Raw genomic sequence first — 57671 nt, 5'->3', positions numbered from 1 at the left:
GAAGCAGTGAAGATGCTGGATGACTTTAACGGAAAAGACCAGATGGTTGCTCCCGCAATTCTGGGTGCCGCAGGCAACTGCTATGCACAACTCGGCCAACTGGATAAAGCAGCCTCTACTTTGCTCTCGGCAGCAGACAAAGCTGACAACAACACATTGAGCCCGATCTTCTTGGTACAAGCCGGAGAAATCCTGGTGAAACAAAACAAATTTGACGATGCTATAAAAGCTTACACTAAGATCAAGGATAAATACTTCCAGTCTTACCAAGCTATGGACATCGACAAATATATCGAGCAGGCCAAACTGATGAAGAAATAATATACCTTATTATATATAGGATATTCAGGCACGGATTACACAGATTGACACGGATTAAAACAGTTATCAACTACAACCGTGAAATCCGTGTAATCCGTGCCTTTTTTCTCAATCCTTTCTAAAACTTTCATTTTTTAATTTTTAATTCTCAATTTATTATGGCAACAGCTTATCATAATTTATCCGAATACGATTTCAACTCCGTTCCGAACGCTGAAGATATGAAATTCGGCATTGTCGTATCCGAATGGAACTATAATATTACAGGTGCTTTGCTGAAAGGCGCAGTCGAAACATTGAAAAAACACGGAGCAAAAGAAGAAAATATTCTGGTGAAAACAGTTCCGGGAAGTTTTGAACTAACTTTCGGTGCGAACCAAATGATGGAAAATTGCGATATCGATGCAATTATTGCAATTGGTTGCGTAATTAAGGGAGATACTCCACATTTTGATTATGTTTGTATGGGAGCCACTCAAGGAATTACCGAATTAAACGCAACTGGCGATATACCAGTTATTTACGGATTAATTACCACTAATACAATGGAGCAAGCAGAGGATCGCGCCGGTGGCAAGCTAGGTAACAAAGGAGACGAATGTGCAATTTCTGCAATAAAAATGATAGATTTTGTTTGGAGTTTAAATAAATAGTTGTATCTTTGCACCGCAATTGAGAAACAAACTATCTCAAAAGCAAAAAAGGGCAAATACCAGAGTGGCCAAATGGGGCAGACTGTAAATCTGCTGTCTTTCGACTTCGGTGGTTCGAATCCATCTTTGCCCACAAAAATTGCGGAAGTAGCTCAGTTGATAGAGCATTAGCCTTCCAAGCTGAGGGTCGCGGGTTTGAGCCCCGTCTTCCGCTCTCCAAAGAGAATCTGAGAAATTGGATTCTCTTTTTTTGTTTTACTTCAGACCGCTATGATTATGAAAGATTCTCTGACACAAACTCACGTGCTCCGGTTAGCGCATCCCCCTATCCCAACCGTTCGTATCGGAATTATAGGATTGGGTAACCGGGGATTGCTCACCCTCCAACGTTATCTCCAAATAGAAGGCGTGGAGATAAAAGCTCTCTGCGAAATCAGGGAAGGCAACCTTCACAAAGCCCAACAACTACTAAAAGAAGCAGACCGCCCCGAAGCTATCGGATATACCGGAACGGACGGTTGGAAAAAGATGTGCGAATCGGATGGATTGGATTTGGTCTTCATCTGTACCGACTGGCTGATGCATACACCGATGGCTACCTTCGCCATGGAATGTAAGAAACACGTAGCCATTGAAGTTCCGGCGGCCATGAGCGTGGATGAATGTTGGCAACTAGTGGACACAGCGGAGAGAACCCGCCGCCACTGCATCATGTTAGAGAACTGCTGTTACGACCCTTTCGCATTGACTACACTTAATATGGCTCGCCGGGGAATACTTGGAGAAATCATGCATGTAGAAGGAGCTTACATTCACGACCTTCGTTCGATGTATTTTGCCGAAGAAAGCGAAGGCGGCTACCACAATCATTGGGGAAAAAGATACAGCATCGAACATACCGGCAATCCCTACCCTACCCATGGTCTGGGTCCTGCCTGTCAGATTCTCGACATTCACCGTAGCGACCGGATGGAATATCTTGTTTCCATGTCTACCCATCAGGCAGGAATGAGCGAATATGCCCGCCGGATGTTTGGTGAGTACTCACCGGAAGCTTGTCAGAAATATCAATTGGGGGATGTCAATACAACGCTTATCCATACGGTCAAGGGAAAAACAATCATGCTTCAGTACAGCGTATCCACTCCGCGTCCTTACAGCCGTCTGCAAACAGTATGCGGCACATTGGGATTTGCGCAGAAATATCCGGTTCCATGCATAACACTGGATCCGAACGGCGACACACCGCTTGCCGGAGAAAGATTAGAAAAAATGATGGCACGATACAAACACCCATTCAGCGCAACTATCGGTGAAGAAGCACACCGCAAGGGACTACCCAATGAAATGAACTACGTGATGGATTACCGCCTTATCTACTGCCTGCGCAACGGGCTTCCACTGGATATGGACGTGTACGACGCTGCCGAATGGTCATGTATCACAGAATTAAGCGAAAAATCCGTGTTGAATGGAAGCATGCCGATGAGTATACCCGACTTCACTCGGGGAGCATGGAAAACAACATGAATAAAAGAAGATTCTTTTTCAAAAATTTCAAGGTGAGGTGAATATGCCGTTCTACGGCTTTTTCACCGATCCCGCAGCGAAGGGCAATCTCCCGATAAGTCATATTCTCCTCCCTGCTCATTAAAAATATCTCACGTTGTCTTTCTGGCAGAACAGCGATCAACCGGTCGATATATTCCTTCAAATCCTCAGCCACCATCCGGTCTTCCTGATTATACGGCTCTTCATTCTCAATGGAACGTAATACCGTCATTTTGAACATATCTTCACGCATCCTGCTACGTGCCTTATTAAAAATGATATTCCGGGTAATAATAAATAAAAAGCCCTCCACCTTCCTGTTACTATCCAATAAATGGCGTGATTCCCAGAACTTCACAAAAACATCCTGCACAATTTCAGAAATACTATCAGAAGAAGTTACATATAGCTTGGTAAAATTATAGACTTTCTGCCAATAGTAATCATATAATGCAGCAAAAGCTATATTATTACCATTTTTCACTTGCTCTATCAACTCTTCTTCCTTCATATTGTATAAAATCTTGCTGTACACAAAGATAATATTTTTACCGAGAACTACATCTATAAAAAGCATGAAAAATGCCATAGATTAACACAGCCGTCACAGTTATCCGAAAAAACAGCCTTGTATCAATCTATGGCAAAATTTATAACATCAGTCAATTGGCAACCAGAATCCCAGTCCGTTTGCCTGCTGCCGAAACAGCATAAAGTTTATAACCATCATTCCAGTTACCGGAAAGCGTAAACATATCGGTAGCAGAAGGTGTCGTTTCACCACTGGAAACAAAGACAAGATTATCCGCCTCATCCCTCACTTCATAAACCACTACATTCTGCCAATTCTTTATTGTAATGGTATTGCCGCTTCGGGTTGCACTTGCTCCAGGTATAACCTGTGGCTTGGTCTTGTACAGTTCCCATGTATTATCCGATATATATTCAAGGGCTGTATCCTGCAATTTACTATATCCCAGACTCTCCACTTTCTTCTTCAGTGCATCCACCATACCTTCAGTCACTTTCAAGGTTTTCGTATCATAATCTTCAATCAGCCTGTCCACTGGAGTCAGAAATCCCCATTTTTCAAAGAAATCAAGCAAATTCAACCGGGCTGCCACACAACAATTATACACGAAATCCAATTGGATTTCCCCTTCACTCATGCCGCTATAATCTTTGGTACGGGCATACTCGAAAACCTCCGGATAAAAGCCGCCACAGTCCGACTGCTGAAGAGGAGTCAGTCCAAGTACCTTACCAAAGTAAAGTTCCAATTGCCAGAAAGGCACCAACTTGCAAAACACATCATTCGAATCATCCAGATTTGTAAAATCAGCATGAGAAGCTTTCGGAACAATAATGCCGTTCCATGCCTTCGAATACCTGTTACGGTAAACCGCTCCCATATCCTCGGTCTGTATTCGGGAAGGTTGGCCGAAAACCGTGGTCTGCACATACTCGGACATGATATTATTAGTCACCTCCGTCAGTCCTATCCACTTGATCCCCGGACGAGTCTGGTTGCAATGCCCGATTTCGTGAGCAGGCCCCCAGCAGCCGGTAGTTTTCAAGACATCAGGATCACACACATCTCCCATAGTCGTCTGATTATAAGCCGTATGATAAGCAGTTGCGTACATAAAAGAGTGATACATGACATTGAGATAGATTCTGTTCCCGAACATCTTGCCATATTTCTCCAAGCCGAGAAGTTGCATTTCACTGTGAGCAATCTTATCATAAAGATCAATCAATTCATTACCGTTTGTAGCAGCATACTTCCTGAAGTCATTGGTCTCAAATGTCAGATGCGCATACCGCCCCACCACATCAAAATATTTGTCCGTAGCTTTACCCAGCAATTCACTCCAACGCCCCCGATGCTCTACATTCTGCGAATCAAAATAACCGTTCACCGTGCCCGAAGCAAAATGAATCTTAACAGGCCGTGCCGTTTCCGCCTCTACCAATGTCTTGGTATGATACATCACATACACCAGTCCCTTTCCAGTCATTGTCAACTTATTAATGCCTTGATACAACGGATACGTAACTCCTCCGAAACCGTCACCTCCCGGTGCGTCCAGATTCTGTACCTTCATTCCAACGTTCTGTCCGTATGTATCGCCCACCATTACTACCAGAGTCTCTCCTTCTTTCACCGAGATTCCCGTCGGATTATCAAGAAGGCTGTACGGATTTGTCTTGTGAGTTTCCGACTGGATATCCGGATTTGGAAACGCCTTATAGTCCGCCACACGGAAATTTCTGTCATACTTATCCTTGAGCATATAATACGCCAGATTCTTGAAAAAAGGATATTTACAATTCTCGATATCCGCTTCCGTGATTCCCGCTTTCAGGTTGCTACACGTTTCATCCTCAAAAAGAGTGGAATAATCAAAAGCATTCAGATTCTTGGCATAAAACTCCATTTCGGCACAGGAAGCAAATCCCTGACCGTCTCCCGCACCGCTTTTCACGATAAAACGGAAAGACTTAGCCCGAACCGTATTGTCAAAAGTGACTCTGGCTGCTGTTGCCGCTCCCTCAAAATCCTTGTCAAGCAACTTCGTAAATACATTTCCATCTTCCGAATACTGAATTTCCACCTCCTTAAAATTACCATTATACCCTGACGGACGGGGATAATAAATCAGATAATCCACATCAGAGGCTTCCGCAAAATTATAAGTCAGCGTAATTGGGAAATAATTCGCTCCGCCATTAGACCAGCTCGAATGATACAACGTAGTATAATCACCGTCAAAAGACTTTCCGATAGCATCTTCCCCCTGATGGGAAGTATCAGTACCACTCACAACTTTCACTTTGATATCCCCTTCTATATCTTCTCCCGCACCGCCATTATATTCATTCAGACCGTGCTGTACAATCAAAACCGAAGCAGAAGCGGGAGTACTTTCTTCCGAAGCCCCTTCCGGCAAAACTTCCGTAAAAACAATAGTTCCCTCTCTCTTTTCATCCAATGTACTGCTTTTCACCACATAAGCATGAGTTGATGTCACCATTTCCGGTGCACGGGATTTTACTTTTTCAGAAATCCAATCAGGAAACCCGGCATTTACCTCCACATTGGTAGTGACATTGAAAGAAATCTCCTTCCCGATGACTTCCACTTCAAATACGTTTGTATCAATCAATATAGCAGGCTCATATCCCAACTGACGAACTTTAACCGTCTTTTTCAAGCCTTCCGCCGTTATTGTTATGACAGCCTCACGCACCAATCTTTCTTCACTTTCGTCTACGAAAATTTTCAGAATCTTTCCTGCCACAGAAAGCGTACACCAGCTCTTATCCGCCGTAGCCTCCCAAATCGGAGCATTCGTCGAAACCGTTATGTTCTGCGTGCCGGCTTCACATTTGAAGTCCACCACTTCCTTATTAACGGACAACTCGACCACCTCCAGCACCTCATCATCACTTGTACAAGAAAAAGCAACTGCCCAATGTACAAGTATGAAAAAGACAAATAAATATTTTTTTATATGACTGTTTACCATTTGCCGAAATCTTATTATTATGTAACTTTATTCAAAACACCCATAAAAAAGGCGGAAATCCAATATTATCCCTGAAAAGAAATATTCATATTTCCGCCTGATTTGTCTGCAAGACAAAATCTATCCGATTATTTCAATCTCTGCATGCTACGCTTCCCACTAATCAGCTTCAGGATCAACAACACTTGCATTAACCTCAAATAATTTGAATTCCGCCATACTGAAAAAGACAGAACCTGTATTTGTATGGTTTACCGAATAGCGTATATAACGATAGGGCTTGGAATTATCTCCCAAAACAGGAGACATATATGGAGTTGTACTCATCAACATTCCATTCTTAGCCTTTGTGAGATTCTCAATCAACTCAAAATTGACTCCGTCATTGCTACCCATAATATCCACATCATCAGGAATGTTGTTTCCATTGCGTGCCACCGACTCATACTTAAAGTAAGTGATTTCTTTTTTTGTATCTATCTGGAACCAGTGAGGAGACGCAGGAACAGTCCCGCTCCAGGCTGTATGAAAATATGAGCCGGTATTCCCGTCAATAAGATTCGCTATAGGTCCTTCCGAAGCTTCCTGAGCATTCGTCGACAACTGATCCTCGGTCAATGCCAATTGTCTGGACTCTCCAAACACAATTTGCACCTTAGCCGGTTCCGAAACAGCCTTGATTGTCTGGATATTTCCCGCATCACCCGTATCACTATAAGACCGTACCTTAAATTCATATTCTCCGAACTTTTTACGCGTATCCGGAATCAACACACTATCCGCATAAACACTTGCCAGCCTTACCACATCCTGTTCCAATAAATAATCATAATAAGATACCTTTATATATCTGATTGTATTATCATCAGGCGTAACCCAACGAAGCACAATATAACCGGGCTTATCTTGAGTATCGGCACTTAAATCAATCACATCAGAAGGAACAACAGACTTTGTATCTTCGTCACTGCAACCAGCGAACCCAGCCAAGAGTAGAGTGACAACCAATAAAAAAATATTTTTCTTCATAACAGTCATGCTAAAATTTAATTAATAATTAGGATTCTGCACCATATTAGGATTCTTGCTCACCTCTTCAGCCGGAATCGGCAACAAATACTGGCGCGGAGTATCAAAATTGCGCACGTCAGGAAGAGTTTTCACAGTAGCAAATCCATTAATATCCGTAGCATTAATATTCATACCCTTTACCGGCACATTAAAATACTTGTCCCCCAGTTTCCAACGACGAATATCCCAAAAGTTCTGCTGTTCCAGATAAAGCTCTATCATTCTCTCCTGCCTTACAATTTCAGTCAATTTGCCGTTCAGGCCACCATTGCCCGTATAGCTCACTATAGGATTCTTCGCATTCTTCCAGGAATCCTTGACAGAAAGGAGTCCGGCACGCTGGCGCACTTTATCCAATTTCTCCATTCCCTTCTCAAGATAGCCTTCTTTATCATAAGCGATACATGCTTCCGCATAGTTCAGATACAATTCCGCCAGACGAATGACCGGCCATGGATAATCCTTGGAAGGATCTTTCTGCGACTTGGAAGCAGCCACTCCCGGATGAACACCTTTTTTATTCAAGTATCCGGTTTTTGAGTAGTTATTATTTCTACCCTGCTTGCCGCAATTTCCCTGTTCCGTAAAATCCGTCAACCATTTCTTGCCTTCCGCACGCTCGGCTTTCGCTACATAAGCATTCTCCTTAGACTCTGCCTGGCATTCATAATAACCATTCTGAAATGCAATCCAGGCATAAAAACGAGGTTCACGGTCAATATTCATTTTCAAAGTTTGTCCTTCGCCATAAGTAGCATCATCGGGGAACGGAACTACCGTGAACCGATTCTGATAATCAAATTCGGGATCTTCGTCAATCGGAAGTCCGTTTTTCGTATAAAAACGCTCCACCATAGTCAAAGTCGGAGCAACACCATTCCAGGAACCATCACTCAGATAAGGCAAGGATTTAGCTTGCAAGCCATATGCACCCGCTTTACGCGTCTCGGCCATCAACACCTCTTTTGAGTTGTCCTTATCCATAAATGTAAAACGCATCGTACGCTGTGTCAAATCCTGAGGTTCGGGATAGCCGCTCAAATCCCCTTCGTTCATTTCGTATAAACTATGCCCGTTAGACTCAGCCAGATTAATTGCTTCAAGTGCGGCATCCGCAGCCTTTTTCCACTTATTCTCATCATAAGAAAGAGGCATCAACGGACTACCGTCCGTGCCGACAAAGTCACTGTAATATTCCGTATTACCATTGAACAAGGGAGAAGCTGCATAAAGCAACAATCTGGCTTTAAGAGCTTTGGCAGCTACACTGGTTGCAAGACCATACTCCGATCCCGTCCGGGTAGCCGGCAGTCTTCCGGCAGCACTGTCAAACATATCACAAGTCCACTGCACACACTCCTCATAAGAGGTACGTCCCAATAAATTATCTTTTGGAGTATCCAGAACCGGCAATTCCTTCACTAACACGACCGGACCGTAGCATTTAATCAACAGCATATGAAAATAAGCGATCAGAAAATCAGCCTGAGCCACATAACTGTCTATAGTTGCCTGATCAATGCGGGGAACAGAATTTATATTCTGCTTCAACAAATAACATTGGCGGATACCTAGAAACAAATCGTTCCAATAACTGATAATCAAATTTCCTGAAGTATAAACACCTTCGGCAAATTTCACGTACGCTTCCTGGGTAAAAGGACTTATAATCTCATCTCCACTGAAATCCAGGCAATTCTGCACCTTATTAATCTGCGGTATATATCCATAACATGAATACAGAAACCTTTCCGCCGCTTTAGGACTGGAAAAAGCATCTTTATCACTGGCTTTTTCCGCCGGTACCACATCCAGAAAATCACAGGACACCATTACAGTTCCCGCAAACAATGCTAAAAACAGATATTTTATTATATTTTTCATACTATGTAAATTTAATTATTGAAAGTCATTTGGAAACCTACATTAAAGACACGTTGTGTAGGGTATTTCAAGCCGCTTCCGCCTCCCTGTTCCGGATCCCATAAATCAAACTTCGAGAATGTCAACAAGTTGGAACCGCTGACATAGAAACGCATTCTTTTAAATGTATATCCAATTTCCATATTTTTCAGTTTCAAGAACGAACCGTCACGCATCCAATAATCAGATGTACGACCGGAGTTGCCGGGATTCGTATTATTCAGACTGGTCTTACGGGTCAAACGCGGATATTTCGCATCTACATTCTGATTCGTCGGCGACCATCTGTCATCTGCCACAAATTGCAGCACATTACGCAACGAGTTATCACCGAAAGGATGGAATCCACTCATAAACAAAGACGTTTTCGCTACTCCCTGAAAGAAGAATGAAAAGTCCCAGTTTTTGTATTTGAACGAAGGACCGAAACCATATACGATTTCAGGAACCGTAGGATTTCCAATCCATGTCCAGTCGTCCACGTCCACTATATCATCTCCATAGCCATGCATATTCGAAACATTGAGGTATTTGATGTCACCTGCTCCCAGCGTGGAACCCATCTGCTGATTATAACGGTCAATTTCAGCCTCATCTAAAAATAATCCGTTCGACAAATATCCCTGGTTAACATTGGCGCTCTGACCGACTTTCGACTGGAAGGCATATTTAGGAGCTTCATCGTATTTAGTAATTTCATTGTGGGCATAAGTAAACGTTCCCTTGAAATTCATATAGAAATCCTTGCTGAATGCCTTGTTATAATCAATAGAGAAGTCAAGTCCCTGATTTTTCATCTCGGCAAGATTACCAAACACATCGGTCGTTCCGGTTCCCAGATAAGTAGGAATGGTTCCTTTTTTCTGGAATATATCCCTACGAGTCTCACGGAAAATATCGACAACAATGTTCAAGCTGTTCAATAATTGCAAGTCAACACCAAGGTTAATCTTTTCTCCCACCTCCCAAGTGATATTAGTATTTTCATAACGGGTATAAACCGGGCCGCTCAATCCGTAGTTCTGGTCAATACCTGTAGTAAATCCCATACCGGACAGATTAATTGTAGGCATATAAATAAACCTTTCACCGCCAATCTGGTCATTACCGACCAATCCCCATGAGCCGCGTAATTTCATACTGGTAACAACCTTACGCAGAGGTTCAAAGAAACTTTCTTCACTGATATTATATCCCAGCGCTATGGAAGGGAAAAATCCCCAGCGATGTCCCTTCGCAAAATTCTCAGAACCATTATAGCCCATATTGACTTCCGCCATATATTTCCCGTCGTATGCATACGAAAGGCGTCCGGCAAGACCTTGTTTACGTTTGGGCAGCGAGCTGATAAGTCTTTGACTACCTGTATCGCCACTCGGCACATTATTGACAAGCTCGTCCTGATTATAAAGCAACATGGCATTCACATCATGCTTTCCGAATGTACGGTTATAATCAACCATTGCTTCCAGATAAATCCGGCGATCTCCCGCCGTTTCTATGGTATTGTTCAGGTCGGTTGACACTTCGTTACCTACCCTGTTCGTGGTGTAGCTATACGAACCGTCTTCATTCTGTTCATACGACCCCAACAAATATTTATTCCATTCGGCACTATATTTATTGACAGATTTCGACCAGTTCTTGAATGTTCCCAATGCCTTAAACCGAAGCCCCTTGGTCAGAAAGTCTAATTTCTGTTCAAACTCAAGAGCAGCGATAACCGTACTTTCAAATGTATCATTATACCCCGTAGCCAACTGGGCAACCGGATTCCCCTGATAAGCCGTAATCAAACGGTCGGTAGTACCCCATTTCACATGATTGGTCGTTCCGTCCGGTTCATAGTAAACGGGCGCTTCAACCGGACTGGAGTTCATAGCATCTGCAAAAATATCATCAATACCGCGGTTGGGCTCACGCAAATCACGAAGTTGTACGTTCAATCTCACCGACAACTTGGATGTCTTGCCGAGATATGCATTAATATTGTTCTGGAAAGCATAACGCATCACGTCAATATTATTGTTATAAGAGAAAAAGTCCTTAGAACGATTCTTCAGCATACCCGATTCGTGATTGACCGAGATACTTGAGAAATAATCAATCTTCTTTCCTCCGCCACGGATGTTAAAGTTCACTTTCTCATTGAAAGCCACATTATTGAACATCTCGTCATACCAGTTCACATCCGGAAAGACATACGGATTCAGTTTCATACGCGTCCCGTTAATCTTATCCTGACTATACAAAACGTCCGGACTGCCATCATTCTTCACAGCTTCATTGAACAGTTCCATATACGTAGCTCCGTCCACGAACTTAGGAGTCTTGGTAGGTTGGCTGACTTGTCCCTCTACACGGAAATTTATAATCGGCTTGTCCAGATTCTGTCCGGATTTAGTAGTGACGATCATAACCCCGTTTGCACCACGAGTTCCGTACATTGCCGTAGCCGTAGCATCCTTCAAGATGGAAAATCCGTCAATCACTTCCGGATCCAATGCATTCAAATCGGCAGAAGATACCTGTACCCCGTCAATGATAATCAAAGGCGACGTAGCCTGGCTCAAGGTTGAAATTCCCCGAATCCAGAAATCAGAACCGTCCGCTCCGGGACGGCCGGTACGCTGGACAGCAACGACACCCGACAAACGACCGGCAAATGAGTTGGAAAGATTCGTTGAAGGAACCTTCAATTCCGCCGGACGGATAGCCTGCACCGAACCTACCATACTTGCCTTTTTCTGCCCTGTTCCGTAAGCTGTCACCACAACCTCTTCAAGTGCCTGTGCATCCTCCGACAAATCAATGGCAAGCACTTTCCGATTACCAACTTTCACTTCTTTGGTTGTGTATCCCACATACGATACTTTCAGAACATCCTGCGGATTCGCCTGAATCACAAACTTACCGTCAATATCAGTAATAACACCTGTCGTGGTTCCCACAATAGCGACACTCGCTCCAATGATAGCCTCTCCTGTTCGCGCATCGGTAACGACACCCACAATTTCCGTTTTTTTGGCTTGTTGGACAGATTCCGTTTTACTCACTTTCAAAACAACATCATTGCCTTGAATCAGCCAGGTGATTCCGGTATTGGCAAAGACTTCATTTAATACCTTATCAATTGTACCCGAACAATTGACATTTTTCAGTCGAATGTTTTTCAAATCCGCTGCATTATAAAAAAAGACATAATTACTGTTTTTTTCAATAAGCATAATAGCTTCCTTGATAGTAATAGACTGTCCTTTTACCGTAATATGCCCCTGAGCTCCAAGGACCGTTAACGGATAAAAAAGCAAAACCAGCACGATATATTTGAAATATCGTACGCAACTTTGAAAACTGAGTGATTTTCTCATGCTTTAATTAAGTTTGATTAGACATATGGTTAATAAAAAAATAGGCTAGTATAAAATGAACCGGTCATCTACTTTCCGGATATTCAGATTCAAGCTGAAACGAATCTTATTGAGAACATTGTCCAAAGACTCATTATAATGAATACTGCCGCTAAACGAGACTTCATCCCGATGTACTCCCTCCATAAGAATATCAGTATGGTACATCCGGCTCACGATTTGAATCAATTGAGCCAACGGGACATCCTTAAAGTTGTATCTCCCGTTTTCCCAACTGATATTGGCTATATTATCTATTTGTGTTTGTGAATCCATCGAGTTGTAAGTAAGTTTTTGCAAGGGAAGCATTGCCGTTTTTTGGCGGGTAGACGGAATATTAAATTCAATTTCACCTTCGAACAGAGTTACTTCGCTACAATATGCGTCTTCTTGCTTTACCAAAAAGCAAGTTCCTTTCACCTCTATAAATGCATCGTTTATATATACCTGAAATGTGCTGCCCTTATGTTTTTGTACTTCAAACAAGGAATTTCCTTCCAGCCACACCTTTCTGTCTTGCATAAATGCCTTTGCATACCGGATCGAACTGCCCGGCTGCATCCATACTTTCGTGCTGTCGGGCAGCACGTATAACTGATTCTTTTCTGCAATTATTTTAATGTTTTTTTCTACCCCCGTTTCATCCTGTACAGATAAAAACAGCAAACCTCCTATTATCAAGAGAATTGCAACGGCAGCAACCAACGGATGCCATAGTTCTATATGAACTAAAGTGAAATAAGAACAGGAAAAAAGGAAATTGAAGAGTAAATCAAGAAAATTTCCTCTTTTTTCAAATAAAATCGTTATTTATTGTAGGGATAAGCCAAGCTGCGGTGTATTTATATATGTAGCACCAATTAGCGAACAACAAGATTGAAATGGAAACAAATATAGATAAACGAAAAAGATTGATTAAAAGACTTCTGACTGAAGAACTGTTACCGGAAGAAAAGCAATGTCTGCTAAAAAGAAAATCGGTAGAAGAAGAGATGCAAAAACAATGGAAACAGTTTGCAGATGACCCGATTAAGTCCAAGATTAAAAAAAGGATATGGCAGAATATTCAGCATAGATGCGATGGCAAATCCAAAGCTTTAGTTCATATAGAACTTAGGTAATCCACACAACCAATCCCACGACCTATTTACATTCACCACATAAAAATCTGCCCGTAAGAAGGTAAATACTAAAAAAACCTTTTTTTTCAATGAAAGCGTAGGGTTACTGACTAATTAATAGTATTTATGTAAGAAACAAGTATCTAACAAATTACAGAACGTATGAAAACACTCTTATCATTGAAATCGATTTTACCGCTTGCATTATTGTTTTGCGCAACCAGCATTTCTGCAAATAAAATTATCTCAGTTGCCGACTTCGGTTTAAAACCCGACAGCCGTATCAACGCCGTGCCGTTTGTACAGAAAGCAATCGATGCCTGCAAAAAGAATCCCGGCTCCACTCTTGTCTTTCCCAAAGGAAGATACGATTTCTGGGCACAACATGCTATTGAAAAGGAATATCACGAGACAAATACATATGATGTAAACCCCAAGATTCTTGCTGTACTGTTGGACGAAGTCAACGATCTGACGATTGACGGTAACGGCTCGGAATTCATCATGCACGGGCGGATGCAACCATTCACTCTGGATTATTGCCAAAACGTTACACTGAAAAACTTCACCGTTGACTGGGATATTCCTTTAACCGCACAAGGTACTGTCATTGAATCGACACCCGACTTCATGGAAATCGAAATCGACGCCTGCCAATATCCCTACATCATTGAAAACAAGCGGCTTACTTTTGTTGGTGAAGGATGGAAAAGCAGCGTGTGGTCAATCATGCAGTTCGACCCGGAAACCCACTTCGTTTTGCCCAATACAGGTGACAATCTGGGGTGGCGCGGCTATGATGCAATGGAAGTTAGTCGCGGACGTGTCCGCCTGTCCGACCCTAAAAGGGAAGCAAACAAGTTCTATCCTGCAGCAGGCACTATCCTCGTGTTGAGACATAGCACCCGCGACCATGCCGGTATTTTCATTTTCCATAGCACAAACACTAAAATGGAAAACCTGAAATTGTTTCATACCTGCGGTTTAGGCATTCTATCGCAGTATAGCAAGGACATATCTTTCAATGACGTTCATATTATCCCGAACACTTCAAAAGGACGTGTATTAAGCGGACATGATGACGGTTTTCACTTCATGGGATGCAGCGGTCTGCTCAAAATTGAAAATTGCAGTTGGGCAGGACTGATGGACGATCCTATCAACATTCACGGAACCTGTTCACGAATCATGGAAGTCCTCTCCCCTACCCGTATTAAATGTAAATTCATGCAAGATATGAGCGAAGGCATGGAATGGGGACGCCCGGACGAAACCATCGGATTCATAGAACACAATACCATGCGTACGGTAGCCACCGGAAAGATGAATAAGTTCGAAGCGCTCAACAAAGCCGAATTTATCATCGAACTGTCCGCCCCACTCCCTGCCGGAGTAGAAGCGGGATATGTAATAGAAAACCTGACTTGTACTCCGGACGCGGAAATACGCAACTGCCGTTTCGGAAGCTGCCGTGCACGTGGTTTGCTTATATCTACCCCTGGAAAGGTCATTGTCGAAAACAACATATTCGAATCAAGCGGTTCCGCTATCTTAATTGCCGGAGACGCCAATGCCTGGTATGAATCAGGAGCAGTAAAAGATGTGTTGATACGCAACAATGTTTTCCGCTATCCATGCAACTCCTCGCTTTACCAATTCTGTGAAGCCGTAATCAGCATTGATCCGGAAATACCGACACCGGAACAGAAATACCCGTATCATCGCAATATCCGGATTGTAGACAACACTTTCCATCTGTTTGACTATCCGATTCTTTTCGCCCGTTCGGTAGATGGATTGACTTTCTCCAACAATACTCTGATACGCGATACAACCTATCAGCCATATCATTATCGTAAAGAAGGCATCACTCTGGAAGCCTGCAAATCTGTGATTATTTCAAACAACAAGATTGAAGGGGATGTATTAGGGCGTACTGTAAAGTTTGAAAACATGAAATCATCCGATATAAAAATCAGCAAGAATCCATTCTTTCAAAAAATCAAATAATTAAAAGATCAGAGTGGTGCTTTAGGTTACTTGAAGCTATGCTTTTCAGTCTCTAAAGCACCGCTTTCCTTCATTAAAATGAATGTTATCCCATAAACACAATAAACAAAGGCAGATTATCTTTAATAAATTTCAATGCCAACGTAATCTGGCGTTCTATCGCCTTCTCCGTAACTGCACATAGTTCTGCAATCTCCTTATTAGTTAAATGCTGCTCACGACTCATTCTGAAAATACGTTGTCGTTGTGGTGGAAGTTGAGCAATCAATCTATCTATATAGTTTTTCAAGTCAGCCGCATCCAATTCCTCTTCTATATCGTATGACTTCTCAAACCCTTTCAAAGCTGTCATTTTAAAGTTCAACTCATTAAAATACCTGCGTGAATAATTGAAAATGATATTGCGGGTAATGATGAAAAGGAAACCGTCAAAGTTTTTGGTTTCATCAAAAGTATCTCTTGATTCCCAAACCTTTACAAAAACATCTTGTACCACTTCAGAAACCTCAGAAGAAGAAGTTATATAAAGCCGAGCAAAGTTATAGACCTTCAACCAGTAACGATCATATAACAATGCAAAAGCAGCTGTGTCCCCACCTCTCACCTTTTCAAGAATAACTTTCTCTTCCATCTTTTTCTAATTACAATACAAAAATAAGGAAACAATTATTAAACACAACATTTTTTAAGGATTTTATTTCACATATAGCTGTCAATTTCTCTTCAGAAGAAAAAATAGTAATCATTCAAATGGTTCATTATCACTAAGTCCTACAGGAACTTGGTTCTTTTTCTTGCATTCACATCTGTTTTTTACTTTTTTCCATATTTGTTCTTTTATCTCTACATCAACAAGTCTGTTGCCAGATTCATTCCATTGTTTTCTAATTTCTATATCTATCGGTTCCAAGTCAGCAAACTCTTTGCGTTGCTTTTTGGTTAATCTGCCCGATAGCAAGCTTTTGATTAAACTTTTCTTTTCAACCTTATTCATCCTATTTTATCTTGTTGGTTTAAACTTTTGTTTTTACTCTTATACTATTAAATACACAGTACTCCTTTCTAACCCCACATCGACTTTGTAAAAAAGTGAAAGAAAAAATAGAATTAATTTGTAACTAGTTAATAATAAATGGAATACACCTGCTTATTTTTTGAAGAAAAACAATAATACTGGTGGAACTTACTAATGAACGTACAGAAACAAACTAAATTTTGAATATAACTGTCCCTGAACAAATACAGGAAAATTTGATCTTTCGTACTTTCTCTCCCATACATAAAAACGAAAATCCTCTTTCAACCTATCACCACCGCTCTGAAACGTCCTGTTCATCGTGCTTACAGAGCGGTGATAGGTTGTCGGTAACCTATCACCTTCATCTGTCACCTATCACCACCCGATGTAGGCGAAGTCTGTATACAAACAGAAGCCCACATGTAAATAGAAGTTTCCTACCCTGAAACTCCAGTTTCATCAGCTTGAAACTTTAGTTTCATACACTTGAAACTCTTGTTTCCCCCGTTTGAAACTCTAGTTTCCATTGCTTGAAACTTTAGTTTCAAAGGCATGAAACTAAGTGTTCCATTACTTGAAACAAAATGTTGTAGGTTGCATATGCATTATATGGTTTGGGGAAAGCCTAGGGAAGTATAGATGTACGTCAACCGGATGGTGATAGGTGATAGATGAAGGTGATAGGTTACCGACAACCTATCACCATCCTGTAAGTGCGATGAACAGGACGTTTCAGAGCGGCGGTGATAGGTTGAAAGAGGATTTTCATTTTTATGTATGGGGAGAATATGAAAATAAACTATTTCTCTCAATTAACCCGAAACTGAATAAAAATGAATTAAACCTATTCACGAGAAATAGATAAAATGACATAGTTCCTGTAGAACTTAGGTGGTATTTTGCTGCAGCTTCATTAGCTCTTTTATTAACGATAGGCGGCTTCTGGTTCAAGTCAAATGGAGACAAGATTGCAGATGAGTTCATTAAGATCACTGCCCAACAAAGCCAGATGTACACTTTGCCGGATAGTACTAAAGTATGGATGGAGCCCGGAAGTTCTATTAAATACGCAAAATCATTCGATAAAAATAGAAAAGTATGGCTCAGCGGCAATTCATTATTTGAAGTCTATAAACATACAGGAAGTACTTTCCAAGTTTATATCGATAAAGCATTCATAGAGGTAAAGGGGACGTGTTTCCACGTTAAACAGACCAACACAGAAAAAAACGAAATAACTCTGTTTAACGGTAAGATAGAATTTAATGTTGAAGCCACCGGACAGAAAACTGTCATGAAACCTCTGCAAAAGGTGATTTACAATCCGAACAATGCCGAGACAAGATTAGAACAGATTGCTAACATAAAATGGGAAAACGGGAAATACAACTTTACCGATATTCCTTTGCAAGAGCTAATCAGCATTATCAACCAGATGTATAACTCCGATGTCACATTGGCCAAAGGTATCAATCACGAATCTGCATTCACCGGCAGTATCCGCTACGATGAACCACTGGAAGATGTTATCAATAAGATTTGTTTCACACTAAACCTGAATAAAGAAGAACATGCAAATAGAATCTTTATAAAAAACTAATATTAAACTTATGTCTAATCTAAAATGCAAAAGCATGAGAAAAATTCATTTTTTTGACAAGAAACGATATCTGAAGTATATCGTACTGCTGTTGCTTTTTTACCCGCTCAACATTTTAGGAGCGCAAGGAGTAATCTCAGTAAAAGGGCAGGCAATGAGTATCAAACAAGCTATTCAGCTAATTGAAAAAAACAGTAACTACACGTTTTTCTACAATGCTGCAGACTTGAAAAACACAACCAACAAAAATTTCAATTGTGAAGGCTCCATTGAAGAAGTTCTGAAAGAAGTATTCAATGGCAGCGGAATTACCTACATGATCAAAGGAAACGAGATCATACTGAAAGTAAACAAAGAAGAGAGCACCCAACAGCAACCTAAAAAGAAGCGTAGTGTTACGGGTACGGTGGTGGATGCCGAAAATGGCGATCCGGTCATCGGTGCCACCGTTGTGGTGAAAGGACAGAAAGACGGAGTCATTACCGACCTGGACGGTAATTTCACCATCTCGGTCAGCGGCTCAAGAGTACAACTGGAATTCAGTTACATCGGCTACAAGAAAAAGACAGTCGATGTGGGTGACCTCGGTGTCATCAACGTAAAGATGGAATCGGACAACCAGTTGTTGAGTGAAGTAGTGGTAGTAGGTGCCGGTACACAGAAAAAGGTCAGCGTCACAGGTTCAATCACCAGTGTGAAAGGTATGACTTTGAAAGCCCCCAGTTCATCATTAACTTCTTCTTTTGCCGGTAAACTTTCCGGAGTTATCGCAATGACAAAGTCCGGTGAGCCCGGAGCAGCTTCAGAATTCTACATCCGTGGCGTAAGTACTTTCGGTGGACGTGCCACTCCGTTGATTCTGCTCGACGATGTAGAAATATCTACTTCCGACCTGAATAACCTTCCTGCTGAAACCATTGAAAGTTTCTCTATCCTGAAAGATGCTTCCGCAACCGCCATTTATGGTGCACGCGGTGCAAACGGTGTCATGCTGATCACCACCAAGACAGGTAAAGAAAACGAGAAGACACGTATCAACGTAACTCTCGAAAATTCTTTCAACAAGCCGATGAATATGCCGAAATTTGTAGACGGAGCTACATGGATGGAACTCTACAATGAAGCACAAATTACCCGTAACCCACAAGCTACCCCCAAATACACCCAACAAGCTATCGACAACACACGCAACCATATAAACCCCTATGTATATCCGGATGTAGACTGGCAAGACATGATTTTCAAAAACATGAATATGAACCAACGTGTAAATGTCAACATCTCCGGCGGTGGTAGCAAGGCGTCTTATTATATGAGCTTACAAGCCAATCACGACACTGGTCTGCTGAATACCAAGAAAGTATATTCCTATGACAACAATATTAACAACTGGGGATATAACTTCCAGAACAACATTTCATACAAAGTCACTCCGACCACAAAAATTGACCTGCACATGAATGCGCAGATCCGCAACCAGAAAGGGCCCAACTATAGTACCTCCAGTCTGTTTGCCATGATGTTGTCTACCAACCCTGTATATTTCCCCGCCACCTTCCCCGCACAAGAAGGAGACACGCACATCCGTTTCGGTAATGCACGCTGGGCAGGTTCAAGTTTGCGTACCAACCCCTACGCCTATATGTTGAGTTCATTTAAAGAAAACAACGAGAACACATTAAATACTTCTCTGAAAATCAACCAGAAACTGGACTTCGTCACCAAAGGGTTGAGTATCCAGGCTATGGTGAATTGGAAGAACTGGTCATCATCCAGTTACAATCGTAGCATCAATCCTTATTACTATGGAGTGAAAGCCGGCAGCTACAATCCAGCTAACCCGACAGACTACGAAATGGAAGCGTTGAACACCAACGGGACTGACTATCTGGCAACTTCCGCAATAGGCAAATCTTCCGACCAGACATTTTATATGGATGCCCGTCTGAACTACGACCGCCAGTTCAGTTTACATCATATCACAGGTATGTTGATGTACATGCAACGTGAATACCGCAGTGATGTACTGCCGCAACGCAACCAAGGTATCTCCGGACGTTTCACTTACGACTACGGCCAACGCTACCTTGTTGAATTAAACTTCGGTTACAACGGTACCGAACGTCTGGCTAAGAAAAGCCGCTTCGAATTCTTCCCTGCCATTTCATTAGGTTGGGTAATCAGTAACGAACAATTCTTTGAACCCATGACCGATATGATCGACAATCTGAAAATCAGAGGTTCTTACGGTCTGGTTGGTAGTGACGAAACCGGTATGGGTGCCGGAGCACAACACTTCCTTTACATCGATCAAGTATATCTCAACAATATCGGCTTCACCACCGGTGTAGATATGAATTACACCCTAAGCGGACCGCAAATGATTACATATGCCGTGCAGAATGCAAGCTGGGAACGCGTGAAGAAACTCGACATCGGTCTTGACCTCGAACTGTTCCGCCAACTCACCATTACTGCCGACTACTTCAAAGAACGCCGTTACAACATCTTGCTGAACCGGGAAGCATGGCCGGAATCACTGGCATACTACACCGCAAAACCGTGGAGCAATAAAGGTAAGGTAGACAACTGGGGACTCGAACTAAGTGTCAACTGGCACAAAGAAATCATCAAAGACCTCTTTGTCGATTTCCGCGGAAACTTCACTTATACGGAAAACAAATATGTCGATTTGGATGAACCTGTTTATCCGTACGTATGGAAAACATCTACCGGAAAGCCACTTAGCCGCACTACCGGTTATGTAGCAGAAGGATTGTTCAAAAGTCAGGAAGAAATAGACAACAGCCCCGAACAGAATTTGGGTAGTGTGGTGAAACCCGGTGATATCAAATACCGTGACATCAACGGTGACGGTAAGATTGATGACAACGACCAGGTGATGCTTTCACCTTATGGCACAACCCCGCGTATCCAGTATGGTCTGGGTATGAACATTACCTATAAGAAGTTCGACTTCGGAGTGTTCTTCAACGGTTCCGCCAAGCGTAAAATCATGGTCAGCGGTGTCACACCGTTCGGAGAAAGCGACTATAACGTGATGCAATTCATCGCTGACGAACGTTGGACGGAAGCTAACCCGAACCCGAACGCTACTTATCCACGTCTGGGATTGGTCGGTTCGCAGACAGCCAATAACAACGTAGCCAGTTCATACTGGATGCGCAACGGTAACTTCCTGCGTTTCAAAACATTGGAGCTCGGATACAGTTTCAGATACGGTCGTGTCTATCTCAGTGGCGACAATTTAGCTGTTTTCAGCCCGTTCAAGCTTTGGGATCCGGAACTCTCTTACAATTCTTACCCGTTGCAACGCACATTCAACGTCGGCGTACAACTTAATTTCTAAACAGTAACTTTAAATTTTATACTCACATATATGAGACTGAAAGATACATTAACCAAAATAGGCGGAATGCTCGCGATAGCAGCTTGCTGTCTTACATCTTGTGACTATCTGGACGTTGTTCCTCCCGAACAAGCCGGACTGAAAGATGCCACTAAAACGCCGGAATCGACTAAAGGTTTCTTGTATTCCTGCTATGCCGGTATTAAAGACTTCTTCCCCTGGCAATATACAGGAGTAGAAGCATCAACAGATGAATATGCCCTGCCTCCACTATGGAGCCACGACGGACAAAAGGTGGCATGGGGGCTCGCTACGCCCGGCAATGCCTCTGCATGGAAATGGGGTACGTTCTACCGCTATATCGGCCAGTGCCATTTGTTCCTCTCGCAATTGGAGAACGCACAAGGCATATCCGACGTGCTGAAAAAGGAATGGAGCGCAGAAGCGAATTTCCTAATCGCTTACTATCACTACCGCTTGCTGGAGTATTACGGCCCGATTCCCATCACCGACTCATATATCGATATGGATACGCCTTCCAACGAATATAACGGTCGTTCACACTTCGACTATGTAGTGAGCTGGATTTGCATGAAGCTCGACAAAGCGGCAGAAGACCTTCCGGCATCCCGTGTGGGAGACGAATGGGGACGTGCCACTTCTACCATAGCCAAAGCTATCAAGGCTCGTATACTGCTCTATGCGGCTTCTCCGCTATGGAACGGTCAATTCCCTTTCCCCGAATGGAAAAATGAAAAATATACTACACCGGGATATGGATATGAACTCGTGAGCAGGACTTACGACCCTGATAAATGGGAACGCGCACTGACCGCTTGTAAAGATGCATTGGAATGGGCGGAAGGCGACGGTGGAAACGCACTAATGGGTATCACTGCCTGTGATAATCTGATCAGTAATGACCAGCTAGGTGATCCTTTCAAGAAATTGAAAGCACCGGTAGACAATGACGCATTTACAGACGAATTCAAGAAACGTATCATGCTGATGCGTTACATCGTAACGACACGCTACTCTGACGGAAACAAGGAAATGATTTGGGGAGTGGCAGGAACGGATACTTACAACCAAAAATTGGCTTGTTTGCCCCTGCATTGCAGTAAACAGAACAATGGTACTTACTGGAACGACGGATATAGCGGCATATCACCCTACCTCAATGCCGTAGAAAAATTCTATACGAAAGACGGTATCTTACCTCGCATCGCTGCCGAACAAGGCACTTTTGCGGCAGAAGATACATGGTATGAACCTTACAAGGGCGACATCATTCGTCTTAACTCCAACCGCGAACCCCGTTTTTATGCGTGGATTGCATTTGACGGCGACCAGTATGCTGTGAAGTTAAACAACGGCGAACCATTGGAAATCAATCTGAAGGATCCTGCCAAGCAAGGAAAAAGCGTCACAGGCAACAGTGCACGTAACTACTGCGTAACCGGTTATCTCTGCAAGAAATTCATCCGTCCGAACACTAACTGGACACAGTACGGAAACCTTGACCAGAAAGATTATCCCGCTACGCTCGTCCGTCTGGCGGAACTTTATCTGAACCTGGCAGAATGTTATGCGTCCAAAGACAATCCGGATGAAACCAGCGCATTGAAGTATTTGAATGTGATTCGCCGCCGTGCCGGTATTCCTGAATTGACACACGAAATAATCGAAGCATCAGGAATGTCCTTAGTAGAATGGGTACACAACGAACGTTTTATTGAATTGTATGGTGAAGGTCACCGCTACTATGATGCCCGTCGTTGGATGACCGCTCCGCAAGCGTTTGCTGCCGGTGTACGCAAAGGACTCAATATAGAAAAGTTGGAAAATCCTTCTTTCGAAGAATTGAACCAACCTGTTGCCGTACAACAGGATTTCAAATGGGAGAATCGTATGTATCTGGCTCCGGTATTCGTGAACGAAGTGTATAAAAACACACAGATGGTTCAAGCACCGGAATATTAATCTTAAACAAGTATACAAATATGAAGAAATTAATATATTCATTCCTTTTCTTGGGAGCAATCACTGCACTCGGAGGCTGTAAGGAAGACAGCTACGAAGACTTGATCCCTGAGCAATATGACAAAATTCTCTATCTGAAAACCTATGGTCAACAGACTATAGAGCTCTTTGACGACGGATCACAGGTAGACTATTCACTGACTGTCGTAAAAACCGGAAGTAACCCGGCGGCTACCGCACAGGCACAAGTAAAAATCATGTCGCAAGCTGAAGTTGACAAAGACGCACGTTACCAAGGAAATAATTACAAGGTACTATCATCTGCTTGTTATACTTACAAGTCTGAACCACTCGAACTTACTTCTGCCGACGCTTATAAACAGGTGAAGATGAAATTGTCTCCTGCCAAAATTTTGGAGGAAATAGCCGAAACAAAGGACGAAAATCCCAATTATGTGTATATCATTCCTTTCCGTCTCAGCAGTCCGAACGACCAAGTCAACCAAGACAAAAAAGATTTGATATTGAAACTGAATGTCACCAAGTTGAGCATTTATTTCAAGAAAGGAAGTCAAATGGTTAATTTGAACACTGTAACAGGAGACGAATGGGCGTTTGAAGCAGGAATGGCTATGGTATCAGGCGTACAGAATACGTGGAATTTCACCGCTCAAATAGAAGTAGACCGAAGCGATGAGGCATTAAATGCGTATAACACAGCTAATGGCACCGCTTACCTGATGACTCCCGAAGCGGCAATCGTAAATATCAATGAAGGTGTATTCGAAGCAGGTAATAACGAAGCTGCGGCTGCGATAAGAATCAGACGAGCCGGATTAGCCAAAGGATATACTTATCTAGTTCCTTTGAAACTTAAACCTATCACAGAAATAGAAACCATTTCTGTAAGTGAGAAGTTGCATTATATAATATTGGAATATCCGCTAGATCCGGAAGCTGACAGAATTGAATTGACAACAGAAAGCTTCTTCGATGTGTATGGTTGGCATATCAGTAATGATTATGGCAATTTGATTGACAATAATAATGAGACTCATTTTGAAACTCAGTATTGGGCAATTACCGGAAATACAACTTATGGTACTCCATTAGATGTTAGAATAGGCAAAGAGGTACACTCCGTCATGTTTGAATACATAACCAGAGGAGGTGGTAATACCAATCCACAAGATATATCACTCTGGGCTTCCAACGATGATGAAGTTACAACAAATAGTGAATCCACTACATGGTTCAAACTAGGTGATGTTTCAGGTGTTCCAGCACGATATGAAGCACACAAAAAATACTCATCCAAAGTGTTTGTTTCCTCCCAGCCATTTAAATATATAAGAATAGCCGTTAAAACAGGAAATGAACCGGTAGACGGAACAGGCACTGCAGGCGGTTGCTGGGGTATGGCCGAACTTAAAATATGGGCAAATTAAAATTAACCATTAAAGTTAACTATTTATGAAACATATATACAATTATCTGACTTTCCTCTTATGTCTCTTTACCATGACCGTTTACACCGGCTGTAAAGACGACGAAGAAGAACTTGTAGCCAAGCAATTTGAAATTGACGGAAGCGAACTGAACAAAGAAATCGACTTCCGCAGCACAACAATCTCAATACCCGTAAAGACTAACATGCGTGTAAGTGAGTGGTCTGTAAATTCCAATCAGAAATGGGTAACTGCATTCCAGCAAAAAGATGAAATAATTTTATCTGTTCTGGACAGCAAATTGACAAACGAACGTACTGCCAAAGTCACTGTCACATCAGAAGTTGTTGATGCCAACTATACTATTACCCTGACACAATATGGTATTAATGACGTTCAGTTTAAGAATGACACCAGAGTTCCTATCATCAGCGCTATCGCAGACGCAAGTCAAGGAGAAGGCTGGAACATCGAAAAAACATTCGATGGAGTAAAGGACCCTGCCCTGACACAACCTGACGGAAATCATTTCCACTCGCCATGGGGAGAAACCAACTTCCCATTCCACATTACATACACTGTTGATCCCAATAAGCAGATTGACTACTTTATCTATTATCCGAGAAATGGAAATGGAAACTTCGGGGAGTTCAGCGTCAGTGTACTACCTGCCGGCAAAGCGGACAACGAACAAAATTATGTGGATGTCGGAAGCTTTGACTTCAAGTTTGCCGAAGGTACAATCAATGGAATTAGCGGTATTCTGACCAAAGGTATTATAGCTGATAAAGTAAAATTCACAATTCAAAGTGGATTAGGAGGCTTTGTAAGTTGCGGGGAAATGGAATTCTATGAAAAGACTAACTATCGCGACATGAATGCTCCTATACTGAATGTCTTTACAGACCTTACTTGTTCTGAGCTGAAACCCGACGTTACCAATGAAGCAATCGAAGCATTGACCAGCAATACCCTGAAACGCGTAGCTAAAGCACTCCAAAACAATACGTACGATGAATGGGAGAAAAATTTCCGTATCCGGGAGTATGAAGCATATAGCAACAATAATTATTGGGCTAACCGCATACAGACTAAGAAATATTCAGATTTGGATAACCCGACGGGTATCTATGTGAAAAAGGACGAGGAACTGATGGTTTTGGTCGGTGCAATACCTGAAGGACAGCAAGTTTCACTGCAATGTATATGGGAAGAGGGTGGAGTCAAGCAAGACTTCGACCATCAGGACCCGAACGCGCAAAACTACGTACAAACAGCAGCCAGCGGAGATAAATACTCATTAGTAGAGGGCGTGAATATGTTGAAGATGAATGGACAAGGACAGCTCTTTATCATGTACAATGTGCAAGGAGAAGGATTGAAGCAGAATCCGGCTCCGGTCAAAATCCATATTCCACTGGGACGTGGTATTGTCAATGGTTTCTTCGACCTGAAAGAGCATAAGACGGATGCCAAATATGCGGAATTGTTGAGCAAAGCAACCCACAAATATTTCTGTGTGCGCGGCGAACGGATGATGTTCTACTTCCACCGTCTCAAAATGCTGGATGCAGCGCCTACAGAAATCCTGTCTGCAATTCATCTTTGGGATGATATTCTGAAATGGGAACAGGAAATGAGTGGGGTTGAGAAATACCGTCAAGACGGATATTACAATAACCATATGTTTTCCATATCTCCGGAAGGAAGCTACATGTGGGCGTCAGACTACCGCGTAGCTTTCGTTTACACCTACCTGAAAAACATTCTGCTCTATGACAACGTAATGGCAGCAGAAGATAACGCATGGGGGCCGGCACACGAAATGGGACACGTTCATCAATATGCCATCAACTGGCCGGGTTCTACGGAATCAAGCAACAACTTGTTCTCCAACTACGTCATCTACCGTCTAGGCAAGTACAAATCACGTGGACGCGGTCTGGACTATATGGCAAAATCGGTTTATGGAGATGGACGTGCATGGTATAATATGGGCAGTTCTACACACCAAAACGAAGATACCGAGGTGCATATGCGTATGAACTGGCAACTTTGGATATATTACGAATTATGTAAGGGAACTGCAGAGAACCCGACTATTTGGCCGAGAATATTTGAAATCATGCGTACAACATACAAGGATATTCCGGAAAGCGACCCGGGCAGACGTCAAATGGCATTTGTAAAAGCGGTATGTGATGCCACACAGGAAGACTTGACGGAATTCTTCGAAACATGGGGATTCTTCAAACCTGTAAGTGAATCTATCAATCAGTATGGTACGTTCGAATATACGGTTAGCAAATCTATGATCGCAGAAACCAAGCAGTATATCAAGAACAAAAATTATCCGAAAGCCGCTCCGATCCAGTATATCGAAGACCGTAAGCAGGAATTCTTCCCTGAAGGTGATTATCGCTTCAAGGAGGTAGGTAATGTAGGTTACTATACTACATTCAAAGATAATGTAAAGATAAGCAAGACTCCGACTTACACAGAAAAAGCTTCCACACAAGGAAAAGCAATCAGTGTCAGCAACGGAGAACAAGCGGTAGCCTTTGAAGTTAGAAAACAAGAAACCGGCAGCAACGGGGAAAAGATTATGGGTGATGTGGTTTACTTCTCCAATTCTTTCGAATTCTTTGTTCCGCGCACCGTCTCTATAGCAGGTTGCGGCATTTACGCCGTACAAGCAGACGGAGCACGCATACTGATGGAAAAGAAGTAAGTTAATCACTATAAAGAGAGGAAATACTACAAAAACTATTTATACGATATTGTTATATCATAATAGATAGACTTTTGTGGTATTTCCTCTTCTTTTATCAACCGCTAACATATTAATGACATGAAAAACATAACTACGAACTTATTAAGTATTTTTATCTGCGGAAGTATACTTCACTCCTGTTCTTCCAGCGATAAAACACTGATTCCACCTTCTCCCAATTTTGAAGAGGAAGAAATTAAAGAGATAACACTCCCCGAGGATATCCAAATTATCCCGGTCGGTGGAAAAGCCAGTGAATGCCAACCGGGTTCTGACATAGACAAATCTTATGACGGTAAATTTACTATAGGAACCTCCGAATCCCATTACCATAGCTCATGGAGCAACACCTCCTTCCCGGTTACTTTGGAGTATTTCTTCAAAGGAGATATGGAAATCAATTACTTTATCTATTATACCCGTTCCGGCAATGGTAATTTTGGTGAAGTAGAAGTGTATACCTCTACCGACTCCGCCAGAAAGAATTATACATTACAAGGAACTTATGACTTCAAAATGAAGAATGATCCGAGCAGGATCGTTTTCAAGGAAGGCATAAAAGCTACAGGAGTAAAATTCGTTGTAAAAAGCGGGCTTGGCAACTTTGCAAGTTGTGATGAAATGCATTTTTTCCAGAAGAATACAGACAAGACATTAGAAGGCAAATTGCTGACTGTATTTAAAGATATTACTTGCAGCGAGTTGAAACCTGATGTTACAGATAAAGAAATCAATAAGTTACCCAACAAATATTTCATACATATAGCCGAAGCGCTAAAAAATAATTCGTATGACGAATGGGAGAAAGAATTCCGTATCCGCAAATACAATGCCTATAGCAATGTCAACGAATGGGCGGAAAAGCTAATGACCAAGCATTACAGCAGCCTGGACAACCTAACCGGAATTGCTGTGGAAAAAGACAATGAAATTATCGTTCTCGTAGGCGACACTTATGGACGCGAAGTTTCACTACAATGTGTGGGAGAAGAAAAAACAAACTTTGGGGAAGCAAAGGAATATGTACAGACTGCCGCTTCGGGGGATGTTTATTACCTGGAACCGGGCATCAACAAGTTCAAGATGCGTAACAAAGGACAATTGTTTGTCATGTACAACTGTGACCTGACCAGTAATCCGAAACCGATAAAAATACATATCCCGTTAGGGAGCGGAACGGTCAGCGGCTTTTTTGACCTGAAAGAACATAAGACAGATGCCAAATATGCAGAGTTGTTATCCAAAGCCACTGACAAGTATTTCGGGGTGCGTGGTGATAAGATTATCTTTTATTTCCACCGGGATAAACTTCGCGAATTCGTAAAAGATGAAATATTATCCGCCATCAACCTGTGGGACAACATCATCGGTTGGGAACAGGAGTTGATGGGCATTGAAGATGTGCGGCCTGCTCAGGTAAACAATCATTTGTTTGCTATTTCACCCGAAGGTGCTTATATGTGGGCATCAGATTATCGCATCGCATTTGTATATACCTACCTGCAGAATATCCTGTTATATGATAATGTAATGAGTGCCAAAGACAATGCTTGGGGACCCGCACATGAAATCGGGCATATTCACCAACTGGCAATTGACTGGCCGAGTTCCACCGAATCATCCAATAATCTGTTTTCAAACTTCATCCTATATAAACTAGGTAAATATTGCTCTCGTGGCACGGAATTAAATCTCCCCAAAGCAGCAGACAACCGTACTACCGACTCTAACGGAAATATCACGAAAATGACCCTTTCGGAAGCCCATTGTGTACTCAACCGCCCTTGGTGCAACTTCGGCAGCAATTATCAGGGAGAAAATACAGAACTACATATGCGTATGAACTGGCAGCTATGGAACTACTATCATCGTTGCGGACACAAACCTGATTTCTGGCAAAGATTATTCAAACTCATGCGCGAAAATCGTACTGCTTCCAATAATCCGGGAGTCAAACAACTTCTGTTTGCCCGGATGGCCTGTGAAGCGGCACAGGAAGACCTGACCGAGTTTTTTGAAATGTGGGGATTCTTTGTACCGGTAGATACACAATTAGACCAATATGGCAGCTACCAATATACCGTGACGGAGAATATGATTAAGGAAACCAAACAAGCTATGGCTAAATATCCGAAGAAAGCCAAGCCGTTCTACTATCTGGAAGACCGGAAAGCAGGTGATGAGGGACTGGACACTACTCCACCGGATGTGGGTTACTACACGCAGTTCCAAACGATACGACCTATCACTAAAGATATAAAAGGATATATCAACGGACGGGAAGTGACTATCACCAACGGAGATGAAGCAGTAGCCTTCGAACTCAGGGAAAAAGACGCTAATGGAAAACTACTCTATTTTTCTACTTTCACCAAGTTCGAGATTCCACTGGCGGTATCGCTGACGTATGCCAAGTTATACGCTGTACAGGCTGATGGAAAACGTATTAATTTGGAAGAATGAGTTATCCGGATACAAATGATTGCATTCATGCGAAAAGTTAAGTAATACAAAAAGATGACTTATATCCTAGGAGAATGCTTTAGTAACGTGTCTTATATTTGAATACGTTCAAAGAATAACCGTAAACTCAAATATTAAGAAATGCTAAATAAATCGTTATATCATAGGGGAGTACCCTTTACGATGTGTATTTATGTCGTATATAAGAAATATCACCGTCATAACTCAAACACATTAAGCCAAGATGAAACCAATGAGAAAAGTAGAACTCATTTTCTACCCGAAATATGAATTTATAGTAAAAATATCTGTGACAAACATACAGAATTGACTATTAATTACTACTTTTGACAACTAAATGAAAAACGACAAATAACCCCCTATTAAAAACATAAAATTATGATGAAAAAGCTATTTACAGTCGCAGCTATCGGTCTTACTTTGTTAACCTGCCATACAAGCTGCACATCTCCGCAAAAAGCTCAGGAAGCTTTTGCACCGATCAAGGTAGAAACCCCTGCCCGCCCTGCCGGTCAAGAGGATGTAATCCAACTTGTTGCTCCCAAAATTGATACCGTACGTGTCGGTTTCATCGGATTGGGAATGCGTGGTCCCGGTGCTGTGGCACGATGGACGCATATCCCGGGAACTAAAATTGTCGCTTTATGCGATCTTACTCCTGAACGTGTAGAGAAATCACAGGAAATTTTGAAAAATGCAGGACTGCCGGAAGCGGCATCTTACAGCGGTTCGGAAGACGCATGGAAAAAACTCTGCGAACAGGATGATATCGACCTTGTATATATAGCAACCGACTGGAAGCACCATGCGGAAATGGGTGTTTATGCCATGGAACACGGCAAGCACGTAGCTATCGAAGTGCCTGCAGCCATGACATTGGATGAAATCTGGCAATTAATCAATACGTCTGAAAAGACCCGTAAGCACTGTATGCAGTTGGAAAACTGTGTATATGACTTCTTTGAACTGACTTCTTTGAATATGGCACAGCAAGGTGTCTTCGGAGAAGTGCTTCACGTAGAAGGTTCATATATCCACAATTTGGAAGACTTCTGGGGTGCATACTGGAACAATTGGCGTATGGATTACAACCAAAAGCATCGTGGTGATGTATATGCCACTCACGGCATGGGCCCGGCTTGCCAATTACTTGACATCCACCGTGGCGACCGCATGAAAACTTTAGTGGCAATGGATACAAAAGCTGTTAACGGTCCGGCTTATATCAAAAAACAGACAGGAGAAGAAGTGAAAGACTTCCAGAACGGTGACCAGACTTCAACATTGATCCGCACGGAAAACGGTAAGACTATGTTGATTCAGCATAATGTAATGACTCCGCGTCCATACAGCCGCATGTATCAGATTGTGGGAGCCGACGGTTACGCAAGCAAGTATCCGATTGAAGAATATTGTTTAAGACCTTCACAAGTTGACTCTGACGATGTTCCTAATCACGAAAATCTGAACGCGCACGGTTCCGTACCTGCTGATGTAAGAAAAGCCTTGATGGATAAATACAAACACCCGATTCACAAAGAACTGGAAGAGACTGCCAAGAAAGTAGGTGGTCACGGTGGTATGGACTTTATCATGGATTATCGCCTGGCATACTGCCTGCAGAATGGTCTGCCATTGGATATGGACGTTTACGACCTTGCAGAATGGTGCTGTATGGCTGAACTTACCCGCCTTTCTATCGAAAACAATTCAGCTCCGGTTGAAGTGCCCGATTTCACCCGCGGCGGATGGAATAAGGTAAAAGGTTACCGTCATGCTTTTGTAAAATAATAAAATAGTATTGTACTTTTTTACACGAACACTGTGAAGCAATCCGGCTTTCCCCCAAAGCCGGATTATTCATAGGTTCGTGTTTGAACATTTTATAGAACATCATAATCACATTTATGAAAACAGCTATTCCAAGGCCTTCCAAGCAAAGCATTATCCGCGAAGCCAAAGATTATGTAATGATTGCCATCGGCATGATTTTATACGGTATCGGCTGGACAGTTTTCCTGCTTCCTAATGATATCACTACCGGGGGAGTACCGGGTATTGCTTCTATCGTATATTGGGCTACCGGCTTCCCTGTGCAATATACGTATTTTACTATCAACTTCTTCCTGCTGTTACTGGCTCTCAAACTCCTCGGTTTGAAATTCTGCATCAAAACTATTTTCGGAGTATTCACCCTGACCTTTTTCTTATCTGTGATACAGAAATTGGCGGCAGGTATCAGCCTTCTTCACGACCAGCCTTTTATGGCATGCGTTATCGGAGCATCCTTCTGTGGCGGTGGCATCGGGGTTGCCTTTTCGGCCAACGGAAGTACCGGCGGTACTGATATTATCGCAGCCATTATCAACAAATACCGGGATATCACACTAGGGAGAGTTGTATTAATTTGTGATATGATTATTATAGTATCCAGTTATTTTGTCTTAAAAGACTGGGAAAAAGTAGTGTATGGATTCGCAACTCTTTATATTTGTAGCTTCGTACTCGATCAGGTAGTGAATAGCGCCCGGCAGTCCGTACAGTTTTTCATTATATCCAATAAATATCAGGAAATAGGAAAACGAATCAACGAATATCCGCACCGGGGAGTTACAATTATCAATGCAACGGGGTTCTACACCGGACGAGAACAGAAAATGATGTTTGTATTGGCCAAGAAACGAGAATCTACCATTATCTTCCGGCTGATTAAAGACATCGACCCGAAAGCTTTTGTATCGCAAAGTGCTGTCATCGGAGTTTACGGAGAAGGATTTGACCATATCAAAGTGAAATAAAAAAGAATGAGAAACCAATATTGAAAAACATGAAATTTCGATCGTACCCCCTCTTATTAACTAACATTTTTATGGGAATATTTTCCCTGGTAACAACCAATGCCATAGCTGATAATGCGAAAAAGCCTTATTGGCAAGATGTGCAGGTAGTAGCAGTCAACAAAGAGTATCCCCGTTCTTCGTTTATGACGTATGACAACCGGGACGATGCCATGAGCGGCAAATTTGAACGGAGTAAATACTACCGGTTACTAAACGGAACATGGAAGTTTTACTTTGTAGATTCTTACAAGAACCTTCCCGCCAACATTACCGACCCGAACACCAGTACGGAATCATGGTATGATATTCAGGTACCCGGCAACTGGGAAGTACAGGGACATGGAGTAGCCATCTATACGAATCACGGCTACGAGTTCAAGGCGCGCAATCCGCAGCCCCCACTCCTACCGGAAGCTAATCCCGTAGGTGTATACCGCCGTGACATCGATATCCCTGCCGACTGGGACGGACGTGATATTTACCTGCATCTGGCAGGAGCCAAGTCAGGCGTATATGTTTATATCAACGGCAAAGAAGTAGGATATAGCGAGGATTCCAAGAATCCTGCCGAATTTCTGATAAACAAATACGTGAAACCGGGCAAGAATGTACTGACCCTGAAAATCTTCCGCTGGAGCACAGGTTCTTATCTCGAATGTCAGGACTTCTGGCGTATCAGTGGTATTGAACGTGATGTGTTTGTCTATTCACAACCTAAAGCTGCCCTCAAGGACTTTAGAGTAACATCAACCTTGGATGACAGTTACAAGAATGGTATTTTCGACCTGAACGCAGACTTGAGGAACCATAAAAAAGAAGCAGCCAATCTTACATTAGTTTATGAATTATTGGACGCTCAAGGAAAAGTTATCGCTACCGAAGAGAAAACAGCTTATATCCCTGCCGATGAAGTACGTACACTCTCTTTCGATAAAAAACTGGCTGATGTAAACACATGGACATCGGAACATCCGAACCTGTATAAATTACTGATGACGGTAAAAGAAAACGGAAAAGTAAATGAAATCATTCCTTTCAATGTCGGTTTCCGTCGCATTGAAATCAAACCAATCGAACAGAAAGCTGCTAACGGCAAACCATATGTTTGCTTATTCATCAACGGACAGCCATTGAAACTGAAAGGCGTAAATATCCATGAGCACAATCCGGCAACAGGACACTATGTAACAGAAGAACTGATGCGCCGTGATTTTGAGCTGATGAAACAGCACAACTTAAACAGTGTACGTCTCTGCCACTATCCGCAAGACCGCCGTTTCTACGAACTCTGCGATGAATATGGACTTTATGTATATGATGAGGCTAACATCGAAAGCCACGGAATGTATTATGACCTGCGCAAAGGCGGCTCATTGGGTAACAACCCGGAATGGCTGAAACCACATATGGACCGTACCATTAATATGTTTGAACGCAACAAGAATTATCCCAGTGTAACTTTCTGGTCATTGGGTAATGAAGCCGGAAACGGATATAACTTCTATCAGACGTATCTGTGGGTGAAAGAAGCGGACAAAAATATCATGGCACGCCCTGTAAACTATGAACGTGCGCAATGGGAATGGAACTCCGACATGTATGTTCCCCAATATCCGGGCGCTGACTGGTTGGAGAATATAGGCAAGAACGGCAGCGACCGTCCTATAGCTCCTTCCGAATACGCACACGCTATGGGTAACTCTACGGGAAACCTGTGGGGACAATGGCAGGCTATCTACAAGTATCCCAATCTACAAGGCGGATATATTTGGGACTGGGTGGATCAGGGTATCCTTCAGAAAGACAAGAACGGAAGAGAATATTGGGCTTATGGCGGTGACTTCGGTGTAAATGCGCCTAGTGACGGTAACTTCCTTTGCAACGGTCTTGTAAATCCCGACCGCGGTCCTCATCCGGCAATGGCTGAAGTGAAGTATGTACACCAGAATGTAGGCTTTGAAGCAACAGATGCTGCGTCCGGTAAATTCAAAATTACCAACCGCTTCTACTTTACCAATCTGAAAAAATATCAGATTCATTATAATGTCGTTGCTAACGGTAAGAACATAAGAGGTGGAAAAGTATCCTTGGATATCGCTCCGCAAGCATCCAAAGAGTTTACAGTGCCGGTAAATGGTTTGAAGGCCCAGCCGGGAACTGAATATTTTGTCAACTTCAGTGTGACAACTACAGAACCGGAACCTCTGATTCCTGTGGGATATGAAATTGCATACGACCAGTTCCAGCTTCCTATCCAGGCAGAGAAAGGAGCATATAAAGTCAGCGGCCCTGCATTAAGTACATCTACACAAGGAGATGAACTGATAGCGTCGTCTTCAAAAGTGAACTTTGTATTTAACAAGAAAAGCGGATTGGTTACTTCTTACAAAGTAGACGGAACAGAGTACTTCAAAGACGGATTTGGAATTCAACCTAACTTCTGGCGTGCTCCCAACGATAATGATTACGGAAACGGCGCTCCCAAACGCCTGCAAGTCTGGAAACAATCAAGTAAGAATTTCCATGTGACGGATGCCGGCATGACTACGGACAATAAAGTCGTTTCATTGAAAGTAACTTATTTATTGGCTGCCGGTAATCTCTATGTCGTTACTTATAAGATTTATCCGAGCGGAGTGGTGAATGTAAACGCCAAATTTACTTCAACAGATATGCAAGCTGCCGAAACAGAAGTTTCCGAAGCTACCCGTACAGCTACCTTCACCCCCGGAAGCGACGCTGCCCGCAAGGCTGCTTCCAAACTGGAAGTTCCCCGTATCGGCGTACGTTTCCGCCTGCCGGCTCAGATGAATAATGTACAGTACTTCGGTCGCGGCCCGGAAGAGAATTATATCGACCGTAATCATGGTACTCTTGTTGGCGTATATAAAACAACAGCAGACAAGATGTATTTCAACTACGTTCGCCCGCAGGAAAACGGACATCGTACGGATACCCGTTGGATTGCCTTGTCGCCCGATAAAGGGAACGGACTAGCTATTGTAGCCGACAGTCTTATCGGGTTCAATGCTTTGCGCAACTCCATCGAAGACTTCGACTCGGAAGAGGCTCTGCCCCACCCTTATCAATGGAATAACTTCAGTCCGGAAGAGGTTGCCAATCATGACGAGAAAGCTGCCCGCAACGTATTACGAAGAATGCATCACGTTAATGACATTACTCCAAGAGATTTTGTGGAAGTTTGCGTGGATATGAAGCAACAGGGAGTCGGTGGCTATGACAGTTGGGGAGCACGTCCGGAACCTTTCCATCAGATCCCTGCCAACCGTGAATACAACTGGGGATTCACACTGGTTCCCGTCCGTTCGGCCGGTCAAGCTAATGAAGCTGCCAAATATGATTATCAATAACCTTAGTATAAATTTTAAAGAAAAGACCCATGAAAGATTTATCTAGCATTGTAGCTAAATTCAAAGTCCAAGGCACGGTAGAAGAAATCAAACCGTTGGGAGCAGGACTTATCAATGACACTTACAAAGTAAACACGAAGGAAGCAGACGCTCCCGACTACGTTTTGCAACGCATCAACCATGCTATCTTTCAGAATGTAGAAATGCTTCAATCCAATATTGCCGCTGTCACAGGACATATACGTAAGAAATTGACAGAAGCGGGAGAATCGGATATTGACCGTAAAGTCCTGTCTTTCGTTGAAACAGAAGAAGGTAAGACTTATTGGTTCGATGGTGACAACTACTGGCGTGTTATGGTATTCATTCCACGTGCCAAGACTTATGAAACTGTAAATCCCGAATACTCAAATTATGCCGGAGAAGCTTTCGGTAACTTCCAGGCTATGCTGGCGGATATTCCTGAAACTTTGGGTGAGACTATCCCCGATTTTCATAATATGGAGTTCCGTTTGAAACAGTTACGCGATGCCGTTGCTGCCAACGCTGCCGGACGAGTAACAGAGGTGCAATACTTTTTGGATGAAATAGAAAAGCGTGCAGACGAAATGTGCAAAGCGGAACGTCTGTATCGGGAAGGAAAGTTGCCGAAACGTGTATGCCACTGCGATACGAAAGTTAATAATATGATGTTCGACGAAGAGGGTAAAGTGCTTTGCGTTATCGATCTGGATACAGTGATGCCTAGCTTTATATTCTCCGATTACGGTGACTTCCTGCGTACAGGAGCCAACACTGGTGATGAGGATGACAAAGACCTCGACCGTGTGAACTTCAACATGGAAATATTCAAGGCATTTACGAAAGGTTATCTGAAAGGTGCCAAGTCATTCCTGACACCGATTGAGATAGAAAATCTTCCTTATGCTGCGGCTTTATTCCCATATATGCAATGCGTACGTTTCCTTGCCGATTATATCAACGGAGATACTTACTACAAGATCAAATATCCGGAACATAATCTGGTTCGCACCAAGGCACAATTCAAATTACTTCAAAGCGTAGAAGCACACACACCGGAAATGGTGTCATTTATCAATGAATGCTTAAAGAGCTAAGAATAAAAAACGGAGAGAGTGGAGAGTTTACTTAGTAAAAGCTCCATTCTCCCAATGATACACAATAGGATGGCGGAGAAACGGTTTCAGTTTTTCCGCCGTTTCTTTTGACATATAGTCAGGAGTAGTAAGTGTAACGGTCAGCTCTGTATTCTCTTTATTGAAATCAGCTTTCATTAAAAGTATATCGGCTGAACGGCTAGCCTCGTTAAAGTCATAGATAGCTGCCGAATCCGGTATATTCAGAAAATCGCTCATTGCAGGCAGACTAATGAACTGTGACTCGGTAAGAGGTTTCCAGTCAGTCGAATAAAAACGAATACTACTATCACAAGCTGGAGCGCAAGCGGTAGACACCGTACAAATCACGTTCGTTGTATCATTCAATGCCAATACCTTCATCTGCCATGTAGTTTGCGAAGACATTTGCATGCGGATATAGTCTTTTCCAAGTTCAGTCATTTCCGACTTCTTGCCAAAACGGTTTTCTACCTGTGCCTTCATTTTGCTTTCCAGAAAATCCACACAATCCGCCCGATTCACTTTAGTCAATAAGGGACTCAAAGAATCCGGCATATTCACAAACAAGGTTTTAGCTTCTTGTGCCTGAAGGGAAGTCAAGGAAAATAATCCGACAACAGAAAAGAATATAGCGATAAAAAGTGTATTTATTTTCATATCAATCTTATTTAGTCCCCAAATATAAGAATATCATTCCGATTAACACCAGTATAAGGTCAATCGCTTTGCTTTTTAAATTCTTTTCACGGAAGAAAAGGGCCCCGAAAATGAAAGAAACAATGACACTTCCCCGGCGAACCATCGAAACGATGGAAATCATGGAGTCGTCATAGCTTAATGCATAAAAGTAGACAAAGTCTGCCGCCGAAAGAAAAATGGAAATCAGAATGATTGTCCAGTCCCAGCGAAACGGAGTGGTGGACTTTCTTTTCGGCCACCAAAGTAACAGCAAGATAGGACACATGATAAAGACCTGATAGACATTGTACCAGGACTGCACCAACATCGGATTCAGTTGCTTCATCAGATATTTGTCATACAGTCCGCTGATAGCCCCTGTTATCGCTGCCAATACAATAAAGAAGATCCATTTATTATGTTTGAAATCAATTCCTTCTTTCTTTCCCGAACGGCTCAACATGAAGAAAGAAGCGATAGCCAGCATTACACCAATCCATTGGTAGAGATTCAGTCGCTCGCCAAATACAAGCATAGCTCCTACCAGTACCATCACCGGACGAGTGGCATTGATAGGGCCTACGATGGTAATGGGCAGATGCTTCATACCAAAATAACCGAATATCCATGAAGATAATACGATAAATGACTTGATGATAATATATTTATGCTGTTCCCAGCCCGCAACCGGAACATTGAATATCGTTCCATCCAACAAGTCCGGTTGATATGCAGAAAACAGAATAAACGGCAGGAAGATAAGACTTGAAAAGAAAGTGTTTAAAAACAAAACGGGAAGTACCGCATTATCTTTCAGCGATTTCTTCTTGAATACATCATAAAATCCCAGCAGAGTCGCCGAGAGAAATGCTAATAATAACCACATGAGGAGATTTACTATTTTATAATTTACTACTTACGATTCACCACTTGCAAATATACTTGCAGGATATTCTACATTTACCAGAAACAGCGCATTTCCGGGAACCGACGTTCCGGCTTTCCCACGATCTTTCTGCTCTATAATACGCCGGAAACCTTCGACCGATAGTTTTCCACGCCCCACTTCAATCAGAGTTCCCACTATGGCGCGCACCATATTCCGCAGAAAGCGGTCGGCACGAATGGTAAACACCCAAGTAGCATCTTCTTCCTGTGTCCATTCGGCATGAGTGACATGGCAAATATTCGTCTTTACATCCGTATGCAGTTTGCTGAAACTTGTAAAGTCCGTATATTCGAACAGGGTACGTGCGGCCTCATTCATGCGTTCATAATCCAATGGATTAAAGACACGGCAACGATATTGCCTGTTAAAAGGATATTTCGCAGTTGTTACATAATACTTGTACGTTCTGGCAGTTGCGTCAAAACGTGCATGAGCGTCCGGTCTGACACGGCAAACCCGATAAATGGAAATATCCGGGGGTAACAGACGATTCAGCTTATCAGTGACAGAATCAGTATCCAATAGCTCTTCATAGTCAAAATGAGCTACCATTAAAGACGCATGCACTCCCGCATCCGTTCTGCCCGCACCTATCACTTCTATATCACGACGCAGAAAGGTAGACAATGCTTTCATCAAACATTCCTGTACGCTAATCCCATTCGGTTGAATCTGCCAACCATGATAGTTGGTTCCGTCATAAGCTAAATAAATAAAATACCTTTGCACGCTCATTCCTTCTTTTTAGGGTTTTCGCGTGCAAAAGTAGTCATTTTTTTATTCATAAGTGGAAGGAGTAGTACCAAATGCATCTACAAAATGTTTTCTGAAGGTAGGAATATCATTGTATCCCACCATTTCCGCCACTTCCTGCACACCATATTGTTTCGTTTTCAGCAATACGCCCGCACGGCGCATACGTACTCCCCTGATCAGTTCTATAATGGTATAGTCGGTACTCTGCTTTACTTTTCTATAAAGAGTCGGCTGGCTCATATTCATTTCCGATGCCAGTTTCTTCACGCTAAAGTCGGCTTCACATATATTCTCTTCAACAATCCTGATAACAGAATTGATAAACGGATCTTCCGTTTTCACCTCCTCTACCACTTGTTCCGTTTCGTCGTTTACTGTACCCGCATCCGTTCCCGATAGCATAAATAATTTAGAATACATCTGCTTCAATGCCTGACGCCCGTTTATCAAATTACGCACTTTCGCTATCAAAATGCTGGGAGTAAAAGGTTTCAGTACATAATCGTCCGCTCCCAGTTCCAACCCGTGAATAACATCTTCATCTTCCACCTTCGCTGTCAAAATGATAAAAGGAATGCCACAAGTTTCGAGCCCTTCCTTTACCTCACGACAACACGCAAATCCATCCTTCACCGGCATCATTACGTCACAGAGTATCAAATCGGGAAGTTCCTTCATTGCCATGTCAACTCCCTCCTGCCCGTTGGTTGCCATCAACAGGTTATACTCTTTGCCCAACAGCACCTTCAGATACACACGAATGTCTTTATGATCTTCTACAATCAATATTGTTTTCTTATCGGCAGCAGATTGCGACTGTTCTATTTTCGCGTCAGCAGGCTGTAGCGGTATCCCGGGCTCCGATGCTTCCTCTGTCAACTCATTATCTGCCGACAGTTCCTGTTCCGTTTCTCCTATCGGCACAATATCCTGCTTCGTCAGTTCTTCCGGATCAACAAACAAGACATTCGAATCATTTTCAAAGACAGACTTATCTGTAGGAAGATGCACCGTAACTTTCGTTCCTTTTCCCTCTGAACTTTCAAAAGAAATCATGCCGTGATGTGCCTCAACTATCTGCTGCACAGTAGAAAATCCGAGCTGTGTGGTAGACAGATCATTACCACCCCACTCATCCTCACCCAGTTGTTGTTCAAGTGTTTTTACTTCGTCATTGCCATCATCCGTCACCATCAAGCTGACATAAGTCAAGTTATCCCTCACCGTTTCGTATACAGAGAAAGAGACAACTCCCGTATAATTCGTATGGGTGAAAGCATTGGTCAACAGATTATGGATAATAAATTCTATCTTCTTTTCATCCACATAAAATTCCAGTTCCTTCCTAATTCTCATCTCACAACGGAAATCTATAGGATAAATCTTCAACAGTTCGCGAATCTTAAAAAGGTTACTATCAATTACCTTTTCTACCGGATATGAAGCAACTTCCAGCTTCGCAGCCAATCCCTCCGGACCATAAATGGCTGATAGCTGGTCGCAGGCATCCAACATACGAAGTGCGTTCCGGTATGCCACTTGTAGGGATGGGTTCTGCCCTTTAAACTTACTATGCAAATCTTTCAACGGGGCAAAAACCAATGATAGAGGAGTGCGCAATTCCTGCACAAACAACATCAGTAGACGTTTTCTCATGACCTCTTTCTCACGCTTCTGCTCCTGCTTCATTTTTTCCAGATTCAAATTCTCCCGTAACATTATCTCCTTGTCACGGCGTAGTTGTTTGTGCAATTCTTTCTTTTTATTGTAAGCATAAAGGAACCAACACAGCAAAACGGTCAACAATACATACACCATATATGCCCACACAGTGTAATACCATTTACTTTTCACCACCACGTCTATCTGATACTCCTCACCCTCTTTCCCGTCCGGAAATACAAGTTTCGCCTGCAATGTATATTTTCCGGCAGCCAGTCCTTTATACCATAATCCCTCCTCAAGTGGCAGCATCTTCCAGTCTGTATCTACAGGAAGCAAGCGGTAAGCTATTTTGCGTTGTGCCATCCCGTAACGTAAATCCGAAAAATATAAATGAAAACTATTATTACGGCTCGAAAAGACCAGTTTTTCCTGCTTTTCCGGAGCTCCGGAAAGAACCACCTGTCCATTCCGCTTTTCTCCCGCCAAAATGACTTCTCCATTCACCTTTATATCTGTCAGCGTCACCCGTTTCTTCCTTTTTGTTGCTTTAACAGCCGCCGGATCAAAGAAAATCAATCCCCAGGAATTTGACCATAACAGTCGTCCATCGTTCAGCCGGCACACAGAATTGCAGTTGCCCACTAACAAATAATTATAGAAAGCCTCCTGACCGTTGCGGATCGTCATGACTCCCACATTATTCCCCACCCATATACTACCCATATAATCATCCACCATGCAACTGACATGTCCGTTCGGCAATCCGTTTTGCAAAGTATATATCGATTCAATCTTATCCCTCTTTCTTCCGTCAATACAGACTACGAGATTGAGATAAGCAGCATAAATCTGATTGTAGTTATTCACATAGATAGTCCGTACGGCCGTTTCTGCAAGTCCATTCTCTCTTTCATAGTCTCCTTCCACCCGAACCAGGTCATCCTCGGTGTTAATTCTTTTCAGTCCTTTATTCGTACCAATCCAAATATTACCTTCCTTATCCTCTTTCATGGCAAATATGCTCTCTATTCCGACGGGAAGATTTATCTTTTTATATGCCCGTGCTTTAGGGTCAAACCGCATCAGTCCTTCCGAAGTACCTATCCACAGGCGGTTTCGCGAATCCTGGCAGAAACACTGAATAGCCGCGTGTATATCCTTTCCGTCACTCGTCTGCAGATGAAAATACTCCACCTTCTCCGTCACCGGATGAATAAGAATAACTTCTCCCTGCCTGCCTCCCAGCCAAATCTGTCCCCCCCTTGCATTTAAAGATTGTATAGCGTCCGGAATATTCGGATATCTTCTCCCAAGGTTCAAATCTCGTATGCACAGAAAGCACAGGTTCGGTACTCTTCATTATACCACCGTCGGACATCGCCACCCAAACATATCCCCTGGCATCCTCAATCATCCCGCTTATTCTGGATTTAAACATCTGCTGCACCCGGCTATATATACTATTGCTAATATCAAATTTTGCAATTCCACCGCCAAAAGTACCTGCCCATAAAATCTGCTGCTGCTCATCCCACAACAAACAAGTCATCCTATTTTCAATATTCGGTCGAAATATTTCGGCATTCCCGCTCAAATGAGTCAATGTAAACGAACTTTCACACAAATTCCCGTTTTCAAAACTCAGTTTAAACAATCCGTCCCAAGTGGCCAGATAAAAAGTCCTGCTATTTTTATAGACCAAATCTGTAATGTATCTTTTGAAATATTCAGTCCGGAAAACCTTATTTATTGAAATCACCTGTTCCTTATGTGTCTTCAAATCATGACAGACAATATCATTCCATAATCCGCAAATCCATAAGTAACCATTTTGCAAGAATAGTCTGTTGACTACATTATACTCTTTAATCAAAGAACTCTTCTTCGTAGCAATATCATAAGACATCACTTTTTTCTCATCCGCAGAAAAATACAGTTTATTCTTCCCGTCCGTACACAAGTCAGCTATCTTTCCTTTCACCAAAGGCTGCGGACTCAGCACACAATATATAAAATCACCTTTTTTCCCTGTCCTACGGGAAACTGAGGTTTCATACAATCCCTGTAAAGTAGCCAGATATAACTTTCCGCCGCTCCAATAAAAGTCCGACACCTCTTCCAACTTGAAGGGTTTGTCAAAACTCAATGGCAAATACTTTTCACTAACAGGATCGAAGCCAATTAATCCGCCTTCAAATAGCAACGCGTAATACAGTCCGTCTGAACCTTCACGAAAAGTTTTCACTGTTTGATGAAGGGATATGGAAAGAGAATCCGTATTCATTATTAAAGGATAATCCCGAAACCGGAATCCGTCATAACGGGTAATACCTTTATCTGTAGAGAGCCACATAAACCCGTCGCTCCCATAACAGATATCATATATAGTGTTATTTCCAACTTCATTTTTGATGACCGCCGGTATCAAATCCCAATAGGTATCGACAGGATAGGCGACAATAAATCGAGACAGTAACAATAGGAGTAAACAAACCTTCCGCATATTCTAATTACATTTTGTTTATGTGATATGGACGATAAAGGTATTGATTAATATTACTACTAAACTATATATCACTTATTTTTAGAAATAATTCACAATAGAACAAAAACCCGCCAACTTTTTTTACAAGTCAGCGGGCCTTCCATTGTTTGTTTTGCCAACTATGTTCCCCTCAAGTAACCCATGTTTGCTGTTTGGTTCCTCTATATTATGGATAGTAATTACATATCCATTCAAGTCTTTTTCATTAAATTATTTGCGACAATGAGATAGAGCGAAATTATAAGTTCCGTAACCGGTATTGAAATCATAGTTTCCTTTGAAATCTACCGGAACTTTAACCAGGCAATTTTCCTGATCGCTTACACGAAAATAAAGGTGAGTAATAGCAGTGAACACATTTCCACCACCGGCCGTAGTTGATAAAGAAGCCCCGTAACCTTTCCAAGTGAACAGATCGGCAGAAGAAGAATAGGTAGTTCCGATATAATACACGGTGTTTTTATCCACATTAAAATTCAAAGAAACACATAATGCAAATTCCTCCAGGTAAGCACCCGCCCTCGTACGTGCCTGATATTCGGCAGTCATCTTCACAGATTGCCTGTCACCACCGTCTCCAAAGTATCCCTCTACATTTTCTGATTTACATTCATGAGTGATGTTGCCGTTCTGACGAAGAGCTTCCAATACACCTTCCATCTCTTCTGCCGTAACAGCAGGAACATTACCGGTGTCTGTCACATTAGTTACAGATTCGATACCATATAAAGATTTTATGAATTCAAAAGTTGAAGAGTTGCCTTCAATACGATCATCCTCAGCATTAGAACATGCTGCAAAAGTCAATACGACCACACATACGAAAAAGAAATTCATTGCTTTCATTATATTTCCTCCTATTTTTTATCGGTTTGCAACTTCTTGTTTTTGCCAACCATTTACATTTCACATTATTTTCCGTTTGTTCGTTTGCGTTCCTCAGGAGGGAATTTGAAACCACTGTTTCATTAACACTAACATTATAGTGCGTTGCTTGTTGACACAAACATAGGTGTTTTATTCAAGAAGGAAAACTTTCTCGAAAGAAAAATGAACGATTTACCACTCTTTAACAGAGAAAATACAGCCTATTCAAGTAATTAAACAGGTTATACAAGTATCAGAAACGCCATTCATATAAAAATCATTCAAACCGAATGATTAAAACACAACCCATAAATACCGAATCACACACCAACCATCAAGAAACTAAATACCGCTCTACTTATTTGTTTTCATCAAAAAGCAATCAAAGAAAGATGAATCCACCAATTAACGCCAATCCAGATTACACGTACCTTTGCAATGTCAACAAACAAAACCCATCATACGATGAAAAAGAAAAGAATTTTGTTTTTGTTCGTTACCATGTTCGCTTCTACCTTATTATACAGTCAGGTAGTCGGGGTTAAAACCAACGTTGTAATGGACGCGATGAAAATCATCAACTTTGGAGCCGAAATCGGCTTAAGTAAGAAACTGACCTTGGATTTATATGCCAATTATAATCCTTGGAAATACAAAGAAGAGAAAATGATGAAGATGCTCGCCATTCAGCCAGAACTTCGTTATTGGCTTTGCGACAAGTTCAACGGACATTTCGTGGGATTCCACGTTCATGGTGGAGTATATCAGGCTGCCGCCATTGATATGCCCTGGGGTATCTGGCCCGTACTTACCGACCACCGCTTCAAAGGCAATTTCTATGGGGCAGGTGTTTCTTACGGTTACCAGTGGATTTTAGGCAAGCACTGGAATCTGGAAGGAAATATCGGTGTGGGCTACGCACGTGTCAAGTACGAACAGTTCGAGTGTAAGACCTGTGGTGAAAAAGTGTCCGAAGGACATAAGAATTACGTAGGGCCGACCAAAGCCGCCGTCAGCTTAATTTATTTATTCTAAAACAAAACAAATATGAAAAAGATTCTATGCATACTCTTCTGCCTGCTGCCTGTATTGAGCGAAGCGCAGACTCTGTATAAAAATCAAGTGCGTATAGACAAAGAATCTATCACGCGCAGCGATGACAACCGCCTGACCATTAATCTGGATATCACTTTACAGGAAAACCTCAAAGTAGCTTCCAATAATGTAGCCACGCTCACCCCGTTTCTTGAAGCGGACGGAAAAACAAAAACACTGCCGTCCATCGTAGTGTACGGGCGTAAACGGGATATCGTCAACCAACGCAACCATACAGCCTTCAAAGATACCTATACAATCATCCGCCGTAAACGGAACGAAGAACAAAAAATAAGCTACCTGATACAGATGCCGTTTGAAGCATGGATGCGCACGGCGAATATGAAATTAAATATTGATGTATGCGGTTGCTGCGACGTATTGGAGGAGAACAGTGGTGAATTAATCACCCAATTGAACATTGCACCACTGAAACTGCAACCTTCCATTGCCTACATCACCCCGCAAGCCGAAGGTATAAAGCACCGTGCAGTAGAAGGAAGCGCCTATCTGGACTTTCCAGTCAACAAATACATAATCTATCCTGAATACCGTCGCAACACAACCGAATTGGCGAAGATACGCGCCACAATCGACACTGTGCGCAACGATAAGAACACGACACTTACCGGCATCAAGATTCATGGCTATGCATCTCCCGAAGGAAGCTATGCCAACAATATCCGCCTGGCAAAGGGACGTACACAAGCATTGGTTGATTACGTTACCAGTTACTACAACTTCGACAAGAGTCTGATAGTTTCAGAATCTACCCCCGAAGACTGGGAAGGTTTCCGCAAGTTTGTCGCCGCATCGTCACTGGATAAGAAAGACGAGATTCTTCGCCTGATGGATGAAGAAAATATGGACATTGACAAAAAAGAACGCGCCATAGCCAAATTAGCGGGTGTGCAAGGATACAAATATATACTGGACGAATATTATCCGGCACTTCGTCACTCTGACTATACGGTCAATTATACAGTGCGCGGCTTCAATCTCGAAGAATCGAAAGAGATTATCAACAAACGCCCGCAGTTGCTGAGCCTGCAAGAAATCTATCTGGTGGCACAGAGCTACGAGCCCGGAAGCGAAGAGTTCAATCATGCTTTCCTGGTAGCCGCCACCATGTTTCCGGAGGATCCGATTGCTAACTTAAATGCTGCCGCAATGGAAATCCAAAAAGGCGGCGACACAACCGAAGCAAAGAAGCATCTGGCGAAAGCCGACCCGAAAGCTGCCGAAACGCTCAATAATCTTGGAGTTATCGCCATGCTGGAAGATGATTTGGACAAAGCTGAAAAATACTTTAATGCGGCTAAAGAAGCCGGCCTGTCTACACAAGCAGACGCAAATTTGAGAGAATTGAAGAAGAAACAAAACTATCCTAGACAGTAGTAGAAGATAAAAAGGCACGTACAGAACTATTATTCCCCTCATTATTTGTAACCCCATAATGAATCTAAACGCACAGCCTGTGAAGGTTGTGCGTTTTTTTTGCTCTCAAAGATATGCAAATTCTTCACCCCGCTTCATATAGTTGTACATTCACATCACAAAGCCATAAATAATGACAATTCACACCCAACCACCAACAATGGCAAAATATCAACAAAGATGGCAGTTCATTCACAACAGCCGATTATCATTCATAAAACGACTAATTCACCACCTAAAAAAAGGCACAATAAAATTAAAATTATCATCCCTAAAATTGAAACAAATACCAACGAGCACTTTTATATTTCTCTCATACCTTTGCAGTGTCAATAAGGAACTAAAGAGTTGCTTGATAATAAACAAATAAAAGAAACATAACTTATAAGAAAATGAACCAAACTTATTTCACCGGAAGTTAATCCTTTCTCTTATTATATATAAGAACTTCCAAATTCAGAAAAGAGAAGAATATGATGTGTTTAACAAAACAAACGAAGCCCATCAAATAAAAAGAACCATTACATCACAATTAAAATATTAAATTAACATGAAAGTAAAGAATTTGTTATTAGCAAGTCTGGCAATAGTTGCCATGACAGCTTGCAGCAATGAAGATGAGTTTGCAAACGAAAACAACCGAAATTCAACTGGGGAACAGGCAAAAATGAGATTATTGTTTTCATTCAATGAAACAAATGGCACAAGAAGCGTAACTCAAGGCGAATCTAGTGCGGGTACTGATCTGGAATATGGTGTAACAAAAATCACAGCCGTATTAGATTATGGTGATGGAGCGCCACGTGTTATAATGAAAGATTTAGATATCACAAAAGAAGAGGGACAAACTAAAATTGCTACAACAGAAGAATTTGCTGTAACAGCAGGTACTAATGTAAAATTGTATGCATTCGTAAATCCGACAAATTTAGAAATCACCCAAACGACTAATTTAGACCAATTGTCAGTTGGAAACCATTCCGAATTCACAGGAGCTACATTAGCATATCTTGACAAGGATGTGGCAAAAAACGGTGCGTTTTTAATGAGCGGTGAAACTGTCATTGAAAAGATTGAAGCTAAAGAGGAAGTTAATACCGCTACAATCGAAGTTAGCCGTGTAGCTGCAAAATTGGATGAAAAGACTGAGAACACGAAGCTTTTCCCAATAATGAATTCCGGATTAACTTTTACTGGCGATATTCAAGAAATAGGTGTCAAACTCCTCAGTCACTCATACTCCAATCTGACTACAGATTCATATGTATTGTCACAAGTAAGCACTTTCAACTCTTTCTTGCAACCATATATTGCCAAAGGCGCAGCAGCAAACAATGGTTCTTACAGATGGAATGAAACAGGAGTTACATACTGTCTTGATAACTCCAGTTCAGCAAACCCGACACGTGTACACTACAGAGCACAGGTTTATTTCGGTGATGAACCAGCCAATGAAACATTCTATATCAGAGCTGTATACACCGAGGGCGATAAGACCGAATTACGTGTATACAAAAATTGGAAGGCTTTAAAAGATGCATATCCAAATGTTACATGGGATGACAGCAAGAAAGATGATAACAAGTATTTGGCAAACCACAGCATCAAGAAATATGACGGCGGTATTTGCTATTACGAAGCTCCGATTGAAACAGCAGGTTCAGGTGAAAAGATTGTACGCAACAACTGGTATCAGTTGACTGTTTCAAAAGTTAGCAAATTAGGTACTCCTACCCCTGCATTGGAACCTGATGAAACTCCTGCCAAGCTAATTATCGAAGCTAAAATCCAGCCTTGGACAGTTCAGATTAACGATATCGAACTATAATAAAAATCTGACTCAAGTATCGGGGAGACTCTTTTTTTCCTCTCCCCGATACATTTTCACCAATTACCGGAAAAAGACAATGCATCGCTTTCAAGCAAAACAATAGTATATCAAAAGCAAAAATAAAAAGAATGAAACGAATATTAACCGCCATACAAGAAAAAGCCAACAAGTTATTGTTGCTCACACTATTGGCTGGTGCAATCACATCTTGCGACTCCGTATTAGATTACGATGATGGAGATTGTAGCATCGAATATTGTGTCAAGTTCAAATATGACTATAATATGGAGGAAGTAGACGTTTTCGCCCAACAAGTAAGAACAGTGACACTTTACGCTTTTGATGAGAATGAAAATCTTGTTTATCAGAAAACAGATCAAGGAGAACAGTTAGGAGAGGGAAATTATTCTATGAAAGTAGACATTGATCCATCAAAGTATCATCTCATTGCATGGGCGGGACTTAATGATGAATCATTCGCAGTGCCGTTATTATATCCACAACAATCACAGATTGAAGAATTAAAAGTAAAGACTCTGCGTAAAGCAGTAACACGCTCTGCATCAGAAGAAGAAAAAGGAAATTATATAGTAGAACAGGAACTGCACTCGCTTTGGCATGGTGAAGTGAAAAGCGCTCCCACCACCCGCAGCGGAAGACAGCAAATCAGCACAGTGTCTTTAGTAAAGAACACCAATAATATCCGGATTGTCGTAGCGCAAGTCAACCAGTCTGACGGACCGGTAACCAGAGCCTTGACCGCAGAAACATTCAAATGTGAAATCTATGACGACAACGGATATATGAATTATGACAATTCACTGTTGGACGACAACCTGCTGACATACAAACCTTTTGTTGTAGAACCGGAAACAGTCAGCAGCAGAGCATTCAGCGAAGCCGGCGAACCGGCCGAAGAATACAAATCAGTTGTCAGCGAGATAAGCGTAGCAAGACTCATGGCAGATAAAACGCCCGAGTTGACAATCAAGAACTCGAAGACACAGGAAACATTATTTCACGTATCCAACCTGGTGAAGTATCTGGAAAAACTCCAACTGGAGAAATACAAAGACCGCCACTATACCCTTCAAGAGTATCTGGATCGTGAAGACGCTTACAGTATGATTATTTTTGTAGACGAGAAACTGGCACTAATCAAAACAGTAATTGATATCAACGATTGGATTATCCAGATCAATGACATCGAACTTTAACCGGAACGAAAAGAAAAAAGATGAAATGTTTTAATCCGACATATTATTTACTGACTATCCTCTGCATTATGATAGCTTCGTGTACCACAGACGGAGTGATGGAAGATTTCACAGACAGCAAAGGACAGATATTGGTAAAAGACGCACATATAAACTTTGTGCTTACTTTCCCCGCCAATCCTTCCACACGAGCAAGTGAAAATGAGGGACTGGAGAGTGAGCGAAGCATAGACAATCTACATATATATACATTTCAAAATGACCAATTTGTAGAAGAGATTCAATACATCGTGATTGACGGCAAAGACGGAGATACCAAACGGAATATAGACGGAAAGTTATCAGCAACTTATGACGGAAGCAAACCGATGGAGTTTGTAGTAATTGCCAATGCCGAAAACAAAGGAGTCAATAACTTCAAAATAACTAAAGGTCAAAATAAAGCCGACCTGTATGAACAGCTCTCTTTCAACTTTAATAAAACGCAGGATTGGTCAAAAGAGATTCCAATGTGGGGGATGGGTACCATTGAGAACATAAAAACAGGAGGCAACAATTTCGGTGCCCTTGATTTGATACGTGCTGTCGCCAAAGTGAATGTGACAGTGGCAAACGGGACAGGATTAAAGAATTTCGAAATCACCGAAATCCGGTTACACCACTATAACACAAAAGGATATTGCGCACCGACCGTGAACGACGGACCATCCATCCCTGCAAATTCGACAATAGCGAGCACTTCCGAGTATCTCACTTCAGGCACATTAAGCGGAAATCAAGGTAACAGATTTGAAAACAAGTTCTACATTCCCGAACATAAAAACATAGGAATAACGGATAATGACCAAAAAGTCTGCCTGACCATCAATGCCAAAGTGAGAGAAGTAGAGAAAACATACACTGTACAGTTCAGCACAAACGGAAAAGCCTACAATGCACTCCGCAATCATCTGTATGTGTTCAACATCACAAGTGTGGATAAAGTCACGTCGACGTTAACCTATGAGGTAAAACAATGGGAGTATGTCAATGTGGACGTACCGGCTTTTAATTAAAGAGTAATGAATATGAGAAAGCAAATCAATATACCAGCATATATCAGACAAACATTCGTGCTTGTATTAACGGGCATTTTGTTCTTTGCCTGCCAGGAAGATGAAATCATCAAAAATACCGATGTGAAAGAAGGGATACCGGTAACGGTAAGCTTCAACCTGTCAGTGCCGGAGATGAAAACGACAGTCACCCGGGGATTGCGCGATGAAGAAGAATTCCAAATCAACGATTTATATCTACTGATATTCGATGCCAAAGGCAACAGAAAGGAAGGAACACGTTTTTATAGTTCTGACAGTTTGACTACCAGCAACGGAAACCAGAACAATCCGACTAACGGAGTCCTTAAGAATATCGAAACCACAAGCGGATTAAGTTATATTTTCGCTGCCGCCAATACAAACAGCAATCAGTTGAGTGGGGACGGAAATTTGAAAAAGAAATTAGACAAGGTGACTACCCTTGAGGAATTCAAGAATATCACTGCCATGCTAAATTCAAAAACGAATGCGGCGCAAGTAGATCGTACACAGGCGGCATTAGTCATGTGTGGCGCATATACCCCCAATGCTTCAGGCGACACAAGCACTAGCGAAGGAGAATGCACTATACCGGAAAAGAGCGGTGCATTGAATGGAAAAATCTTGTTGGAGCGTCTGGATTCTCATATCACTTTCAATATTTCATGGGGAGGGGAAAAGTCTAAAGTGACCTCTTTTGAACTAAGCAGTTGGAGAATATATAACGTTCCTGTCAGGTCATACTTATTGGCGAAAACAGAAGATGCAGTAAAGAGTAATAAAAACCACTACTCTACAAGCATTGCGGAACACAAAGTTACAATGAACGAGAAGTCATGTTCTTTCGATTTCTATATGCTTGAAAACCGAAAAAAGGCGAAAATGTATGAAGGCCGTTCCTTAGAAAGTTATGCAGATAGAGAAGCGGAAGTGAAGGACGGCAATGGTCTAAATACCGGAACATACAAATATGTGGAGCCATTTGCTACCTATGTAGAAATTAAGGCTAATATGGAACTGACCAGCAGTAACGAAACACTTACAGGTAAAAAGATTGCCAACGTCACTTATACAATTCACCTGGGAGGAGGGAGCAATGATTATAGCAACTTCAAAAGCGAGAGGAATAAAAAATACATCTATAATGTCGAAATAAACGATACGGAAGATATTCGTGTAGAAGTTCAGGAAGGTAACGAAAGACGTCCGGGCGTGGAAGGAGATGTAGTAGATGCCAAAACCAAAGTGTACACATTAGATGCGCATTACAATTGTTTCAATATCGGTCTGACCAAAAAAGACGCCGAGAGTTTGAGCTTCGTGGTACATACACCATTCGGTTCGATTGATAACAGGGCAAATTACAATCAACGTGCAGGCGGGGATTATAAATGGATTAGATTTGCACGTACAAGCGATAATAACACATTGGCCGAATATCCGAAAAACGGAGAAGGACTGATTGATTTGTTCGGTCTGGCAGCCGATATCCAAACGCAATCCGGAAGTGAAGATGATACATTCTACTACACAATTTTCGTAGACGAATATTATTATGATACACCGCCGGCAGGAGCAAACTGGCAACAGCCCTATTGGCAATACTTTGTAAACAAGGAAAACAGAGAAGTCATATTGCTGTTTTCACCTGATTATAGCAATGACAAGGAGAGCAGCTATGCAGACGCCCAATATATGATTACCCAAAGATCGATCCAGACATATTACAGCTCCGTAAACTTCAATGAAGAAAAAAATGCATTGGGTATGGAGCATATTAATGAAACCGGAGCACCTGCTGATGCAGCACCTATAATCGGCGGTTTTGACGTATCCAACGGCTTTTATAACACATATAGGTATATCACCCAAGGCACCACCGGTAATCAATGGAGCGCACATGCAAATATGACTGAACCGAATGAAAAGGGTTACACTTTCGCTCTATCCAAAAAACATGGCTGGTCAGCTTGCCTGTCACGCAACAGAGATGAAAACCATAACGGCATTATTGATCCGGAAGAGTTAAAATGGTATCTGCCTGCCAGAGATCAATTAATGGGAATGTATCTAGGTGCAGAAAGTCTGGTTACACCATTGTTCGATGCAGATTCCCATCCTGTAGGCAGTATTGAAACAGGAGACTCTCAATTTCAATATCTTTTAAGCAATAACCAGAAATTATGGTCGGACGAAGGTGCTTCTATCGGAGCAAGGAAGGCCATCAATTCAGGTGGTTCGCCCAAGCAACTTAGATGTGTCCGCAATCTGAATTTAGACATGAATGCAAGCAATGCGGAAAATAAAGACATAAAAGTAAGCAACGCATTCAAATATAATGATGAGACACGTGTTTTCACCATGGCACAACTTGACGAGAAAAATATACGCGGAAAATTAGATTCCGGTGAACTAGGATTGCACGACAACTTCAGCAATACGAACAAACCGTATAGCTCATTCCAAATGGCCGCTAATTTTCATAAAGCCGCCCAAGGAAAAGGAAAGTGGAAAAAATTTGTAGACATAGATAATCTTCATCGTAGTAGATGCAGCAGCTACTATGAAAATGAAAGTGACAAAGGCAAATGGCGGACACCCAATCAAAGAGAATTCATGATTATGTACACTCAGAATAAAGATTTTGTCTACTACAATGATGGTAAATTATACAGAGCATACAGTAGAACCGAATGGAAATACAATAGCAATAGATATTTTGGCTTTAACCAAGGAATACTATTTTTAGATGACGGTCAAGAGTTCGATGTCTCATTGCGTTGTGTCCGTGACGTTGATGTAGACGCGAATGGAAATATCATCGAAACAGACTCAAACGGAACTATCAATGAAAATAATTAATATAAAAAACTAAACATCATGGAACCGAAAGACATCTTGCAACTGGAATCATCAAATACGCGTCAAGCCTATTTGTTTGAAGAGAATGGTCATTGGTATGCCTATGAACGGTCTGCCAATCGGATAGAGAAATTTTTGAAAGGCTTTGCGGATTTCAAACACAGAGTGCAAGATGTCTGCGGTCGGTTCAAAATAGAAATCAATATCGACATGCTTTTGGAGAAATGCTCCATTACATCATGCGAGGATTCAATGCTTATCCTTGATTGCCCTACAGAGTAATGAATATAGTTAATATAGGTATTAGTACCCCAATATAAGCTATACAAAATATTGTTTGTTTTGTTTGTGTTCCTCAACTCACTCAGCAACGGCTTGTGAAAGTAGTGCTGAGTGGTTGGGGATTTTTATCCAAGAAACAACAAAGAGTATATTATAATCTCCTGAATAGAAATTATTTATTTTTTTAATCGATAATCTTTGTTTATCTCTTATAAACCTGTATATTTGGAGTATTATAACTAAAGACTTTATATTAACACAGAATTACTATGAGCCATACCATTTTTCTGATTATCGCCCTCGTTACAACAGGTATTTTTCTTATCCAATTCGTATTATCCATCTTCTTCGGAGATTTGGACGCGGATGTAGACGTGGATGCCGACATCAGCAGTGTAGTCTCTTTCAAAGGGCTCACACACTTCGGAATCGGATTCGGCTGGTATATGTATCTGGCAGGAAACGCGGAAATTCAAAGTTATGCCATCGGCATTCTGGTAGGACTCTTCTTTGTTTTTGCCGTCTGGTTCTTGTACAAGAAAGCCTATCAACTGCAACAAGTGAACCGCTCCGAAGCGACCAACGAACTCGTGGGACGCGAATGTACCATCTACTTCAAGCAAAGTGAGAACAGATATACCGTGCAGGTAAGCCGCGACGGAGCCATGCGCGAAATAGACGTAATCTCCGAATCGGGAAAGACGTATCAAACCGGGGACCGCACTGTTATCACCCGATATCAGGACGGAACATTATATATTCAATAACTATTCAAAATTACACAATTCCTATGACACAAGAAATGCTAATCATGGCCGCTATATTAGTGGCGGTTATCCTGCTCACCTTTATCGGTATCCTGTCCCGCTACCGCAAATGTAAGAGTGACGAAGTACTCGTTGTATATGGTAAGACAGGTGGAGAAAAGAAATCTGCGAAATTATATCACGGTGGAGCTGCTTTCGTATGGCCGATTATCCAGGGCTACGAATTCCTGTCAATGAAACCGATGCAGATTGACTGCAAGCTGACAGGCGCACTATCCGCACAGAATATCCGTGTTGACGTACCTACTACTATTACCGTAGCCATCAGCACCGACCCTGAAGTAATGCAGAATGCCGCAGAACGTATGCTCGGATTGACAAGAGACGACAAACAAAACCTGATTACAGATGTAGTTTATGGTCAGATGCGTCTGGTTATCGCCGACATGACGATTGAAGAGTTGAACTCCGACCGCGACAAGTTCCTCTCCAAAGTAAAAGATAATATTGATACGGAACTCCGCAAGTTCGGTCTGTATCTGATGAATATCAATATCAGTGATATTCGCGATGCTGCCAATTATATCGTCAACCTGGGTAAGGAAGCCGAAAGCAAGGCATTGAACGAAGCACAGGCAAACATCGAAGAACAGGAAAAGCTGGGTGCTATCAAAATCGCGAACCAAATCAAAGAACGTGAAACGAAAGTAGCGGAAACCCGCAAAGACCAGGATATTGCTATCGCTGAAACCAAGAAACAACAGGAAATCTCAGTTGCGAACGCCGACAAAGACAGAATTTCTCAAGTAGCTATCGCCAACGCTGAGAAAGAATCGCAGGTGGCAAAAGCCGAAGCCGAAAAAAATATCCGAATCGAGCAGGCAAATACCGAAAAGGAAAGCCGCGTTGCCGAACTGAATTCCGACATGGAAATCAAACAGGCAGAAGCCGCCAAAAAAGCTGCCATCGGACGAAACGACGCGCAAAAAGAAGTTGCCTTGTCCAATGCCGAACTGGCCGTAACACAAGCCAACGCTGACAAGCAGGCCGGTGAAGCCGCTGCTAAATCAGAAGCTGCCGTACAGACTGCACGCGAAATTGCACAGAAAGAAGTGGAAGAAGCTAAAGCACGGAAAGTGGAATCTTCATTGAAAGCAGAAAAGATTGTACCTGCCGAAATAGCAAGACAGGAAGCCATTCTCCAAGCAAATGCTATCGCAGAAAAGATTACCCGCGAAGCGGAAGCCCGCGCAAAAGCTACTTTGGCACAAGCCGAAGCGGAAGCAAAAGCTATTCAGATGAAGTTGGAAGCCGAAGCGGAAGGTAAGAAACGCTCACTGCTTGCCGAAGCGGAAGGTTTCGAAGCGATGGTAAGAGCAGCCGAATCGAATCCGGCTATCGCTATCCAATATAAGATGGTAGACCAGTGGAAGGAAATTGCCGGCGAACAGGTGAAGGCGTTCGAACACATGAACTTAGGAAATATCACTGTATTCGATGGTGGAAACGGCGGTACAAGCAACTTCCTCAGCTCATTAGTGAAAACGGTAGCGCCTAGCCTTGGCGTACTGGATAAATTGCCTATCGGTGAAACTGTGAAAGGCATTATTAATCCGGAAAGCAAAACGGAAGAGAAACCTGCCGGTAAAACAGAAGAGAAAAAGGATAAGAAATAATCCTGCTCCAACAATAATATGCGCTGATGGGAAAAGAATAAATACTTTTCTCATCAGCGTATTTTTTTCCCCCTCTATCATCACGTTCTTTGTACTACATAAAATATGTAATAATATTGGCTCATGCAGGTACGGTTTTGAATCTTTTCTATTCTGTTTAACTCATTTCAGTACGTTGTGTTTATGTGGGTTCCCTAGCTATGTTGTTTAGGGAAACATAAGTTATGAAGTAAGGAAGTGTTAGTTATCTTGCCTTTATCCTTGCGTTAGGTTGCCGGTATTCTTTCATTAGATTACCGGTATTGTTATCTCACCACGGCCGTGGTAACTATTCGTCACGGCCATGGTA

General features: G+C 42.1%; 38 protein-coding genes and 2 tRNA genes (1 of these 40 running past the window's edge). 26 read left to right on the top strand and 14 right to left on the bottom strand.

The genetic code is table 11. The features are described from left to right. From AB5443_RS20970 to AB5443_RS20950, 5 genes are all read left to right on the top strand, one after another. Positions 1–321, top strand: partial view of a tol-pal system YbgF family protein gene (locus tag AB5443_RS20970; RefSeq protein WP_022140427.1) — the end only. The gene continues 363 nt to the left of window position 1, outside the view; 321 of the gene's 684 nt are visible here — the last part of the coding sequence; the start codon falls outside the window, past its left edge; it ends in the stop codon at positions 319–321. Between the two features lie 158 nt (positions 322–479). Continuing rightward, a complete protein-coding gene (gene ribH / locus AB5443_RS20965) occupies positions 480–974 on the top strand; it encodes a 6,7-dimethyl-8-ribityllumazine synthase (protein WP_044653432.1) in 495 nt (164 codons plus the stop codon). A 50-nt stretch (positions 975–1024) separates the two neighbouring features. Next, a tRNA-Tyr gene (locus AB5443_RS20960) sits at positions 1025–1107 on the top strand. Positions 1108–1115: 8 nt separating this feature from the next. Further along, positions 1116–1188 (top strand) — tRNA-Gly (locus AB5443_RS20955). Positions 1189–1250: 62 nt separating this feature from the next. Further along, positions 1251–2504: a Gfo/Idh/MocA family protein gene (locus tag AB5443_RS20950; RefSeq protein WP_022140429.1), complete on the top strand. Its 1254-nt coding sequence runs from the start codon at positions 1251–1253 to the stop codon at positions 2502–2504. On the opposite strand, the gene AB5443_RS20945 is transcribed toward AB5443_RS20950, so the two are convergent. From AB5443_RS20945 to AB5443_RS20920, 6 genes are all read right to left on the bottom strand, one after another. Then, positions 2476–3036, bottom strand: a complete 561-nt coding sequence (locus AB5443_RS20945; RefSeq protein ID WP_073347762.1) for an RNA polymerase sigma factor — start codon at positions 3034–3036, stop codon at positions 2476–2478. The genes AB5443_RS20950 and AB5443_RS20945 overlap by 29 nt on opposite strands. Positions 3037–3187: 151 nt before the next feature. Next, positions 3188–6058 (bottom strand): M60 family metallopeptidase, encoded by a 2871-nt coding sequence (locus tag AB5443_RS20940; RefSeq protein WP_368114337.1) that lies wholly within the window; start codon positions 6056–6058, stop codon positions 3188–3190. Positions 6059–6217: 159 nt separating this feature from the next. Continuing rightward, entirely contained in the window at positions 6218–7087 is an 870-nt protein-coding gene (locus tag AB5443_RS20935) for a discoidin domain-containing protein (RefSeq protein ID WP_368114338.1), read from the bottom strand. 21 nt (positions 7088–7108) lie between these two features. Continuing rightward, the gene (locus AB5443_RS20930) at positions 7109–9013 is read right to left on the bottom strand and encodes a RagB/SusD family nutrient uptake outer membrane protein (RefSeq protein WP_368114339.1); all 1905 of its coding nucleotides are present in this window, start codon (positions 9011–9013) and stop codon (positions 7109–7111) included. Positions 9014–9024: 11 nt separating this feature from the next. Then, a complete protein-coding gene (locus AB5443_RS20925) occupies positions 9025–12423 on the bottom strand; it encodes a TonB-dependent receptor (protein ID WP_368114340.1) in 3399 nt (1132 codons plus the stop codon). Positions 12424–12468: 45 nt separating this feature from the next. Then, positions 12469–13125 carry a FecR family protein gene (locus tag AB5443_RS20920; RefSeq protein WP_368119637.1) on the bottom strand — a complete coding sequence of 219 codons (657 nt, stop codon included), beginning with the start codon at positions 13123–13125 and terminating at the stop codon, positions 12469–12471. Between the two features lie 218 nt (positions 13126–13343). On the opposite strand from AB5443_RS20920, the gene AB5443_RS20915 reads away from it, so the two are divergent. Then, positions 13344–13583, top strand: coding sequence for a hypothetical protein (locus AB5443_RS20915; protein WP_022140436.1), 240 nt, complete (start codon positions 13344–13346; stop codon positions 13581–13583). Positions 13584–13745: 162 nt separating this feature from the next. Next, positions 13746–15593: a right-handed parallel beta-helix repeat-containing protein gene (locus tag AB5443_RS20910; protein WP_368114342.1), complete on the top strand. Its 1848-nt coding sequence runs from the start codon at positions 13746–13748 to the stop codon at positions 15591–15593. A gap of 85 nt (positions 15594–15678) precedes the next feature. Here AB5443_RS20910 and AB5443_RS20905 read toward each other — a convergent pair whose 3' ends face one another. Together AB5443_RS20905 and AB5443_RS20900 are read right to left on the bottom strand one after the other, a co-directional pair. Then, on the bottom strand, positions 15679–16224 hold the full coding sequence (locus tag AB5443_RS20905) for an RNA polymerase sigma-70 factor (protein WP_333697704.1): 546 nt from the start codon (positions 16222–16224) through the stop codon (positions 15679–15681). A gap of 111 nt (positions 16225–16335) precedes the next feature. Further along, complete coding sequence (locus tag AB5443_RS20900) at positions 16336–16587, bottom strand: hypothetical protein (protein ID WP_283140065.1); 252 nt, start codon at positions 16585–16587, stop codon at positions 16336–16338. Between the two features lie 955 nt (positions 16588–17542). Between AB5443_RS20900 and AB5443_RS20895 the strand changes: the two genes are divergently transcribed. From AB5443_RS20895 to AB5443_RS20850, 10 genes are all read left to right on the top strand, one after another. Continuing rightward, positions 17543–18211: a FecR family protein gene (locus tag AB5443_RS20895; protein WP_283140066.1), complete on the top strand. Its 669-nt coding sequence runs from the start codon at positions 17543–17545 to the stop codon at positions 18209–18211. Between the two features lie 34 nt (positions 18212–18245). Then, on the top strand, positions 18246–21581 hold the full coding sequence (locus tag AB5443_RS20890; protein ID WP_073347755.1) for a TonB-dependent receptor: 3336 nt from the start codon (positions 18246–18248) through the stop codon (positions 21579–21581). 30 nt (positions 21582–21611) lie between these two features. Continuing rightward, on the top strand, positions 21612–23564 hold the full coding sequence (locus tag AB5443_RS20885; RefSeq protein WP_368114343.1) for a RagB/SusD family nutrient uptake outer membrane protein: 1953 nt from the start codon (positions 21612–21614) through the stop codon (positions 23562–23564). A 20-nt stretch (positions 23565–23584) separates the two neighbouring features. Continuing rightward, positions 23585–25012, top strand: a complete 1428-nt coding sequence (locus tag AB5443_RS20880; RefSeq protein WP_368114344.1) for a DUF1735 domain-containing protein — start codon at positions 23585–23587, stop codon at positions 25010–25012. A 25-nt stretch (positions 25013–25037) separates the two neighbouring features. Continuing rightward, positions 25038–27743 carry a M60 family metallopeptidase gene (locus AB5443_RS20875; protein ID WP_195405937.1) on the top strand — a complete coding sequence of 902 codons (2706 nt, stop codon included), beginning with the start codon at positions 25038–25040 and terminating at the stop codon, positions 27741–27743. Positions 27744–27863: 120 nt separating this feature from the next. Continuing rightward, positions 27864–30248, top strand: a complete 2385-nt coding sequence (locus AB5443_RS20870) for a M60 family metallopeptidase (RefSeq protein WP_277135589.1) — start codon at positions 27864–27866, stop codon at positions 30246–30248. 402 nt (positions 30249–30650) lie between these two features. Next, a complete protein-coding gene (locus tag AB5443_RS20865; RefSeq protein ID WP_073348469.1) occupies positions 30651–32060 on the top strand; it encodes a Gfo/Idh/MocA family protein in 1410 nt (469 codons plus the stop codon). 116 nt (positions 32061–32176) lie between these two features. Then, entirely contained in the window at positions 32177–33067 is an 891-nt protein-coding gene (locus AB5443_RS20860; RefSeq protein WP_022140453.1) for a YitT family protein, read from the top strand. Between the two features lie 71 nt (positions 33068–33138). After that, entirely contained in the window at positions 33139–36480 is a 3342-nt protein-coding gene (locus tag AB5443_RS20855; protein WP_368114345.1) for a glycoside hydrolase family 2 TIM barrel-domain containing protein, read from the top strand. 29 nt (positions 36481–36509) lie between these two features. Beyond that, complete coding sequence (locus AB5443_RS20850; RefSeq protein WP_044654333.1) at positions 36510–37598, top strand: phosphotransferase enzyme family protein; 1089 nt, start codon at positions 36510–36512, stop codon at positions 37596–37598. Positions 37599–37625: 27 nt separating this feature from the next. Here AB5443_RS20850 and AB5443_RS20845 read toward each other — a convergent pair whose 3' ends face one another. The 6 genes from AB5443_RS20845 to AB5443_RS20820 form a co-directional block, all read right to left on the bottom strand. After that, positions 37626–38276 (bottom strand): DUF3256 family protein, encoded by a 651-nt coding sequence (locus tag AB5443_RS20845; RefSeq protein WP_277135592.1) that lies wholly within the window; start codon positions 38274–38276, stop codon positions 37626–37628. 7 nt (positions 38277–38283) lie between these two features. Continuing rightward, positions 38284–39183, bottom strand: a complete 900-nt coding sequence (locus tag AB5443_RS20840; protein ID WP_073347747.1) for a DMT family transporter — start codon at positions 39181–39183, stop codon at positions 38284–38286. Positions 39184–39213: 30 nt separating this feature from the next. Continuing rightward, on the bottom strand, positions 39214–39975 hold the full coding sequence (truA, locus tag AB5443_RS20835; RefSeq protein ID WP_195406040.1) for a tRNA pseudouridine(38-40) synthase TruA: 762 nt from the start codon (positions 39973–39975) through the stop codon (positions 39214–39216). Positions 39976–40023: 48 nt separating this feature from the next. Continuing rightward, positions 40024–42873: a response regulator gene (locus tag AB5443_RS20830; protein WP_368114346.1), complete on the bottom strand. Its 2850-nt coding sequence runs from the start codon at positions 42871–42873 to the stop codon at positions 40024–40026. Continuing rightward, positions 42833–44170 carry a two-component regulator propeller domain-containing protein gene (locus AB5443_RS20825; protein ID WP_368114347.1) on the bottom strand — a complete coding sequence of 446 codons (1338 nt, stop codon included), beginning with the start codon at positions 44168–44170 and terminating at the stop codon, positions 42833–42835. The genes AB5443_RS20830 and AB5443_RS20825 overlap by 41 nt, the downstream gene beginning before the upstream one ends. Before the next feature lie 252 nt (positions 44171–44422). Continuing rightward, entirely contained in the window at positions 44423–45058 is a 636-nt protein-coding gene (locus AB5443_RS20820) for a DUF5033 domain-containing protein (protein WP_277135594.1), read from the bottom strand. 486 nt (positions 45059–45544) lie between these two features. Between AB5443_RS20820 and AB5443_RS20815 the strand changes: the two genes are divergently transcribed. From AB5443_RS20815 to AB5443_RS20775, 9 genes are all read left to right on the top strand, one after another. After that, the gene (locus AB5443_RS20815; protein ID WP_277135595.1) at positions 45545–46114 is read left to right on the top strand and encodes a DUF3575 domain-containing protein; all 570 of its coding nucleotides are present in this window, start codon (positions 45545–45547) and stop codon (positions 46112–46114) included. 12 nt (positions 46115–46126) lie between these two features. Continuing rightward, positions 46127–47572, top strand: a complete 1446-nt coding sequence (locus AB5443_RS20810; protein WP_277135596.1) for a DUF3868 domain-containing protein — start codon at positions 46127–46129, stop codon at positions 47570–47572. Positions 47573–48161: 589 nt separating this feature from the next. Beyond that, on the top strand, positions 48162–49439 hold the full coding sequence (locus AB5443_RS20805) for an Mfa1 family fimbria major subunit (protein ID WP_277135597.1): 1278 nt from the start codon (positions 48162–48164) through the stop codon (positions 49437–49439). 131 nt (positions 49440–49570) lie between these two features. Next, the gene (locus tag AB5443_RS20800) at positions 49571–50659 is read left to right on the top strand and encodes a FimB/Mfa2 family fimbrial subunit (RefSeq protein WP_022140464.1); all 1089 of its coding nucleotides are present in this window, start codon (positions 49571–49573) and stop codon (positions 50657–50659) included. Between the two features lie 20 nt (positions 50660–50679). Continuing rightward, positions 50680–51714, top strand: a complete 1035-nt coding sequence (locus AB5443_RS20795; protein WP_277135598.1) for a FimB/Mfa2 family fimbrial subunit — start codon at positions 50680–50682, stop codon at positions 51712–51714. Positions 51715–51726: 12 nt separating this feature from the next. Further along, positions 51727–54597: a DUF4906 domain-containing protein gene (locus tag AB5443_RS20790; protein ID WP_277135599.1), complete on the top strand. Its 2871-nt coding sequence runs from the start codon at positions 51727–51729 to the stop codon at positions 54595–54597. Positions 54598–54615: 18 nt separating this feature from the next. After that, on the top strand, positions 54616–54879 hold the full coding sequence (locus AB5443_RS20785) for a hypothetical protein (protein ID WP_022140467.1): 264 nt from the start codon (positions 54616–54618) through the stop codon (positions 54877–54879). Between the two features lie 269 nt (positions 54880–55148). Next, a complete protein-coding gene (locus AB5443_RS20780) occupies positions 55149–55646 on the top strand; it encodes a hypothetical protein (protein WP_022140468.1) in 498 nt (165 codons plus the stop codon). A 23-nt stretch (positions 55647–55669) separates the two neighbouring features. Continuing rightward, entirely contained in the window at positions 55670–57322 is a 1653-nt protein-coding gene (locus AB5443_RS20775; RefSeq protein ID WP_195405924.1) for a flotillin family protein, read from the top strand. The last annotated feature ends 349 nt before the right edge of the window (positions 57323–57671 follow it).

The sequence above is a fragment of the Bacteroides sp. RTP21281st1_H5_RTP21281_210402 genome (assembly GCF_040918965.1).
In the GTDB taxonomy this organism is placed as follows: Bacteria; Bacteroidota; Bacteroidia; order Bacteroidales; family Bacteroidaceae; genus Bacteroides; species Bacteroides congonensis.
The sequence above is the reverse complement of the archived record's forward strand: the minus strand, read 5'-3'. Positions and strand labels throughout refer to the sequence as shown.

Coding starts and splice junctions, on each gene's coding strand:
- ribH (WP_044653432.1), top strand. CDS start 480: ATGGCAACAGCTTATCATAATTTATCCGAATACGATTTCAACTCCGTT.
- AB5443_RS20950 (WP_022140429.1), top strand. CDS start 1,251: ATGAAAGATTCTCTGACACAAACTCACGTGCTCCGGTTAGCGCATCCC.
- AB5443_RS20945 (WP_073347762.1), bottom strand. CDS start 3,036: ATGAAGGAAGAAGAGTTGATAGAGCAAGTGAAAAATGGTAATAATATA.
- AB5443_RS20940 (WP_368114337.1), bottom strand. CDS start 6,058: ATGGTAAACAGTCATATAAAAAAATATTTATTTGTCTTTTTCATACTT.
- AB5443_RS20935 (WP_368114338.1), bottom strand. CDS start 7,087: ATGAAGAAAAATATTTTTTTATTGGTTGTCACTCTACTCTTGGCTGGG.
- AB5443_RS20930 (WP_368114339.1), bottom strand. CDS start 9,013: ATGAAAAATATAATAAAATATCTGTTTTTAGCATTGTTTGCGGGAACT.
- AB5443_RS20925 (WP_368114340.1), bottom strand. CDS start 12,423: ATGAGAAAATCACTCAGTTTTCAAAGTTGCGTACGATATTTCAAATAT.
- AB5443_RS20915 (WP_022140436.1), top strand. CDS start 13,344: ATGGAAACAAATATAGATAAACGAAAAAGATTGATTAAAAGACTTCTG.
- AB5443_RS20910 (WP_368114342.1), top strand. CDS start 13,746: ATGAAAACACTCTTATCATTGAAATCGATTTTACCGCTTGCATTATTG.
- AB5443_RS20905 (WP_333697704.1), bottom strand. CDS start 16,224: ATGGAAGAGAAAGTTATTCTTGAAAAGGTGAGAGGTGGGGACACAGCT.
- AB5443_RS20900 (WP_283140065.1), bottom strand. CDS start 16,587: ATGAATAAGGTTGAAAAGAAAAGTTTAATCAAAAGCTTGCTATCGGGC.
- AB5443_RS20890 (WP_073347755.1), top strand. CDS start 18,246: ATGAGAAAAATTCATTTTTTTGACAAGAAACGATATCTGAAGTATATC.
- AB5443_RS20885 (WP_368114343.1), top strand. CDS start 21,612: ATGAGACTGAAAGATACATTAACCAAAATAGGCGGAATGCTCGCGATA.
- AB5443_RS20880 (WP_368114344.1), top strand. CDS start 23,585: ATGAAGAAATTAATATATTCATTCCTTTTCTTGGGAGCAATCACTGCA.
- AB5443_RS20875 (WP_195405937.1), top strand. CDS start 25,038: ATGAAACATATATACAATTATCTGACTTTCCTCTTATGTCTCTTTACC.
- AB5443_RS20870 (WP_277135589.1), top strand. CDS start 27,864: ATGAAAAACATAACTACGAACTTATTAAGTATTTTTATCTGCGGAAGT.
- AB5443_RS20865 (WP_073348469.1), top strand. CDS start 30,651: ATGAAAAAGCTATTTACAGTCGCAGCTATCGGTCTTACTTTGTTAACC.
- AB5443_RS20860 (WP_022140453.1), top strand. CDS start 32,177: ATGAAAACAGCTATTCCAAGGCCTTCCAAGCAAAGCATTATCCGCGAA.
- AB5443_RS20855 (WP_368114345.1), top strand. CDS start 33,139: ATGGGAATATTTTCCCTGGTAACAACCAATGCCATAGCTGATAATGCG.
- AB5443_RS20850 (WP_044654333.1), top strand. CDS start 36,510: ATGAAAGATTTATCTAGCATTGTAGCTAAATTCAAAGTCCAAGGCACG.
- AB5443_RS20845 (WP_277135592.1), bottom strand. CDS start 38,276: ATGAAAATAAATACACTTTTTATCGCTATATTCTTTTCTGTTGTCGGA.
- AB5443_RS20840 (WP_073347747.1), bottom strand. CDS start 39,183: ATGTGGTTATTATTAGCATTTCTCTCGGCGACTCTGCTGGGATTTTAT.
- AB5443_RS20825 (WP_368114347.1), bottom strand. CDS start 44,170: ATGCGGAAGGTTTGTTTACTCCTATTGTTACTGTCTCGATTTATTGTC.
- AB5443_RS20820 (WP_277135594.1), bottom strand. CDS start 45,058: ATGAAAGCAATGAATTTCTTTTTCGTATGTGTGGTCGTATTGACTTTT.
- AB5443_RS20815 (WP_277135595.1), top strand. CDS start 45,545: ATGAAAAAGAAAAGAATTTTGTTTTTGTTCGTTACCATGTTCGCTTCT.
- AB5443_RS20810 (WP_277135596.1), top strand. CDS start 46,127: ATGAAAAAGATTCTATGCATACTCTTCTGCCTGCTGCCTGTATTGAGC.
- AB5443_RS20805 (WP_277135597.1), top strand. CDS start 48,162: ATGAAAGTAAAGAATTTGTTATTAGCAAGTCTGGCAATAGTTGCCATG.
- AB5443_RS20800 (WP_022140464.1), top strand. CDS start 49,571: ATGAAACGAATATTAACCGCCATACAAGAAAAAGCCAACAAGTTATTG.
- AB5443_RS20795 (WP_277135598.1), top strand. CDS start 50,680: ATGAAATGTTTTAATCCGACATATTATTTACTGACTATCCTCTGCATT.
- AB5443_RS20790 (WP_277135599.1), top strand. CDS start 51,727: ATGAGAAAGCAAATCAATATACCAGCATATATCAGACAAACATTCGTG.
- AB5443_RS20785 (WP_022140467.1), top strand. CDS start 54,616: ATGGAACCGAAAGACATCTTGCAACTGGAATCATCAAATACGCGTCAA.
- AB5443_RS20780 (WP_022140468.1), top strand. CDS start 55,149: ATGAGCCATACCATTTTTCTGATTATCGCCCTCGTTACAACAGGTATT.
- AB5443_RS20775 (WP_195405924.1), top strand. CDS start 55,670: ATGACACAAGAAATGCTAATCATGGCCGCTATATTAGTGGCGGTTATC.